Annotated in this window: 52 protein-coding genes (1 of these 52 running past the window's edge); 35 read left to right on the plus strand and 17 right to left on the minus strand. The window is 71.1% G+C overall.

Going from position 1 to position 56,474, the window contains the following annotated elements:
* Window positions 1-132 precede the first annotated feature (132 nt).
* From ACFQQJ_RS16940 to ACFQQJ_RS16965, 6 genes are all read right to left on the minus strand, one after another.
* Complete coding sequence (locus tag ACFQQJ_RS16940) at window positions 133-2,196, minus strand: spermidine synthase (protein ID WP_377108370.1); 2,064 nt, start codon at window positions 2,194-2,196, stop codon at window positions 133-135.
* Window positions 2,197-2,358: 162 nt separating this feature from the next.
* Window positions 2,359-2,718 carry a hypothetical protein gene (locus ACFQQJ_RS16945; RefSeq protein ID WP_377108372.1) on the minus strand — a complete coding sequence of 120 codons (360 nt, stop codon included), beginning with the start codon at window positions 2,716-2,718 and terminating at the stop codon, window positions 2,359-2,361.
* A gap of 147 nt (window positions 2,719-2,865) precedes the next feature.
* Window positions 2,866-3,054 (minus strand): hypothetical protein, encoded by a 189-nt coding sequence (locus ACFQQJ_RS16950; protein ID WP_377108374.1) that lies wholly within the window; start codon window positions 3,052-3,054, stop codon window positions 2,866-2,868.
* Between the two features lie 188 nt (window positions 3,055-3,242).
* Entirely contained in the window at window positions 3,243-4,412 is a 1,170-nt protein-coding gene (locus ACFQQJ_RS16955; protein ID WP_377108376.1) for a phosphoglycerate dehydrogenase, read from the minus strand.
* 7 nt (window positions 4,413-4,419) lie between these two features.
* Window positions 4,420-5,502, minus strand: coding sequence for a 3-phosphoserine/phosphohydroxythreonine transaminase (serC, locus tag ACFQQJ_RS16960; RefSeq protein ID WP_377108378.1), 1,083 nt, complete (start codon window positions 5,500-5,502; stop codon window positions 4,420-4,422).
* Window positions 5,503-5,559: 57 nt separating this feature from the next.
* A complete protein-coding gene (locus ACFQQJ_RS16965; RefSeq protein ID WP_377108380.1) occupies window positions 5,560-6,207 on the minus strand; it encodes a TIGR03085 family metal-binding protein in 648 nt (215 codons plus the stop codon).
* A 111-nt stretch (window positions 6,208-6,318) separates the two neighbouring features.
* Between ACFQQJ_RS16965 and hisI the strand changes: the two genes are divergently transcribed.
* The 11 genes from hisI to ACFQQJ_RS17020 all read left to right on the plus strand — a co-directional run bounded on the left by hisI (window position 6,319) and on the right by ACFQQJ_RS17020 (window position 19,920).
* On the plus strand, window positions 6,319-6,669 hold the full coding sequence (hisI, locus tag ACFQQJ_RS16970) for a phosphoribosyl-AMP cyclohydrolase (RefSeq protein ID WP_377108382.1): 351 nt from the start codon (window positions 6,319-6,321) through the stop codon (window positions 6,667-6,669).
* Window positions 6,666-8,186: an anthranilate synthase component I gene (locus ACFQQJ_RS16975; protein WP_377108384.1), complete on the plus strand. Its 1,521-nt coding sequence runs from the start codon at window positions 6,666-6,668 to the stop codon at window positions 8,184-8,186. The genes hisI and ACFQQJ_RS16975 overlap by 4 nt, the downstream gene beginning before the upstream one ends.
* Before the next feature lie 115 nt (window positions 8,187-8,301).
* Complete coding sequence (locus tag ACFQQJ_RS16980; protein WP_377108385.1) at window positions 8,302-8,532, plus strand: HGxxPAAW family protein; 231 nt, start codon at window positions 8,302-8,304, stop codon at window positions 8,530-8,532.
* A 1-nt stretch (window position 8,533) separates the two neighbouring features.
* Window positions 8,534-9,313, plus strand: coding sequence for an indole-3-glycerol phosphate synthase TrpC (gene trpC, locus ACFQQJ_RS16985; protein WP_377108387.1), 780 nt, complete (start codon window positions 8,534-8,536; stop codon window positions 9,311-9,313).
* Window positions 9,314-9,344: 31 nt separating this feature from the next.
* Window positions 9,345-10,589: a tryptophan synthase subunit beta gene (gene trpB / locus ACFQQJ_RS16990; RefSeq protein ID WP_377108389.1), complete on the plus strand. Its 1,245-nt coding sequence runs from the start codon at window positions 9,345-9,347 to the stop codon at window positions 10,587-10,589.
* Window positions 10,586-11,425 (plus strand): tryptophan synthase subunit alpha, encoded by an 840-nt coding sequence (gene trpA, locus ACFQQJ_RS16995; protein WP_377108390.1) that lies wholly within the window; start codon window positions 10,586-10,588, stop codon window positions 11,423-11,425. Before trpB ends, trpA begins: the two co-directional genes overlap by 4 nt.
* Before the next feature lie 76 nt (window positions 11,426-11,501).
* Window positions 11,502-12,134 (plus strand): SCO family protein, encoded by a 633-nt coding sequence (locus ACFQQJ_RS17000; protein ID WP_377108392.1) that lies wholly within the window; start codon window positions 11,502-11,504, stop codon window positions 12,132-12,134.
* A gap of 21 nt (window positions 12,135-12,155) precedes the next feature.
* Window positions 12,156-13,109 carry a prolipoprotein diacylglyceryl transferase gene (gene lgt, locus ACFQQJ_RS17005; protein WP_377108393.1) on the plus strand — a complete coding sequence of 318 codons (954 nt, stop codon included), beginning with the start codon at window positions 12,156-12,158 and terminating at the stop codon, window positions 13,107-13,109.
* A gap of 199 nt (window positions 13,110-13,308) precedes the next feature.
* Entirely contained in the window at window positions 13,309-17,832 is a 4,524-nt protein-coding gene (gltB, locus tag ACFQQJ_RS17010) for a glutamate synthase large subunit (protein WP_377108395.1), read from the plus strand.
* Window positions 17,825-19,291 carry a glutamate synthase subunit beta gene (locus tag ACFQQJ_RS17015; RefSeq protein WP_377108397.1) on the plus strand — a complete coding sequence of 489 codons (1,467 nt, stop codon included), beginning with the start codon at window positions 17,825-17,827 and terminating at the stop codon, window positions 19,289-19,291. Before gltB ends, ACFQQJ_RS17015 begins: the two co-directional genes overlap by 8 nt.
* Before the next feature lie 56 nt (window positions 19,292-19,347).
* The gene (locus ACFQQJ_RS17020) at window positions 19,348-19,920 is read left to right on the plus strand and encodes a YybH family protein (protein ID WP_377108569.1); all 573 of its coding nucleotides are present in this window, start codon (window positions 19,348-19,350) and stop codon (window positions 19,918-19,920) included.
* A 16-nt stretch (window positions 19,921-19,936) separates the two neighbouring features.
* On the opposite strand, the gene rocF is transcribed toward ACFQQJ_RS17020, so the two are convergent.
* Entirely contained in the window at window positions 19,937-20,866 is a 930-nt protein-coding gene (gene rocF / locus ACFQQJ_RS17025; RefSeq protein WP_377108399.1) for an arginase, read from the minus strand.
* Window positions 20,867-20,912: 46 nt separating this feature from the next.
* On the opposite strand from rocF, the gene ACFQQJ_RS17030 reads away from it, so the two are divergent.
* The 4 genes from ACFQQJ_RS17030 to ACFQQJ_RS17045 all read left to right on the plus strand — a co-directional run bounded on the left by ACFQQJ_RS17030 (window position 20,913) and on the right by ACFQQJ_RS17045 (window position 27,264).
* Window positions 20,913-21,470, plus strand: coding sequence for a DUF1697 domain-containing protein (locus ACFQQJ_RS17030; protein ID WP_377108401.1), 558 nt, complete (start codon window positions 20,913-20,915; stop codon window positions 21,468-21,470).
* Between the two features lie 121 nt (window positions 21,471-21,591).
* The gene (dnaE, locus tag ACFQQJ_RS17035) at window positions 21,592-25,110 is read left to right on the plus strand and encodes a DNA polymerase III subunit alpha (RefSeq protein WP_377108403.1); all 3,519 of its coding nucleotides are present in this window, start codon (window positions 21,592-21,594) and stop codon (window positions 25,108-25,110) included.
* Between the two features lie 46 nt (window positions 25,111-25,156).
* On the plus strand, window positions 25,157-25,819 hold the full coding sequence (locus ACFQQJ_RS17040) for a hypothetical protein (RefSeq protein WP_377108405.1): 663 nt from the start codon (window positions 25,157-25,159) through the stop codon (window positions 25,817-25,819).
* On the plus strand, window positions 25,816-27,264 hold the full coding sequence (locus ACFQQJ_RS17045; RefSeq protein WP_377108407.1) for a CHAD domain-containing protein: 1,449 nt from the start codon (window positions 25,816-25,818) through the stop codon (window positions 27,262-27,264). The genes ACFQQJ_RS17040 and ACFQQJ_RS17045 overlap by 4 nt, the downstream gene beginning before the upstream one ends.
* A gap of 70 nt (window positions 27,265-27,334) precedes the next feature.
* Here ACFQQJ_RS17045 and ACFQQJ_RS17050 read toward each other — a convergent pair whose 3' ends face one another.
* The 6 genes from ACFQQJ_RS17050 to merA all read right to left on the minus strand — a co-directional run bounded on the left by ACFQQJ_RS17050 (window position 27,335) and on the right by merA (window position 32,312).
* Window positions 27,335-28,336, minus strand: a complete 1,002-nt coding sequence (locus ACFQQJ_RS17050) for an IS481 family transposase (RefSeq protein ID WP_377108408.1) — start codon at window positions 28,334-28,336, stop codon at window positions 27,335-27,337.
* 69 nt (window positions 28,337-28,405) lie between these two features.
* On the minus strand, window positions 28,406-29,326 hold the full coding sequence (locus tag ACFQQJ_RS17055) for a cytochrome c biogenesis protein CcdA (RefSeq protein WP_310519360.1): 921 nt from the start codon (window positions 29,324-29,326) through the stop codon (window positions 28,406-28,408).
* A 3-nt stretch (window positions 29,327-29,329) separates the two neighbouring features.
* A complete protein-coding gene (locus tag ACFQQJ_RS17060; RefSeq protein ID WP_005882713.1) occupies window positions 29,330-29,854 on the minus strand; it encodes a TlpA disulfide reductase family protein in 525 nt (174 codons plus the stop codon).
* The gene (locus tag ACFQQJ_RS17065) at window positions 29,851-30,150 is read right to left on the minus strand and encodes a hypothetical protein (RefSeq protein ID WP_005882715.1); all 300 of its coding nucleotides are present in this window, start codon (window positions 30,148-30,150) and stop codon (window positions 29,851-29,853) included. The genes ACFQQJ_RS17060 and ACFQQJ_RS17065 overlap by 4 nt, the downstream gene beginning before the upstream one ends.
* A gap of 29 nt (window positions 30,151-30,179) precedes the next feature.
* Window positions 30,180-30,842, minus strand: coding sequence for an organomercurial lyase MerB (gene merB, locus ACFQQJ_RS17070; RefSeq protein ID WP_155048750.1), 663 nt, complete (start codon window positions 30,840-30,842; stop codon window positions 30,180-30,182).
* A 45-nt stretch (window positions 30,843-30,887) separates the two neighbouring features.
* Window positions 30,888-32,312 (minus strand): mercury(II) reductase, encoded by a 1,425-nt coding sequence (gene merA / locus ACFQQJ_RS17075; RefSeq protein ID WP_310519358.1) that lies wholly within the window; start codon window positions 32,310-32,312, stop codon window positions 30,888-30,890.
* A gap of 105 nt (window positions 32,313-32,417) precedes the next feature.
* On the opposite strand from merA, the gene ACFQQJ_RS17080 reads away from it, so the two are divergent.
* Window positions 32,418-32,807, plus strand: coding sequence for a heavy metal-responsive transcriptional regulator (locus ACFQQJ_RS17080; protein WP_040347802.1), 390 nt, complete (start codon window positions 32,418-32,420; stop codon window positions 32,805-32,807).
* Window positions 32,808-32,888: 81 nt separating this feature from the next.
* On the opposite strand, the gene ybaK is transcribed toward ACFQQJ_RS17080, so the two are convergent.
* Both ybaK and ACFQQJ_RS17090 read right to left on the minus strand, forming a co-directional pair.
* Window positions 32,889-33,371, minus strand: a complete 483-nt coding sequence (ybaK, locus tag ACFQQJ_RS17085) for a Cys-tRNA(Pro) deacylase (protein WP_377108412.1) — start codon at window positions 33,369-33,371, stop codon at window positions 32,889-32,891.
* The gene (locus ACFQQJ_RS17090) at window positions 33,371-34,108 is read right to left on the minus strand and encodes a DUF554 domain-containing protein (protein ID WP_377108413.1); all 738 of its coding nucleotides are present in this window, start codon (window positions 34,106-34,108) and stop codon (window positions 33,371-33,373) included. Before ACFQQJ_RS17090 ends, ybaK begins: the two co-directional genes overlap by 1 nt.
* Before the next feature lie 91 nt (window positions 34,109-34,199).
* On the opposite strand from ACFQQJ_RS17090, the gene hisD reads away from it, so the two are divergent.
* From hisD to ACFQQJ_RS17120, 6 genes are all read left to right on the plus strand, one after another.
* On the plus strand, window positions 34,200-35,510 hold the full coding sequence (hisD, locus tag ACFQQJ_RS17095; protein ID WP_377108415.1) for a histidinol dehydrogenase: 1,311 nt from the start codon (window positions 34,200-34,202) through the stop codon (window positions 35,508-35,510).
* Entirely contained in the window at window positions 35,507-36,595 is a 1,089-nt protein-coding gene (locus ACFQQJ_RS17100) for a histidinol-phosphate transaminase (protein WP_377108417.1), read from the plus strand. Before hisD ends, ACFQQJ_RS17100 begins: the two co-directional genes overlap by 4 nt.
* Entirely contained in the window at window positions 36,592-37,206 is a 615-nt protein-coding gene (gene hisB, locus ACFQQJ_RS17105) for an imidazoleglycerol-phosphate dehydratase HisB (RefSeq protein WP_377108419.1), read from the plus strand. The genes ACFQQJ_RS17100 and hisB overlap by 4 nt, the downstream gene beginning before the upstream one ends.
* Complete coding sequence (hisH, locus tag ACFQQJ_RS17110; protein ID WP_377108420.1) at window positions 37,203-37,850, plus strand: imidazole glycerol phosphate synthase subunit HisH; 648 nt, start codon at window positions 37,203-37,205, stop codon at window positions 37,848-37,850. Before hisB ends, hisH begins: the two co-directional genes overlap by 4 nt.
* A complete protein-coding gene (priA, locus tag ACFQQJ_RS17115; protein ID WP_377108421.1) occupies window positions 37,847-38,572 on the plus strand; it encodes a bifunctional 1-(5-phosphoribosyl)-5-((5-phosphoribosylamino)methylideneamino)imidazole-4-carboxamide isomerase/phosphoribosylanthranilate isomerase PriA in 726 nt (241 codons plus the stop codon). The genes hisH and priA overlap by 4 nt, the downstream gene beginning before the upstream one ends.
* Window positions 38,573-38,816: 244 nt before the next feature.
* Window positions 38,817-39,299, plus strand: coding sequence for an EVE domain-containing protein (locus tag ACFQQJ_RS17120; RefSeq protein WP_377108422.1), 483 nt, complete (start codon window positions 38,817-38,819; stop codon window positions 39,297-39,299).
* A gap of 15 nt (window positions 39,300-39,314) precedes the next feature.
* On the opposite strand, the gene ACFQQJ_RS17125 is transcribed toward ACFQQJ_RS17120, so the two are convergent.
* On the minus strand, window positions 39,315-40,403 hold the full coding sequence (locus tag ACFQQJ_RS17125) for a lipoate--protein ligase family protein (RefSeq protein ID WP_377108424.1): 1,089 nt from the start codon (window positions 40,401-40,403) through the stop codon (window positions 39,315-39,317).
* Window positions 40,404-40,561: 158 nt separating this feature from the next.
* Between ACFQQJ_RS17125 and ACFQQJ_RS17130 the strand changes: the two genes are divergently transcribed.
* The 10 genes from ACFQQJ_RS17130 (at window position 40,562) to ACFQQJ_RS17175 (ending at window position 51,018) form a co-directional block, all read left to right on the plus strand.
* Entirely contained in the window at window positions 40,562-41,329 is a 768-nt protein-coding gene (locus tag ACFQQJ_RS17130) for a YebC/PmpR family DNA-binding transcriptional regulator (RefSeq protein ID WP_377108426.1), read from the plus strand.
* A 109-nt stretch (window positions 41,330-41,438) separates the two neighbouring features.
* The gene (gene ruvC / locus ACFQQJ_RS17135) at window positions 41,439-41,960 is read left to right on the plus strand and encodes a crossover junction endodeoxyribonuclease RuvC (protein ID WP_377108427.1); all 522 of its coding nucleotides are present in this window, start codon (window positions 41,439-41,441) and stop codon (window positions 41,958-41,960) included.
* On the plus strand, window positions 41,957-42,562 hold the full coding sequence (gene ruvA, locus ACFQQJ_RS17140; RefSeq protein ID WP_377108429.1) for a Holliday junction branch migration protein RuvA: 606 nt from the start codon (window positions 41,957-41,959) through the stop codon (window positions 42,560-42,562). Before ruvC ends, ruvA begins: the two co-directional genes overlap by 4 nt.
* A 27-nt stretch (window positions 42,563-42,589) precedes the next feature.
* Window positions 42,590-43,642 carry a Holliday junction branch migration DNA helicase RuvB gene (gene ruvB / locus ACFQQJ_RS17145; RefSeq protein ID WP_377108430.1) on the plus strand — a complete coding sequence of 351 codons (1,053 nt, stop codon included), beginning with the start codon at window positions 42,590-42,592 and terminating at the stop codon, window positions 43,640-43,642.
* A gap of 118 nt (window positions 43,643-43,760) precedes the next feature.
* Window positions 43,761-44,198 (plus strand): preprotein translocase subunit YajC, encoded by a 438-nt coding sequence (gene yajC / locus ACFQQJ_RS17150; protein ID WP_377108432.1) that lies wholly within the window; start codon window positions 43,761-43,763, stop codon window positions 44,196-44,198.
* A 15-nt stretch (window positions 44,199-44,213) separates the two neighbouring features.
* Complete coding sequence (secD, locus tag ACFQQJ_RS17155) at window positions 44,214-45,887, plus strand: protein translocase subunit SecD (protein ID WP_377108435.1); 1,674 nt, start codon at window positions 44,214-44,216, stop codon at window positions 45,885-45,887.
* Complete coding sequence (gene secF / locus ACFQQJ_RS17160) at window positions 45,884-47,062, plus strand: protein translocase subunit SecF (RefSeq protein WP_377108436.1); 1,179 nt, start codon at window positions 45,884-45,886, stop codon at window positions 47,060-47,062. Before secD ends, secF begins: the two co-directional genes overlap by 4 nt.
* Window positions 47,063-47,069: 7 nt before the next feature.
* Complete coding sequence (locus ACFQQJ_RS17165; RefSeq protein WP_377108437.1) at window positions 47,070-47,612, plus strand: adenine phosphoribosyltransferase; 543 nt, start codon at window positions 47,070-47,072, stop codon at window positions 47,610-47,612.
* Window positions 47,612-48,688, plus strand: coding sequence for a potassium channel family protein (locus tag ACFQQJ_RS17170; protein ID WP_377108439.1), 1,077 nt, complete (start codon window positions 47,612-47,614; stop codon window positions 48,686-48,688). The genes ACFQQJ_RS17165 and ACFQQJ_RS17170 overlap by 1 nt, the downstream gene beginning before the upstream one ends.
* A gap of 119 nt (window positions 48,689-48,807) precedes the next feature.
* Entirely contained in the window at window positions 48,808-51,018 is a 2,211-nt protein-coding gene (locus ACFQQJ_RS17175; RefSeq protein WP_377108571.1) for a RelA/SpoT family protein, read from the plus strand.
* 393 nt (window positions 51,019-51,411) lie between these two features.
* On the opposite strand, the gene ACFQQJ_RS17180 is transcribed toward ACFQQJ_RS17175, so the two are convergent.
* A complete protein-coding gene (locus ACFQQJ_RS17180; protein WP_377108441.1) occupies window positions 51,412-52,656 on the minus strand; it encodes a DUF349 domain-containing protein in 1,245 nt (414 codons plus the stop codon).
* A gap of 301 nt (window positions 52,657-52,957) precedes the next feature.
* On the opposite strand from ACFQQJ_RS17180, the gene ACFQQJ_RS17185 reads away from it, so the two are divergent.
* The 3 genes in view from ACFQQJ_RS17185 to aspS are tightly spaced (at most 26 nt apart) and all read left to right on the plus strand, a layout consistent with a single transcriptional unit that may run on beyond the window.
* The gene (locus tag ACFQQJ_RS17185) at window positions 52,958-53,650 is read left to right on the plus strand and encodes an MBL fold metallo-hydrolase (protein WP_377108443.1); all 693 of its coding nucleotides are present in this window, start codon (window positions 52,958-52,960) and stop codon (window positions 53,648-53,650) included.
* Window positions 53,650-54,981, plus strand: coding sequence for a histidine--tRNA ligase (gene hisS / locus ACFQQJ_RS17190; protein ID WP_377108445.1), 1,332 nt, complete (start codon window positions 53,650-53,652; stop codon window positions 54,979-54,981). The genes ACFQQJ_RS17185 and hisS overlap by 1 nt, the downstream gene beginning before the upstream one ends.
* A 26-nt stretch (window positions 54,982-55,007) precedes the next feature.
* Window positions 55,008-56,474, plus strand: the 5' portion of a protein-coding gene (gene aspS / locus ACFQQJ_RS17195) for an aspartate--tRNA ligase (protein ID WP_377108447.1). The gene runs 324 nt beyond the window's last position; only the first 1,467 of its 1,791 coding nucleotides appear in the window; the start codon lies at window positions 55,008-55,010; the stop codon falls past the right edge of the window.

Below are 56,474 nucleotides of genomic sequence, written 5' to 3' on the forward strand. Positions count from 1 at the left end.
TTGCGGATGAGGGGGTGGGTCAGGACGCGGACAGCCGCGCCGCCAGGCGGATGATCGTGCGTCGGCGAGGCCGACGAGGCGCTCCGCGCCCGGCCCGGGTTCATGTCCGGAAGAACGCGACGTGGAGCACGGCTACACCGCGACGAGCGAGCCCTTGTTCCGCGGCGTCAGGAGGAAGGCCAGCAGGTACAGCACGGCCACCATCACCAGCAGGTTCGCGTAGCCGGTGAGCAGGGCGAAGTACTCCAGGCAGCCACCCAGCATCGCACCGAGCAGGTTGAGGCCGAACGCCGCGCGGGAGTCGTCGGAAGCTGCGAACCGCTTCGAGAACGCCACGTTGGCGAGGTAGATCGGGACGAACGCCAGCAGCACCGCCACGACGAGCCGGGGCAGCACCGGCAGCGCCAGGAGCCAGGCGGGATCGACGAGGTAGCAGACGGCCAGCGAGGCGGCGATGCCGCCGAAGACGACGGGAAGTGGGGGCGTTCGGAACCGCCGTGTCGTCTCGACCGCGGCCAGCACGATGAGCAGCACGCCGGCGAACACCAGCGCGTTCACCAGCCAGGTGGTGCCGAACAGCAGCGCGAACGTCGTGATGTTCTTCGTCTCCAGCAGCATGAAGGCCGCGCCCATGAAGAACAGGTCGGCATAGGGGCGCATCTCCCGCAGCGGGCCGCCCAGCGCACGCACGGCGATGAAGGAGATCAGCAGGATGCCGCCGAGGGCGCCGAGGTAGAGCATCGGGATCGGGCCGCCCTGGTAGTACAGGAACGGGCGGTCGTCCGTGGCGGGAGCGATCACCGTCGAGGAGGCCACGTGCACGCCGTCGCAGGACTGCTTCGACTCGTCCAGCGCTGCGGTGACCACGGCCTGGCCGCCGCCGACCTTGTCGACGCAGGGGACGTGGCCGAAGGAGGCCTCCGCGGTGCCCGCGAGCCGGTCGATCAGCCAGTCCTCGCGGTAGTAGTTGTACATCGCGAAGGCCCCGTCGGGCGTCAGGTGCGCCCTCGCTGCGGCGATCGCCTGCTCGGTGAACAGGAAGCTCTCCAGCCGGATCTGGGAGGCGCCCGTGACCAGGGCGAGCGAGTCGGGCAGGGCGAAGAGGATCAGGTCGTAGCGGGTGTCGGTGGTTTCGAGGAAGGCCCGGCCGTCGTTCACGTGGCGGGTCACCCGCGGGTCGTCGTATGGGCGGTCGGGGTTGCGCTGGACGCCGATCTCCATGATCCGGGGGTCGATGTCGACGGCGTCGATGTGCCCGGCGCCCTTGCTCAGCGCGATCGCCACGTCCGAACCCGAGCCCGCCCCGATGATCAACACGTTGCGCAGGGGGTTGCCGGGCGTCCGGAGGTACGGCTTCGAGTACTGCGGCTCCTCCTTGAGGCGCTGCTGAGCCGATCGCATCACCTGGTGCGGCACCCCGTTGACGGAGATGTCGACCAGGGGGACCCCGTCCACCACCAGGTCACGGGTGTGCACCTTGTAGTAGGGCGACCAGGAATTGCCCGGCGTGATGGTCTCCAGCAGCAGGACGGCGACCACGGCGGCGCCGGCGACCACCGTGAGCAGCCGGTGGCGCGGGACGGCGAGCACGGTGAAGGCGGCCGCCACGAGGACGCCCCACACCACCGACGGCGCACCGAGGAACGACAGGAGCGTGAAGGAGACGATGCCGATCAGCGAGCCGACGAGGTCCCAGCGGTAGGCGGTCAGCGGGCGGAGCTGGGCGAAGCAGCGTCCGACGACCTCGGCCGGGCCCGCGAGCACGGCGGCGACGAGGACGAAGATCAGCGGCAGCACCACCCAGGCGGGCGGGCCGGTGGTGTTGAGGGAGGTGAAGTAGATGATCTGGTCGCCGGCACGGTCGATGGTGACCGGTGCGGCGTAGGTGGCGATCACGAGGACGGCGAGGACCACGGGCACGCCGGGCAGGACCGACCAGGACCGCCGGGCGATCAGGAAGCCCAGGCCGATGCCGAGGAACGAGCCCAGCAGCACGAAGTTGGAGAAGTAGCTCAGGTGCACGACGTTCGAGCCGAGCCACCGGATCAGGGCGAGCTCGAGGAAGAGCATCAGCGTGCTGCCGAGCACCAGCCGGAGCACCACCGCCTGATCGGGCCGGTCGGGCTCCGCGTCGGCGGACAGTCGCCAGGGTCGGCGGGTCGGGGTGGCGGTGGACGCTCCGCTCACGGGGTGCATGGCGAGACCATAGCCAACGCGGTGCCGGTGGGCGAGCACCGACGTCGTACGACTGTCGGCGGGTCGGACGCACGAGGGCGCGGACAGGGCCGGAGGCCCTGGGCGCTGCGTGACGTCACCGTCACCGGTCCGGCGACCGGCACGGTGAGCATCACCCGCCGGCTACGACCCGGTGCGCCAGAGCACGGCGACCAGCACGTTGATCACCGCGAGGCCCGCCGCGACGTCCACCAGGACCGGGGCGGGATTGCCCTTTCGGTCGCGTGCGCCGGCGATCTCCGCGCAGGCCACCGCACCGAGCGCGACGGCGAGCTTGACGCCGATCTTGGCCATGTTCAGGTCAGCCTGCGCCATCTCGAGCAGCCCGACCAGGACCACGCCGATCACCAGCTGCGCCCGCGCTCCCCACACCAGTACCGACAGGCCCCGGGGGGCACCGAGCCGGATGGCGAGCCAGCCGCCGAGAAGGGCGGCCATGCCGAGGAAATGGAGGACGACGAAGATACCGATGACTGGACCCATGGCCGTGACCTTAGCGAACCGCCCAAGCCGGCCGGCGCCGCGCGCCCGGTGGCCTGCGCAGGGTTGCTGAGCCGGTCCAGCGTGCCGTCCGGCCCCGTCCGGGGTACCGGAGCACCGGCGCGGGCCCGACCGCCAGGGCCCGCGTCGCTACTTCCTGACCAGCAGGACGACGACCGAGACCACCATCACCAGCGCGCAGGCCACGCAGGCGGCGATGTAGGCCCCCTGGTTACCTCCCGAGGAGGTCGCCGCGAGGATCCCGAACAGGATCGCGAGCGCGGCCCCCGCGACCGCCGAGCCTGTCCAGTAGTTCTTCTGGGTCTGGGTGAGAGACATCGCGTGCTCCTTCCGAACGCCCGATGCCGACCACGTTAGGCCTCGTCAGCGCCGGTTCACAGGTGCACAAGTGGCACCGGGCAATTGGGTGCCCGGCGGTATCACCCACGCTGCTGCGTGCTCACCGGGGTGCGTGCGGCACCCGGACGGCCGTACGGGCCGGCCCTCCCGGTGCCGCGGCGAGACCCTCAGATCAGCCGGGCCGAGAGGACGCCGGCGATGCCGCGGATCTGGGCCATCACCGAGTCCGGCACGTCGCCGTCCACGTCGACGAGGGTGTAGGCGAGCTCACCGCGCGACTTGTTGAGCAGGTCGGCGATGTTCAGCCCCGCAGACGCCAGCAGCGTGGAGATCTGGCCCACCATGTTGGGCACGTTGCTGTTCGCGATGGCGATCCGGCTGGTGCCCTCGGCCCGGGCAAGCGACGCGTTGGGGAAGTTCACCGAGTTCACGATGGTGCCCTCGGTGAGGAAGTCCCGCAGCTGGTCGGCGGCCATCCGCGCGCAGTTCTCCTCGGCCTCGTTGGTCGACGCGCCCAGGTGGGGCAGCGTGACCACCTTGTCCCGCTTGTTCAGCGCGGGGGAGGGGAAGTCGCAGATGTAGGCGCGCAGCTGGCCGCTCTCGAGCGCCTCCACGACGGCGTCCTCGTCGACGATGGGGCCGCGGGCGAAGTTGATCACCACCGCCGACTTGCGCATGCGTCCCAGCGCCTCGGCCCCGATCAGCCCGCGGGTGGCGTCGACGAGCGGCACGTGGATCGTGATGATGTCGGCGCGCTTCAGCAACTGGTCGAGGTTCGTCACGTGCTCGACGAACGAGCTGAGGTTCCAGGCGTGCTCGACCGTGATCCCGGGGTCGTAGCCCAGCACCTTCATGCCGAGCGCAGTGGCGGCGTTGGCCACCTCGACCCCGATGGCGCCCAGGCCGATCACGCCCAGGGTGCGCCCGGGGAGCTCCCAGCCGACGAAGGCCTTCTTGCCCGCCTCGACGGCCTTGTCCATCGACGCGGCGTCACCCTCGAGGCGGTGCGCGAAGGCGGCGGCGGGGACGATGTTGCGCGCGGCGAGGAACAGCGCGGCGACGACGAGTTCCTTCACCGCGTTGGCGTTGGCGCCGGGGGTGTTGAAGACGGGGATGCCGCGAGCGCTGTAGTCGGCGATCGGGATGTTGTTGGTGCCGGCACCCGCGCGGGCCACCGCCAGCACGGACGCCGGGATCTCCACCCCGTGGAGGTTCGCCGAGCGCAGCATGATCGCATCCGGGCGCTCGACCTCCGAGGACACCTCGAACTCGTCCTTCGGGAGCCGGGAGAGCCCGGTGTGGCTGATCGCGTTGAGCGTCTTGATCGTGAAGGTCATCTGGTCCTCACCCGTTGCGGCGTTCGAAGTCGGTCATGAAGTCGATCAGCGCCTGCACGCCCTCCAGCGGCATCGCGTTGTAGATGCTCGCCCGCATGCCGCCCACCGAGCGGTGGCCGGCCAGCGCGGTCAGGCCCGCGGCCTCGGCCTCGGTCACGAAGGCCTTGTCGAGCTCCGGACGGGCCTGGAGGAACGGCACGTTCATCCACGACCGCGAGTCCTTCGCCACCGGGTTGGAGTAGTAGTCGCTGGCGTCGATGAACCCGTACAGGGCGTCCGCCTTGGCCCGGTTGCGCTCGGCCATCCCGGCCAGGCCTCCGTTCTCCTTCACCCAGGCGAGGATCTTGCCGAGCAGGTAGATGCCGAAGGTCGGCGGGGTGTTCAGCATCGAGTCGGCATCGGCCATCGCCTTGTAGTCCCAGATCGAGGGCGTTCCCGGACGCGCGTTGCCGATCAGGTCGTCGCGGACGATCACCACGCACAGGCCGGAAGGGCCCATGTTCTTCTGGGCGCCGGCATAGATCAGCCCGTAGCGAGACACATCGACCGGACGGGACAGGATGGTCGAGCTCATGTCGGCCACCAGCGGCACGCCGCCGGCGTCGGGGACGTAGCCGAACTCGACGCCACCGATCGTCTCGTTGGGCGTGTAGTGCAGGTACGCGGCCGCCGGGTTGACGCTGAAGCTGCGCTCGGCCGGGGTGGTCGTGTAGTGGGACGCGGCCTCGTCGGCGAGCACGCTGACGGCCAGCCCCTGGGCCTTGGCCGCCTTGATCGCCTTCGCCGACCACTGGCCGGTGTTGAGGAAGTCCGCCGGGTCGCCGGGAGCCGCGAGGTTCAGCGGGATCGCGTCGAACTGGCCGGACGCGCCGCCCTGGAGGAAGAGGACCTTGTAGTTCTCGGGCACGCCCATGAGCTCGCGCAGCAGCGCCTCGGTCTCGGCCGCGCAGGCGACGAAGGCCTTGCCCCGGTGCGAGACCTCCATCACCGAACTCCCCGAACCCTGCCAGTCGGTGAGTTCCGACCGGGCCGCCTCGAGAGCGGCCAACGGGAGCATGGCGGGACCTGCGGAGAAGTTGTAGACGCGCATGGCGTCATTCTGTCAGCTTGATTACGGCGGGACCCTCGCGTCCCCGGCTGTGGACGCTCAGAATCCGGGCCGGGCGCGCTCGACCACCGAGACGGCCGCCGGCTCGCCGATGACGTCCACATCCGCCGCGGAGCGCCGTCCGTACAGGTACAGCAGGATCTCGCTCGGCCGGCCGGCGAGGGTCACGATGTCCGGTCCACGGCCGATCCGCACCGGCTCGCTGCCCGGGGTGTCCCGCTGGAGCCACACGGCCACCGGGCACCCGCGCAGGAACAGCCGGCCCATCACGGCGGACCGCTTCCAGGCGAGGTTCTCCAGTGCCAGGTCGAGCGGGCGCGGGGTGATCACGCCGGAGCCGCGGCGGACGTCCTCGCAGTGGATGAAGAACTCGATGGTGTTCGCCAGCGACTCCGCGCCCGGGAGCCGGAACGGCGAGAGCCCCGCGGGTCCGCGCCGGATCGCTCCCACCAGGTCGGCGTAGGCGTGGTGGCGCCGGACGTGCTCGAGGCGCCGCTCGATCCGTCCGGACTGTCGCAGGGCGATCGCCGGTGCCACCGTCCAGGCCTCGTTCTCGCGCAGCCAGACGTGCGCGGCGAGGTGGTGCGCCGTCCATCCCTCGCACAGGGTCGGGGCGGTGGGGACGACGGCGTCGAGGGCATCGCACAGGGCGGAGCGCTGGTCTGCGGGGCGGGCGCTGTGGCTCATGTCCCGCACACTACCCAGCGCGGCGGACGCCGACCCGCCCGGGCCGCGAACCATGCGCCACCGTGGACGCAGGGGGCGGGAGGCGGCGGTACCGCCTGCCACAATGTCGGGGTGAGCGAACTGGACCCTGGACTGGCCGCGCTGCTCAAGCGCAACCCGGACGGACTGGTGCCCGCGATCGTGCAGGACGCGACGTCGGGCCAGGTGCTGATGCTGGCCTGGATGGACGACGAGGCCTTGCGGCGGACGCTGGCCACCCGCCGCGCCACCTACTGGTCGCGCAGCCGGGGGCAGTACTGGGTCAAGGGCGAGACCAGCGGGCACGTCCAGGCCGTCCGCGAGGTGCGCCTCGACTGCGACGGCGACACCCTGCTGCTGAGGGTCGACCAGACTGGCCCCGCCTGCCACACGGGCACCACGACGTGCTTCGACGGCCGCCTGGTGCTGGGGGAGAGCGCATGAGCCTGCGCATCGAACCCGACCTCGAGGGCTTCCTTGCCGCGGGCGCCGAGCGCCGCGTGGTCAGCGTGCACGCCCGTCTGCTCGCCGACGACTTCACCCCCGTCGGGCTGTACCACCAGCTGTGTGGGGAGCGCCCGAACACCTTCCTGCTCGAGTCCGCCGAGGGCGGGGTGTGGTCGCGCTACTCCTTCGTCGGGGTGAACGCCGTGGCCAACCTGACCGAGGCCGACGGCGCCGCCCGCTGGGAGTTCTCCGGACGCCCGATCGCCGGGCTGCCCACGGGCGGGAACCCGCTGGACGTGCTGGCCCGCACCCTCGACCTGCTGCACACGCCGCGCGCCGAGGGCCTGCCCCCGCTGGTCTCGGGGATGGTCGGCTACCTGGGCTACGACGTGGTGCGCCGGCTCGAGCGGCTGCCGGACGCGAACCCCGACGACCTGGGCATTCCGGAGCTGGCGATGATGCTGGTCTCGGACATGGCCGTGCTCGACCACCACACCGGCGAGGTCTGGCTGGTCGCCAACGCGATCAACTTCGACGACTCTGCCGAACGCATCGAGGACGCCTGGGCCGATGCCTGCGCCCGCGTCGAGGCCATGGCGGCAGCGCTGCTGCGTCCGGCAGAACCCCTGGTGGCCGTGCGGGGCGACGCGGCCCCGTCCGCGGAGATCCGGCGGCAGCGCACCAGCGCGGAGTACGAGGCGGCGGTGGCCGCGGCGATCGAGGAGATCAGGGCCGGCGAGGCCTTCCAGATCGTGCCCAGCCAGCGGTTCGAGGCCGACTGCCCGGCCGACCCGCTGGACGTCTACCGCGTGCTGCGCCGCACCAACCCGAGCCCCTACCTCTACCTGTTGCGGCTGCACGGCTTCGCCATCGTCGGGTCCAGCCCGGAAGCGCTGGTGCAGGTGACCGGCGGGCGGGCGACGACCCACCCGATCGCGGGAACCCGGCCCCGGGGGAGCACGGCCGCCGCCGACGCCGGGCTCGAGGCCGAGCTGCTGGCCGACGCCAAGGAGGCGGCCGAGCACCTGATGCTCGTCGACCTCGGGCGCAACGACCTGGGACGGGTGTGCGTGCCGGGCACGGTCGAGGTGGTCGAGTTCATGAAGGTGCGCCGCTACAGCCACGTGATGCACCTGGAGGCCGCGGTCTCCGGGACGCTCGCCGCGGGGCGGACGGCGCTGGACGCCACGCTGAGCTGCTTCCCGGCCGGCACCCTCTCCGGTGCCCCGAAGGTGCGGGCGATGGAGATCATCGACCGGCTCGAGGTGTCCCGGAGGGGCCTGTACGGCGGGGTGGTCGGGTACTTCGACTTCGCGGGCGACTCCGACACGGCGATCGCGATCCGCACGGCGGTCATCCGCGACCAGGTCGCCTACGTCCAGGCCGGGGCCGGGGTCGTCGCCGACTCGGTGCCCGCCAGGGAGGACGAGGAGAGCCGCAACAAGGCCGCCGCCGTGCTGGGTGCCGTGGCGGAGGCGTCGGCCCTCACCCGGCTCGCCCGGGACGATTCCTGAGAGTCCCTCAGGCAATCCTTCGGCGAGAGGGTGGCGGTGTTTGCGCCAACACGCCAGTATGGAGCCTTGCTTGGTTTACCAGAGCAGTCCCTGCCTGACTCGAAGGAGCGATCGAATGATCGAAAGCGCTGAACGGGCCACCAGCACTGCCGCCCGGGAGTATCACCACGGCCGGACCCCCGCGGCCTGGACCGGCAGCATCATCGCTGCCGTCGCCTTCATCCTGGGGGCCGTGGCCATGGTGACCGGTCCGAACTGGACACTGATGTGGGTGGCCTCCGTTCTGCTCGTGCTGTCGCTGGTCGCCGGCGGCGTGCTTCGTCGGATGGGGTACGGACAGTCCTGACATGACGGTGCTGGACGAGATCATCGCCGGTGTTGTCGAGGATCTCGAGGTCCGTCGCGCGCACCGCCCGCTGGAAGAGCTCATCGCGCAGGTGGCCACGATGCCGCCGGCGCTCGACCCGCTGCCCGCGCTGCGCGCGCCAGGGCTCGGCGTGATCGCGGAGGTCAAGCGGTCCAGCCCCAGCAAGGGGGCCCTGGCCCGCATCGACGACCCCGCGGCCCTGGCGTCCGCCTACGCCGCGGGCGGGGCGTCCGCGATCTCCGTGCTCACCGAGGGACGCCGCTTCGGGGGCAGCCTCGACGACCTGGTGGCCGTCCGCTCCGCCGTGGAGACGCCGCTGCTGCGCAAGGACTTCGTCGTCACCGAGTACCAGTTGTGGGAGGGGCGGGCCGCCGGCGCCGACCTCGCCCTCCTGATCGTCGCGGCGCTCGACCAGGACGACCTCACCGCCTTCCTCGATCTCGCCGGCCGCATCGGCGTGACCTGCCTCGTCGAGACCCACACCGCAGAAGAGGTACGGCGTGCGCTCGATGCCGGGGCCACGCTGATCGGCGTGAACAACCGCGACCTCAAGACCCTCGAGGTCGACTTGAACCATTTCCAAGAACTTGCTGAGCTGATCGGCGACGAGGCGGTCAAGGTCGCCGAGTCCGGGATCCTCAGCGTCGAGGACGCGGCCCGGATGCGCTCCGCAGGCGCGGACGCCGTCCTGGTGGGCGAACTGCTGGTGCGCTCGGGAGACCCGGCGTCCGCGGTGGCCGCCCTCCGGTCGCTGGCATGACTCTGCGGCCGGAGTGTGAGTGAATAGGGCGGTGACCCCTACATCGCTGCCCGACGCCGCCGGTCACTACGACATCTTCGGTGGCCGCTACGTTCCCGAGGCCCTCGTCGCTGCGCTCAACCAGCTCGAGGCCGAGTTCGACGCCGCGATGGGGGACCCGGCGTTCTGGCGCGAGCTCGACGACCTGCGGCGCAACTACTCCGGACGCCCGACGCCGCTCACCGACGCGCCGCGGTTCAGCCGGCACTGCGGCAACGTCCGGGTGCTCCTCAAGCGTGAGGACCTCAACCACACCGGCTCCCACAAGATCAACAACGTCCTCGGGCAGGCGCTCCTGACCCGCCGTATGGGCAAGACGCGAGTGATCGCGGAGACCGGCGCCGGCCAGCACGGCGTCGCCACGGCGACAGCTGCGGCCCTGCTGGGCATGGAGTGCCGGGTGTACATGGGCCGGGTGGACACCGACCGGCAGGCGCTCAACGTCGCCCGGATGCAGTTGCTCGGCGCCGAGGTGATCGCGGTCGAGTCCGGCAGCCAGACGCTCAAGGACGCGATGAACGAGGCCATGCGCGACTGGGTGGCCAGCGTCGACAACACCCACTACCTGATCGGCACGGTGGCCGGGCCGCACCCGTTCCCGAAGATGGTCAAGGAGTTCCACCGCGTGATCAGCGCCGAGATCCGCGCGCAGATGCTCGACCGCTACGGTCGCCTCCCCGACGGGGTCGCGGCGTGCGTCGGCGGCGGGTCCAACGCCATGGGCACCTTCGCGGAGTTCATCGACACCCCGGAGGTGGCGCTGTACGGGTTCGAGGCCGGCGGTGACGGCGTGGAGACGGGTCGCCACGCCGCGGCCATCGAGGGCGGCTCGGTGGGCGTCCTGCACGGCATGCGGACCTACATCCTCCAGGACGCCGACGGCCAGACGATGGAGTCGCACTCCATCTCTGCGGGGCTGGACTACCCGGGCGTCGGGCCGGAGCACTCCTGGCTCGCGGCCACCGGACGCGCGACCTACGAGGCGGTGACCGACGCGGAGGCCATGGACGCCTTCGAGGTGCTCACCCGCACCGAGGGCATCATGCCGGCGATCGAGTCCGCCCACGCCCTGGCCGGCGTCATGCGCCTGGGCCGGCGCCTGGCCGTCGAACAGCCGGACGCCTCCCCGACGATCGTCATCTGCCTGTCCGGGCGCGGTGACAAGGACGTGGACACCGCCATCCGCTACTTCGGCCTCACCGGCAAGCCCGACTCTGCGACCGGCGGTGCGGCATGAGCGTCACGGCGGGCCCGGCGGCCGGTTCCGCGGCGGCGTTCGCTGCGGCGAAGCAGCAGGGCAGGGGGGCCCTCGTCGGCTACCTCCCGGTCGGCTACCCGACGGTGCCCGGCTCGCTGGCCGCGCTGAGGGCGCTGTGCGGCGAGGGGGGAGAGGGCCCGGGGGTCGACCTCGTCGAGATCGGCCTGCCGTACTCCGACCCGATGATGGACGGTCCCGTGATCCAGCGGGCCGGGACGGCCGCGCTCGCGCGCGGCGTCCGCACCCGGGACGTGTTCGCCGCGGTGGAGGCCGTCCGCAGCACGGGCACGCCGGCCGTGGTGATGACCTACTGGAACCTCGTCGACCGCTACGGCGTCGAGGCCTTCGCCCGCGACCTCGCGGCCGCCGGGGGCTCGGGGCTGATCACGCCCGATCTGATCCCGGACGAGGCGGACGAGTGGATCGCCGCCTCACAGGCCCACGGGCTCGACCGGATCTTCCTCGTCTCGCCGTCCTCGACCGACGAGCGCATCGTGGCCACCGCCGCGGCCTGTCGCGGCTGGATGTACGCGACCGCGGTGATGGGGGTCACGGGCACCCGCTCGGCCAGCCCGACGGCCGCTCCGGAGCTCGTCGCCCGGATCCGCGCGCTGGCGCCGGGGATGCCGGTCGGCGTCGGTCTGGGGGTGTCGAACGGCGACCAGGCGGCCGACGTGTGCGCCTACGCGGACGCCGTGATCGTCGGCTCCGCGTTCATCAAGCCCCTGCTCGCGGCCGAGGGGGCCGGGACCCCCGACGACCTGTCGGGCCTGCGGACCGTGCTCGCCGACCTGACCGCCGGCGTCCGTCGCTGAGGCCGGGGCGGTGCCGCAGCGCCGCGCGCTCCCTCAGTGCGCCATGGTCTCGAGGGGCACCGGGCATCATGGGTGGGTGCGACGGGGACGGCTGGTGGCTGCGACGGCGCTGGCGCTCGCGCTGCTGTCCGGGTGCACGCCCGCGGCGACCGTGACCGGCCCGTCCCCGACGGCGCCCACGCCGGGGTTCCTGGGCGCGGAACTGACCGAGCCGTACGTGTTGCCGGACGTGACGCTCGAGGCGTCCACCGGTGCCGCCTTCGACCTGCGCACCGGCAGCGACCGGCCGGTCCTCGTGCTCTACTTCGGCTACACCAACTGCCCGGACATCTGCCTGGGGGTGATGACCGACCTGGCCTCAGCCCTGAACCGTCTCCCGGCAGACGTGCGGGCGAAGGTGCAGGTGCTCCTGGTGACGGTTGACCCCGAGCGCGACACCCCGGACGTGCTCGCCACCTACCTCGCCCGGATCGACCCGGACTTCATCGGGCTCACCGGCCGGGCGGAGACGATCGAGAGCGTTGCCGCGGCGGTGGGGGTGGCGATCGAGGGCGTGGAGAAGCGGCCCGACGGGGGCTACGACGTCAACCACACCGCGCAGGTGATCGGTGTCGACGCCGCCCGGCGCGGCGTGGTCGTGTGGACGCAGGGGACCCCGATCGGCACCTACCGGGCCGACATCGAGCGACTCGTTCGACAACAGGGTTGACCGGACGGTAAGGATGGCCCCGTGATCCTGTTCATCCCGAGCCCGTCGATCAGCTCCTTCCAGATCGGCCCGCTGACGATCCACATCTACGCGCTGTGCCTGATCACCGGCATCGTCTTCGCCTGGATGATCGGCGTGCGCCGGTGGCGGGCCCGGGGTGGCCGCACCGAGAGCTTCGAGACCATCCTGCTGTGGGCGATCCCGAGCGGCATCGTCGGTGCCCGGATCTACCACGTGCTCACCCATCTCGGCGACTATGTCGGACCGACCGCCACCCAGCACTGGTGGGCGATCTGGGAGGGCGGGATCGCGATCTACGGCGCGATCGGCGCCGGGGCGCTGGCCGCCTGGATCGCCGCCCGCCGCCAGAAGGTGGCCTTCGCCGCCCTCGCCGACGCGTTGGCGCCCGGCATCGCTGTCGGCCAGGCGTTCGGGCGGTTCGGCAACTGGTTCAACCAGGAGCTCTACGGCCAGCCCACCGACCTGCCCTGGGGGCTCGAGATCGACCCGGCCCACCGCGCACCCGGATTCGAGGAGTACGCCACCTTCCACCCGACCTTCCTCTACGAGTCGGTGTGGAACCTCTTCGTTGCCGGCACGCTGCTGTGGGCCGACCGGCGCTTCCGCCTCGGCAGGGGCAAGGTGTTCGCCCTCTACATCGCGCTGTACGGCTTCGGCCGCACGTTCACCGAGCACATCCGGCTCGACTACTCCTACGACACCTTCGGTCCGATCCGCTTCAACGAGGCGGTGGCCATCCTCATCTGCCTCAGCGGCGTCGCCCTGTTCGCGTGGCTGTCGAAGTTCCGTCCGGGGCGCGAGGACGTGGTGGAGTTCGGGGCCGGGGCTCCGTCCCGGACGGCGGAGGGCGACGGGCAGGAGCCCGGGACGGAGGCACCGGCCACCGGGGCTGCGGAGCAGGGACCGGACGCGCCGCCGGCCACGCCGGAGCCGCCGGTGGCGGCCAAGGACTGAGCTGTTCCGTATACTGGACGCAACGATCAGCATCCGGGACGCCGCCCGCTCAGGGGCCGTCCAGAATGCAGTCGGACGCAAGGGGAGCCCGCCTGGCTTCAGGTAGGCTCCGGCCTCTAGCGTGCAGTGTCGGCGTGCTGGCCGACCGGCCGCACCCGCCCCGCGCGCTCGCGCAGATGGGAGTGATCAGATGGCGTTGATGACGATGCCAGGGCGGCCCGGCGAGGGCCTCTACGACCCCGCGTACGAGCATGACGCCTGCGGCGTCGCCTTCATCGCCCAGCTCTCCGGCGTGGCCAGCCACGACATCGTCAGCAAGGGCCTGATCGCCCTGGAGAACCTCGACCACCGTGGCGCCACCGGCGCGGACCCCGCCGCGGGCGACGGCGCGGGGATGCTCCTCCAGGTGCCGGACCGCTTCCTGCGCCAGGTCGTCGACTTCGACCTCCCCGAGCCCGGCCACTACGCGATGGGGATGGCGTTCCTGCCCACCGAGCCGGTCGCGCGCGCGTCCGCCAAGCGGACCATCGAGTTCCTCGCCACCGAGGAGGGCCTGGTCATCCACGGCTGGCGGCCCGTGCCGACCGACTCCTCGACCCTCAGCCCGATCTCGGCGCGCAACATGCCGCACTTCGAGCAGTTCTTCGTGTCCACGGCGGGACTGGCCGGCGGTCTCGAGCTCGACCGCGCCGTCTACCCGCTGCGCCAGCGCGCCCGCAACGAGGCCGGCGTCTACTTCGCCTCGTTGTCCGGGCGCACCACGGTCTACAAGGGCATGCTCACCACGCAGCAGCTGGCGGAGGTGTTCCCCGACCTGCTCGACGAGCGGGTGGAGAGCGCTCTGTCGCTGGTGCACTCCCGGTTCTCGACCAACACCTTCCCCGCCTGGGAGCTCGCGCACCCCTACCGGCTGATGGCGCACAACGGCGAGATCAACACCGTGAAGGGCAACCGCAACTGGATGCGGGCCCGCGAGGCGCTGCTGGCCACCGACACGATCGCCGGTGACCTGTCCCGCACCTTCCCGATCTGCACCCCGGGCGGGTCGGACTCCGCGTCCTTCGACGAGGTGCTCGAACTGCTCCACCTCGGGGGACGCCCGCTGCCGCACGCGGTGCTGATGATGATCCCCGAGGCGTGGGAGAACCACACCGAGATGGACGACGCCCGCCGCGCGTTCTACTCCTTCCACGCCTCGATGATGGAGCCGTGGGACGGGCCGGCGTCGGTCACCTTCACCGACGGCACGCTGATCGGCGCGGTGCTCGACCGCAACGGCCTGCGTCCGGGCCGGTACTGGGTCACCGACGAGGGCCTGGTGATCTTCGCCTCCGAGGCGGGCGTGCTCGAGGTGGAGCCGACCAGGGTGGTCGAGAAGGGCCGCATGAAGCCCGGCCGGATGCTGCTGGTGGACCTCGAGCAGCACCGCCTGATCAACGACGACGAGATCAAGGCGGCCCTCGCGGCGGAACACCCCTACGCGCAATGGCTGGAGGAGGGTCGGGTCGACCTCGACGACCTGCCGGAGCAGCAGCACGTCGTGCACAGCCACGCCTCCGTCACGCGGCGCCAGCAGGTCTTCGGCTTCACGCACGAAGAGCAGCGGATGATCATCGCCCCGATGGCCAACACGGGCGCCGAGCCGATCGGGTCGATGGGCTCAGACACCCCCGTCGCCGTGCTCAGCGACCGCCCGCGGCTGCTCTTCGACTACTTCGCGCAGCTGTTCGCCCAGGTGACCAACCCGCCGCTGGACGCGATCCGCGAGGAGCTGGTCACCTCGCTGTCGGCCACGTTCGGCCCCGAGGGCAACCTGCTCGAGCCCGGCCCGGAGTCCTGCCGCCAGATCGTGATCGGCTACCCGATCCTCGACTCCGACCAGCTGGCCAAGCTGGTGCGGATCAACCGGGACGGCTCCATGCCCGCCTACGACACCCACGTCGTGCGCGGCCTGTACCCCGTGGAGGGCGGCGGCGCTGCGCTGCGGGCCCGCCTGGACGAGCTGTGCGCTGCGGTCAGCGAGGCCATCGCCGGCGGTGCGCGGACGATCATCCTCTCCGACCGGCACTCCAACGCCGAGCTGGCGCCGATCCCGTCCCTGCTGCTCACCGCGGCGATCCACCACCACCTGGTGCGCGAGAAGACGCGCACCCAGGTCGGCCTGATCGTCGAGGCCGGCGACGTCCGCGAGGTGCACCACGTGGCGCTGCTGATCGGCTACGGCGCGGCAGCGGTGAACCCGTACCTCGCCTTCGAGAGCGCCGAGGACCTCGCCCGTCGCGAGTGGCTGGTGAACGTCGAGCCGGAGAAGGCCGTCTCCAACGTCCGGAAGGCACTCGGCAAGGGCGTGCTGAAGGTGATGTCCAAGATGGGCGTCTCCACCATCGCGTCCTACACCGGCGCGCAGATCTTCGAGGCGCTCGGGCTGTCGAGTGAGCTCGTGGAGCGGTACTTCACCGGCACCACCAGCCGGATCGAGGGCATCGGCCTGGACGAGATCGCGGAGGAAGTGGCGCGGCGACACGCCCGCGCGTACCCGCCGGACGGCATCCCGTTGCCGCACCGCACCCTGTCCGGGGGTGGGGAGTACAAGTGGCGCCGGGAGGGGCCGCCGCACCTGTTCGACCCCGAGACCGTCTTCCGGCTCCAGCACTCCACCCGGCAGAAGCGCTACGACGTGTTCAAGGCCTACACCGCGCGTGTGGACGACCAGTCCGAGCGGCTGATGACCCTTCGCGGCCTGCTGGAGTTCGACTCCGGGCGGGCGAGCGTGCCGATCGACGAGGTGGAGCCGGTCAGCGCGATCGTGAAGCGGTTCTCCACCGGCGCCATGAGCTACGGCTCGATCAGCAAGGAGGCGCACGAGACGCTGGCGATCGCCATGAACCGGCTGGGCGGCAAGTCCAACACCGGTGAGGGCGGCGAGGACGTCGACCGTCTCTACGACCCCGAGCGCCGCAGCGCGATCAAGCAGGTGGCGTCCGGCCGCTTCGGGGTGACCAGCGACTACCTGACCAACGCCACCGACATCCAGATCAAGATGGCGCAGGGCGCCAAGCCCGGCGAAGGCGGCCAGCTGCCCGGCCAGAAGGTCTACCCATGGGTCGCCAAGACCCGGCACTCGACGCCCGGCGTGGGCCTGATCTCGCCGCCGCCGCACCACGACATCTACTCGATCGAGGACCTCAAGCAGCTGATCCACGACCTGAAGTGCGCCAACCCGGTCGCCCGCGTCCACGTGAAGCTGGTCGCGGAGATCGGCGTCGGCACGGTGGCCGCGGGCGTGTCCAAGGCCAAGGCGGACGTGGTGCTGATCTCGGGCCACGACGGCGGCACCGGCGCGGCGCCGCTGACCTCGCTGAAGCACGCGGGCGGACCCTGGGAGCTCGGCCTGGCCGAGACCCAGCAGACCCTGCTGCTGAACGGGCTCCGCGAGCGCATCGTCGTGCAGGTGGACGGCCAGCTCAAGACCGGCCGGGACGTGGTCATCGCCGCGCTCCTGGGCGCGGAGGAGTTCGGCTTCGCCACGGCGCCGCTGGTGGTCTCCGGCTGCGTGATGATGCGGGTCTGCCACCTCGACACCTGCCCGGTGGGCGTGGCGACGCAGAATCCGGAGCTGCGGGCCAAGTACGCCGGTCACGCCGACTTCGTGGTGAACTTCTTCGAGTTCGTCGCCCAGGAGGTGCGTGAGCACCTCGCCGCCCTCGGCTTCCGTTCGATCGAGGAGGCCGTCGGCCACGTCGAGGTGCTGAAGACCCGGCGTGCGGTGGAGCACTGGAAGGCGCAGGGCCTCGACCTGTCGCCGATCCTGCACCAGGTGGAGCTGCCCGAGGGCGCCCCGCTGCACTGCGTGGGCAGCCAGGACCACGGGCTGGAGGACAAGCTCGACACCCAGCTGCTCGAGATCGCGCGCCCCGCGCTCGAGAACGGCGAGCTGGTGCGGGCCGACCTGACCGTTCGCAACGTCGACCGCACGGTGGGCACGATCCTCGGCCACCACGTCACCAGGGCGACCCGGGGCGAGGGCCTGCCGGAGAACACCATCGACCTCACCCTGCGGGGCACCGCGGGCCAGAGCTTCGGTGCGTTCCTTCCGCGCGGGGTGACCCTGCGGCTCATCGGCGACAGCAACGACTACTTCGGCAAGGGCCTGTCCGGCGGACGCCTCATCCTGCGGCCGCACCGCAGCGCCCCGTTCGTCGCGGAGGAGCAGATCATTGCCGGCAACGTGATCGCCTACGGCGCCACCAGCGGCGAGCTGTTCATCCGCGGCCAGGTCGGCGAGCGGTTCTGCGTCCGCAACTCGGGGGCGACCGCCGTGGTCGAGGGCGTCGGCGACCACGCCTGCGAGTACATGACCGGTGGCGAGGCGCTGATCCTCGGCCCGACCGGACGCAACATCGCCGCCGGCATGTCCGGCGGCGTGGCCTGGGTGCTCGACCTCGAGCCGGCGCGGCTGAACACCGAACTGGTGGACGCGCTCCCGCTCGACGACGAGGAGCTCGCCCGGGTGAGGGAGCTCCTCGCCAGGCACCAGGAGGAGACCGGTTCCGCGGTCGCGGAGCGGCTGCTCGCGCTGTCCGACGATGAACTACGTTCGCGGTTCACCACGCTCATGCCGCGCGACTACGCCCGCGTCCTCAAGGCCCGTGCGGACGCCGAGCTGGCCGGGCTGGACGAGGAGACCACGGTCAAGCTGATGATGGAGGCTACGCATGGCTGATCCCAGGGGCTTCATGAACACCCCGCGCCAGGTCGCGCAGCGCCGTCCGGTCGAGGAGCGGGTGCACGACTGGAACGAGGTCTACCCGGGCACCCCGGGCCAGGCCGTCCTGCCGATCATCAGCAAGCAGGCAGGGCGCTGCATGGACTGCGGCATCCCGTTCTGCCACTCCGGCTGCCCGCTGGGCAACCTGATTCCGGAGTGGAACGACATGATCTGGCGCGACGACTGGCGAGGAGCGCTGGACCGCCTCCACGCGACGAACAACTTCCCCGAGTTCACCGGTCGCCTGTGCCCGGCGCCGTGCGAGACCTCCTGCGTCGTCGGCATCAACCGCGACCCGGTGACCATCAAGAACATCGAGGTCGCCATCATCGACCGCGCGTGGGACGACCGCCGCGTGACCGCGGAGACCCCGGCCTGGCACACCGGGCGGACGGTGGCCGTGGTCGGTTCCGGCCCGGCCGGCCTCGCCGCGGCGCAGCAGCTCACCCGCGCGGGCCACACGGTGGTCGTCTACGAGCGTGCGGACGCCATCGGCGGCCTGATGCGCTACGGCATCCCCGAGTTCAAGATGGAGAAGAAGGTCCTCGACCGGCGCCTGAAGCAGATGCGCCTGGAGGGCACGGTCTTCAAGGCGGGCGTGAACATCGGCGTGGACATCACCGGCGAGGAGCTCCTGGAGCGGTTCGACGCCGTGGTGCTGGCGATCGGGGCCACGGTGGCCCGCGACCTCCCGGTGACCGGACGGGAGCTGGCGGGCATCCACCAGGCGATGGAGTTCCTCCCGCAGGCCAACCGCGTCGCGCTCGGGCAGGAGGTGCCCGAGCAGATCAGCGCTCACGGCAAGGACGTGGTGATCATCGGCGGCGGCGACACCGGTGCGGACTGCCTCGGCACGTCCCTGCGGCAGGGCGCCCGCTCGATCACCCAGCTGGAGATCATGCCGGAGCCGCCGCACACGCGCCCGGACAACCAGCCGTGGCCGACCTACCCGATGACCTACCGGGTGTCGTCCGCGCACGAGGAGGGCGGCGAGCGGGTGTACTCGGTGTCGACCACCGAGTTCTCCGGCGACGAGTCCGGCAACGTGACCGGCCTCAACCTCAACGAGGTGCGGATGGTCGACGGCCGCTTCGAGGTGGTCCCCGGCAGCGAGCGGTTCCTCCCCGCGCAGCTGGTCCTGCTGGCGATGGGCTTCACCGGGCCGCAGCGCGAGGGGCTCGTGGAGCAGCTGGGTGTCGAGCTGGACCAGCGGGGCAACATCGCCCGCGACGGGGCCTTCGCCACCAGCGTGGACCGGGTGTTCGTCTGCGGCGACGCCGGGCGGGGCCAGTCGCTGATCGTCTGGGCGATCGCGGAGGGCCGCTCCTGCGCCAACGGCGTGGACGCGTTCCTCCAGGGCGGCTCGCGGCTGCCCAAGCCGATCCGGCCGACCGACCGCCCGCTGACGGTGTGACCGGCCACTCCTCGTCAACGCCCACGGCCCTTCACTAGGCTGGCGGCGTGGCGAGGATGGGGTCGGGCAAGAGGCTGAAGAAGCTGCGCAAGCTGGCCGAGCTCGGCCAGCGGCTGCCGCTCCCGTCCGGGCCGAGCCCGCTGCAGGCCCCGCTCGACGTCGCGTCCGCCTTCACCCGCGCGTGGAACACCCACGACGCGAAGGCGATCGGGAAGCTGTTCGCCGACGACGCGGACTTCGTGAACGTCGTCGGCCTGTGGTGGACGAGCCGCCGCTCGATCCGGCGGGCCCTCGCGCGGGGCTTCGAGGGCTGGTTCGCCGGCTCGACGTTCACCGTGGAGAAGCTGAGCCAGCGGTTGCTCGGGCCGGACGCCGCCGTGGTCATCGCCCGGTGGCGCATCGAGGGACAGCGCGATCCCGACGGCGAGCCGGCGGACACCCGGCGCGGCCTGGCCACGGTCGTGCTCCAGCGGCTGGAGGACGGCACCTGGCTGTGCGTCAGCTGGCACAACACCGACATCGCGGCCGCTGCGGACACCAACCTCGTGCGCGCCGGGGTGGTGACGCCGACCAGCTACCTCACCCCGCTGCCCGAACCGGCCCACGCAGAGGACCGGGCCGGGGAGTGATCCGGGACTGCCCGGCCTACAGGGCGATGCCCTGGTGCAGGCGGTGCAGCGTGCTCTTTCCGAACAGCGACTCGACGAGGTCGACGGCGAGCTCCGCCGTCGTGTTGCGCACGTCGAGCGCCGGGTTCAGCTCCACCAGGTCGACCGAGCCCAGACGGCCGGTGTCGGCGATCATCTCCATGCACAGGTGGGCCTCACGGTAGGTGGGGCCGCCCCGCACGGGCGTCCCGACCCCCGGGGCGATCTCCGGGTCGACGAAGTCGAGGTCGAGGCTCAGGTGCAGATGGGTGTCCTCGTCCACGCCGGCCAGCGCGCGCACCATGGTGCGGCGCATGCCGATCTCGTCGACGAAGCGCATGTCGAAGACCTCGACGCCCTCGGCGAACAGGAATGCCTTCTCGCCCGGGTCGACGCTGCGCAGTCCCACCTGGCGGATCTCGTCGGTGCTGATCGCCGGGGAGGTCCCACCGAGCGTGGTCAGTTCCTCCGGGCCGAAGCCGGCCAGGCACGCCACGGGCATGCCGTGGATGTTGCCGGACGGGGTGAGCCGTGCGGTGTTGAAGTCGGCGTGTGCGTCCACCCAGATGATCCGCAGCTTCTTGCCGGTGGCCCGGCAGTGCGCGGCGACGGCACTGATGGAGCCGATGGCCAGGCTGTGGTCGCCGCCGAGGAGGATCGGAAGGCGGCCGGCGGCGAGCTCGGTGGCGGTCGCGTCGTACACCGCGCGGTTCCACTCGATGACCTCCGGCAGGTGGCGGTAGCCGTCCACCGGGGGGAGCTGGGGGTTCTCGGGGCCGTCGAGGTCGCCGGCGTCGTGCACGTCGCACCCGAACTGCCGCAGCGACTCGGCGATCCCGGCCACCCGCAACGACTGGGGGCCGAGGCGGCATCCCAGCCGTGAGGCCCCGATGTCCGTGGGTGCCCCGATGAGACTCACCTGTGGCACGTTTCGCCCCTTCCGCTCGACGACGAGTTGCCGTAAGGATGCAACCATGACCGGGGGCGACGAGCAAACTCCGCGGCGCGTGGCCCTGCTGCGCGGCGTGAACCTGGGCGGTGGGCGGATGCTGCCGATGGCGCTGCTGCGCGACCTGGCGGCCGGCCTGGGGTGGACCGACGTGGCCACCCACCTCCAGTCCGGCAACCTGCTGTTCCGGGCGCCCGGAGGCGCGGACGAGGTGGCGCGGGCGTTGTCGGAGGCCGTCCGCTCCGGCGCAGGCCTGGCCGTCGACGTCGTGATCCGGACGGGACCGGAGCTCTGCGTGCTGGTCGACGACCACCCGTTCGCGGACGGCGACCCCTCCCGCGTCGTGATCGCCTGCTGCGACCGGCCGGTGGGCGAGCTGGCCGCCCGGCGGCTCGCGGACCTGGCGACCGGCCGCGAGCGGGTCGAGCTGGCCGCCTCCGGCACCGACGTGTACGCCGACTTCCCGGACGGCCAGGCGGGCTCGCGGCTCGCCGCGGGGCTGGTGGCGTCCCTTCGTCCGGCGACCGGCACCGCGCGCAACCTCCGCACGATGGGCAGGCTGGTAGAACTTCTCCGTCGGTGAGTCCGCGCAGGTGAGTCGGTCCGGGGAACGTCGGAGGTCCGGGTTATGGTGAGTACTCGCTGACTTCCCCCAGCGGTCAATCGCATCCGGTCTCAATCACTCTCGGAGGTCGTGGGTCAGCGTGTCCAGCGAGTTCGTCCACCTGCACTGCCACTCGGAGTACTCGATGCTGGACGGTGCCGCCCGGCTGAAGGACCTCGTGTCCCGCTCCGAGGAACTGGGCATGAACGCGCTCGGGATCACCGACCACGGCAACATGTTCGGCGCCTACGAGTTCTACAAGGTCGCCAAGCACAGCCCGGTCAAGGCGATCATCGGGCTGGAGGCGTACCTGACGCCGAAGACCCACCGGAGCGAGCGCAAGCGCGTCCAGTGGGGGGACGGGACCGGCGACGACGTGTCGGCGAAGGGCGCCTACACCCACATGACCATGTGGGCGCAGGACACCGCCGGCATGCACAACCTGTTCCGGTTGAGTTCGCTGAGCTCGCTGGAGGGCTTCTTCTACAAGCCGCGGGCCGACCGTGAGTTGCTGCACCGGTATGCGAAGGGCCTGATCGCCACCACCGGCTGTCCCTCGGGCGAGGTGCAGACCTACCTGCGGCTGGGGCAGTACTCCGAGGCGCTGGCATCCGCGGCCGAATTCCGGGACATCTTCGGCCCGGAGAACTTCTACGTCGAGCTGATGGACCACGGCCTCGACATCGAGAACCGCGTCCGCAAGGGACTTCTCCAGCTGGCCAAGGACCTGCAGCTGCCGCTGGTCGCCACCAACGACCTGCACTACGTCCGGGCCGAGGACGCGGAGGACCACGACACGCTGCTGTGCGTCTCCGCCGGCGCGAACAAGGACACGCCGAACCGCTTCCGGTTCGACGGGAACGGCTACTACCTGAAGTCGCCGCAGGAGATGCGTGCGCTGTTCGCCGACCTGCCGGAAGCCTGCGACAACACGCTGGCGATCGCCGAGCGCTGCAGCATCTCCTTCGCGGAGGGCACCGGCACCTACATGCCGCAGTTCCCCGTGCCGCCGGGGGAGAGCGAGTCCTCCTGGTTCATCAAGGAGGTCCTCCGCGGCCTCACCGTCCGCTTCCCCGACGGCGTGCCGGAGTACGCGACCACCCAGGCCGAGTACGAGCAGGACGTGATCATCGGCAAGGGCTACGCCGGCTACTTCCTCGTGGTGGCCGACTTCATCAACTGGGCCAAGCGCAACGGCATCCGGGTGGGTCCGGGACGCGGGTCCGGCGCCGGCTCGATGTGCGCGTACGCGATGGGGATCACCGACCTCGACCCGGTGCCGCACGGCCTAATCTTCGAGCGCTTCCTGAACCCCGAGCGTCCCTCGATGCCCGACTTCGACGTCGACTTCGACGACCGCCGCCGGGGCGAGGTGATCCGCTACGTCACCGAGAAGTACGGCGACGACCGGGTCTGCCAGATCGTCACCTACGGCACGATCAAGGCCAAGCAGGCCATCAAGGACGCCGGTCGCGTGCTGGGCATGCCGTTCTCCCTCGGCGAGAAGATCACCAAGGCCTACACCCCGCCCGTCCAGGGCAAGGACGTGCCGATCGCCGACGTGTTCGACCCCCAGCACGAGCGCTACGGCGAGGGCACCGAGTTCCGCGAGCTGTACGAGTCCGACCCGGAGGTGAAGCGCGTCGTCGACACCGCGCGTGGCATCGAGGGCCTGAAGCGGCAGTGGGGCGTCCACGCCGCCGGCGTGATCATGTCGTCCGCGCCGCTGCTCGACGTCATCCCGATCATGAAGCGGGAGCAGGACGGCCAGATCATCACCCAGTTCGACTACCCGAGCTGCGAGGCCCTCGGCCTGGTGAAGATGGACTTCCTCGGCCTGCGGAACCTGACGATCCTCGACGACGCGGTGCGGAACGTGACGATCAACCGCGGCATCGACCTCGACCTCGACGCCCTCCGCCGCGACATGACCGACCGGGCTGCCTACGAGCTGCTCGCCTCTGGCGAGACCCTCGGGGTGTTCCAGCTGGACGGCGGGGGACTGCGGTCGCTGCTGAAGCTGATGCGTCCGGACAACTTCGAGGACATCTCGGCCACCATCGCGCTGTACCGTCCGGGCCCGATGGGCGCGGACAGCCACACGAACTACGCGCTCCGCAAGACCGGCCGGCAGAAGGTCGAGCCGATCCACCCGGAGCTGGCCGAGCCGCTGGCCGACATCCTGGGCACGACGTACGGCCTGATCGTCTACCAGGAGCAGATCCAGCAGATCGCACAGCGCGTGGCAGGCTACAGCCTCGGCCAGGCCGACCTGCTGCGGCGGGCGATGGGCAAGAAGAAGAAGGAGGTGCTGGAGGCCGAGTTCGCGCCCTTCAGCGCGGGCATGAGGGCCAACGGCTACTCCGAGGCGGCGATCAGCACCCTGTGGGAGATCATGGTCCCCTTCGCCGCCTACGCCTTCAACAAGGCGCACTCGGCCGCGTACGGCGTCGTCTCCTACTGGACCGCCTACCTGAAGGCCAACTACCCCGCGGAGTACATGGCGGCGCTGCTGGAGTCGGTGAAGAGCGACAAGGACAAGACCGCGCTCTACCTGGGCGAGTGCCGGCGGATGGGGATCCGGGTGCTGCCGCCGGACGTGAACTCCTCCGAAGGCATGTTCACCCCCGTCGGGACCGACATCCGCTACGGCCTGGCCGCCATCCGCAACGTCGGCGACAACGTGGTGCGGGGCATCGTCGAGGGCCGCACCGAGCACGGTCCCGCGGCGGACTTCAACGCCTTCCTCGACCAGGTGCCGCTGGTGGTGTGCAACAAGCGGGTGATCGAGTCGCTGATCAAGGCGGGGGCGTTCGACTCGATGGGGCACACGCGCCGGGCACTGATGGAGTGCTTCGAGCGCAGGGTCGACGAGGTCATCGACCTCAAGCGCAACCAGGCCAACGGCCAGGACGACCTGTTCGGCGACTTCGGCGGCACGGAGAAGCTCGCCACGGCTCCGGTGCCCGACCTGCCCGAGTGGGACAAGCGGGTACGCCTCGGCTTCGAGCGGGAGATGCTCGGGCTCTACGTCAGCGACCACCCGCTGCAGGGGCTCGAGCACATCCTGGCCGCCCAGCGAGACCTCAGCATCGGCCAACTGCGGGCCGACGACGGGCCGCGCGACGGCATGGTGAACATCGCCGGGATGATCACCCAGGTGGTGCGCAAGCAGACCAAGACCGGTGACCTGTGGGCGATCGCCACGGTCGAGGACCTGGAGTCCGCGATCGAGGTGCTGCTCTTCCCGAAGGTGTACGCCGGCGTGGCGGCGTCCCTGGCCACCGACACCGTGGTCCGGATCAAGGGGCGGATCCGCACCAAGGACGAGAGCCTGGAGATGACCGGCCAGGAGGTGGCCTTCCCGGACGTCTCCGAGGGGCCGTCCGGGCCGCTGGTGATCCAGCTGCCCGCAGTGCGCTGCACGCCCGCGGTCGTCGAGCAGCTGCGACACGTCCTGCGGGCCCACCCGGGCCCGACGGAGGTCCGCGTCCGCCTGGTGTCGGCCACGAACGGCTCCAAGGTGTGGAAGCTCGACGAGGGGCTGCGGGTCGCGACGTCCCGTCCGCTGATGGCCGACCTGAAGGCGCTGCTCGGCCCCTCCTGCGTGAACGCGTGACCGGCCGCGGGCCGGGGACAAGGCACCGTCCGCTAGAGTTCCGGCCGTGAGCACGCCCATCACCGAGGAGGACCGGCAGGCGACGCCGCGGACCTCCGGCGACGCGTCCGTGACGCTCTGGGTGGCGCTGCTCGCGGGCCTCTCGGCCGTGGTCGGCGGCCTCGCCGCGGTCTTCTGGGCCGCGGTGGTGACCGTCCCCACCTGGCGCATCCAGTCCGACGGCTCGGCCCTCATGACCGAGCGTGGGGTCACCGAGATCGCCGCGTCCGACGTCTGGTTCGTGATCACCGGCGCGCTGGTCGGTGTCGGGCTCGGGCTGGTCACCTGGAAGTGGTTCCGCCCGCTCGGCTGGCCGACGGCGCTGCTCGCCGTCGGGTCTGGGTTGCTGGCGGGCATCGTCTGCTGGCAGGTCGGCCAGGTCCTCGGGCCGGGCCCGGAGGCCGAGCGCCTCGCGAACGCCCTCCCCGGGGCCGTGGTGCCGGCCGCCCTCCAGCTGCGCTCCCTGTCCGCGCTCGCCGTGTGGGGATTCGCCGCCGTCACCCCGGTGCTGCTCGTCTCCTCCCTCGGTCCGGACGAGGAGGACGTCACCCCGCGCCGGCGGCGTCGCGAGGCCGTCGCGGAGGACGCCGAGCCGGAGCTCGTGGCCGGGACCGTGGACGAGCGTGGCGTGCTGACCGAGCCGCCGGTGCAGTCGCCCCCGTCCCCATGACCGGGGGCCTGGAGGTCGAGCGCAAGTACGACCTCGCGGTCGGCCAGCACCTCCCGCCACTGGACGAGGTCGTCGTCCCCGGGCGGGTCGACGAGTTCGACCTCGAGGCCACCTACTTCGACACCCCCGACCACCGCCTTTCCCGTGCGCGGCAGGTGATCCGGCGCCGCGTCGGCGGCAGCGACGACGGCTGGCACCTGAAGTCGCCCGGCGCGGGTCCCGACGAGCGGGTCGAGCTCCATGAGCCGATCGGGCCGGCCTCCGCCGTGCTCCCACCGCCGGCGTTGCGGCAACGGGTGGCCGCCGTCCTCGAGGACGCCCCGCTGGTTCCCGTCGCCGTGCTCCGCACGCACCGCCGGGAGCAGGAGCTGCGGGGGATCGACGGGATGCTGCTCGCGCGCTCCTGCACCGACGACGTGCGGGCGCGCAGCGGCGCCCGCCACGACCACTGGCGTGAGGCGGAGGTGGAGCTCGCCGGCGGCCCGCCGGAGCTGCTCGACCGGATCGAGGCCGTGCTGGCCCGGGCGGGGGTGGTGCGGGCGGGCCACGGGTCCAAGCTCGCGAAGGCCCTGGGCCGGCCGGCGGAACCGCGTCCGCTCGGGCCCGGCTCGAGCGCGGCGGAGGTGGTGCTCGCCTACCTGGCCCGGCAGGTCGGTGTCCTCCAGCGATTCGAGGAGCCGCGCGCGGAGCCGGAGGCCGTCCATGACGCCCGGGTGGCCGCTCGCCGCGTCCGCAGCACGCTGCGCGCCTACGGACGGCTGATCGCCGGGCCCGCACCGGCGGCAGCCGCGAGACGCCTGCGGGCCTTCGGGCAGATCGTCGGAGCCGCGCGGGACGCCGAGGTCGTGCTGGCCGACCTCACCGACCGCGTCGCGCGGCTCCACCCCGACGTCCTTCCCGACGCGTCCGTCCTGGTGCTCGGGCCGCTGGGGGCCCGGCTGCGGCGGATGGACGACGACCTGGTCGCCCGCGCGCCTGGAAGGGACCAGGCGCTCCAGCAGGTGCTCATCGACCTGCTGGATGCTCGGCGCCTCGGCCCGGAGGCGGCCGGCACGGCCCGCGACGTCCTTCCCGCGCTGCGCGGGCGGAGGCTGTCGAAGGTGCGCCGGCGCGTCGCGGACGCGTCCGGGCACCCGGGGCTGGAGGGGTGGCACGCGGTGCGCAAGGCGGCGAAGGACGCGCGCTACGCCACGGAGCTCCTGCTGCCCGCGATGCCGGAGCTCGCCGCGTCGAAGGCGGCCTGGGAGCGGGTCACCGAGAGACTGGGACGGGTGCAGGACATCGTGGTCGCCACCCGGCTGCTGTCCGAGCTGGACCTGGAGACCGCGGCGGTGGGAGCGCCGGCACCGGTGCTCGACGAACTGCGCCATGGGCTCCTGGCCGAACTCGCGCCGACCCTGGCAGAGGGCAGGGCCGCGGTGGCCGCCGCGCTCGCCCTGGGCTGAGGGCGAACGCCGATCCGGGAGACGGGCCGTTCGTCCGCGGGCCTCGTCCGGACCGGACTGGAGGTCCCGGCTAGCTGTATGAGGCCAGGACGTTGTTGACGCGAATTGGCACGAGCGTGGCCGGCGGCTGACCGTCCGCGGCACCGTGCGGGCGGTGGTAGTTGTAGTGCAGGTTCCAGCGCTCGAGGGCGTTGGCGCGTTCGTCTTCTGAGGTCCATGTCCGTGCATAGAGGAACTCTTCGGTAAGGATCCGGTTGTACCGCTCGATCTTTCCGTTGTGGCGGGGCGTGTAGGGCGTGATCCGTTGGTGCCGCGACCCGGCCAGTGCATCGGCGAACGCTGAGGCGCGGTAACAGGATCCGTTGTCGGTCACGATCCGTTCGATGTGCGTGATGCCATGAGCCGCGAACCATGCCCGCGCTCGCGCGAGGAACGCAACGGCCGTCGCGGCCTGCTCGTTCGGCAACGCCTCGGTGTACGCGAGGCGTGAGTAGCCGTCAATCGCTGAGTGGAGGTAGACGTAGCCGGCTCGCGTGCCGCGGGTTTTCGTCCGCGCGACGGCGCGAGCTTCCGGGCTGTCCTTGCCATGAGCCCGCCATCCGCCGCCATCGGGGATTCGGCCGACCTTCTTGACGTCCAGGTGAACCATGTGGCCGGGGCACCGAGCGACAATCTTCCTCGCTTCGCGGTTACTTTCCCCGGTCGGGTCGATGAAGCGGCGCCGGTTGAGCTGCAGGTCGGTGAGGATGCGACTCACCGTGCGCCGACTGATCTGAATGCCGACCTGTTCGAGCTCGAACGTGATCCGAGCCGCTGACCACTTGTGCTCGCGCCGCATGCGTTCGACTTCGCGAACAACGACGTTGGGGGTGGCTGTCGGGGATTGCTTAGGCGTCGATGAGCGGTCGAGCAGACCGACCTCACCGAACTCACGATGGCGATGGACCCACTTTGACGCGGTAGCGCGGGAGATTCCCATCTCAGCTGCCACGTGAGCGATCGGCCGGGTCTTGCAACGCTCGACCAGCCGCCGACGTCCCTCGACTGACAGTGGCGAGTTGCGGTGAGTCATGCACGTCCTTCGAAGAATGTTCCAGTCGAGTCGCTGAGTCCCGGACCAAGCCCCCCATTCAGCCGTCGGCTACTGACCCTCGTGGTCGCCGCCTGACACGCCGAGCCCGACGTTCGTGGTGTCGCAGCAGGCCTCCGGCGATTCGGAACTGGCTCGACGCCGCCTATGGGCGGCGCCATGGGCGAGTACTACGAGGAGGGAGATGACCGCGAGCGCCGCGATCGGCGCCGTGTGAGCCTGAACCCAGCCGGACAGGGTCGTTGAGAGCCTGGCGACACCGCCGGCACGGCCGGTCGCGACCAGGTTGTTGTCGGCGGTGGCGGCGGGCCACCAGTACCACGCGAGGTAGACGCCGGTGAGCAGCAAGACGGCGCCGGTGATCCGGGGGCCATAACTCCCGAGGCGTGCGACGTGGCGGGTTAGGCCGGTACCCGCGGCGGTGGTCGCGAGTGCGAGCAGCAGCAGGATGCTGGCTGAGCCGGCGGCGTAGACACCGAAGACCAGCAGCAGCCCCGCGTAGCTGGCGGTGGCCTGTGCCTGGGCGATGACAGCAAGGATCACTCCGAAGGTGCACGACAGGGAGGCGAGGGCGTAGCCGATCCCGAAGACCAGCATCCGGGCGGTTGGCGGGAGGCCTTCGGTTGCTCGGCCGGTGATCCGGGGCAACCGCACGGAGATCGAACGGCCGGCCAGCATCCACAGGCCGAGGAGCACCAGTAGGACGCCTACGGCGAGACCGAGTTTGGGCGCTGCCTGGATCAGGCCCCGAGCCCCGGCGCTCACCAGCAGGCCCGCAGCTGCGAGGGTGCCGGCGAACCCGATCGCCAGTGCGATTCCGGACCGCAGGGCCCTCAGCAGCCGCACCGGGACGGGCGAGGCGTCAGCGTCGCCGAGGGTCTGGCTGATCCAGGCCGGCAGCAGCGCGAACCCGCATGGGTTGACCGGCGCCACCATGCCGGCGGCGAAGGCGAGGCTGAGCAATCCGCCCATGGATCAGGCTCCGGCCTTGACGAGTTCGGCGGTGATCGTCTTCGCGTCGGGCTCGGTGGCACGGAAGGTCACCTTGCCGTCGCCGTCGATGACGATGAGGGTGGACAGGGCGGCAACGTCGAATCGCTGGGACAAGGCGGCACCCTCGTCTATGGCGGCCGGGACGTGTTCGGCGTCGACGTACTCCATGAATCCCTCGATGGTCTCCTTGGACTCGCCGGGGTCCATGTCGACGGCGAGGAAGCTCGCCCCAGCACCCGACTTCTCGGCAGCGGTGGCGGCCTCGCCGAGGGAGCGGACGCCTTCAACGCATTCGCCGCAGCCGACGGAGAAGAAGAACACCGCGGTCGGCTTCCCGCTGGCGGGCAGGCTGACCATCTGGCCGTCGATGCTAGTAACCGCCGCTGGCGTGCCCGCATCTGCGGCTGGTGTGGCGTCGGTGTTTCCGCAGGCGGTCAGAGCCAGGGAGCCTGCAAGCAGGAGGCCGGCGACCGAGAGGGTCGCGCGGCGGGTGCGGGTAAGCGTCATCGGTTCTGGTCGTCCTTCGTGTCGCTGGGGTGGGTGGAGTTCACAGGCGGGCAACAGCCATGCCTGGCGTTGTTGCCGCCGCTGCGGCGCCGCGTGGTCGCGAGGACCGCGAGCACCAGGACGGCGATGCCGGTGCCGATCACCCAGGGGTTGCCGAGGAACCCGCCGACACTGGCCAGCAGACCACCGGCGAGGAGCAAGGGAAGTAGGGCGCAGCAGGCGACCATGAGCAGCGCGGCCCCGGCTCCGAGGAGCAGGCCGCTGCCTCCCGGTTGGTCGTCGTGGTTGGACTTCATCGGAGTGGAGTTCCCTTCGGTGTTCTTGGTCAGCAGCGGCAGTGGCCGTCGTCGGCCACTGCCGCGTTGGCCTGGAACTGGTTGAGGAAGCCGGTCGTGAGGTCGGTACCGATCCGATAGGCAACGGCCACGGGCACGACCTCGGCGCGGGGGTGCTCGGCCAGCCAGCCCGCGGCGTCCTCATCGGAGGTGAAGTAGTGGACCTGGTTGCAGAAGGAGGACCGGATCGAGGTGATCTGGTCGGGGTTGACCAGCGACACCACCGCGGTGGCGGGTTCGACGCTGGTGACGCCGGCGACGGGGTCGATGGTGACCCGGATCGGCTCGCCGCTGGTCGGGGAGACCGACTCCACGCTCGCCGCGCGCTCGAGCAGGGTCGGAAAGATCAGGGTGTCCAGGGCGCACCAGGTGTAGAGCTCCTCACCGGCCACGGTGAACCGGTGAGGGGTGGGGCGCAGGGTGAGGCCCTGGCCGATGATGCGGCCCTGGTCGTCGTACTCGGTGTCCGGCACCGCGGCCAGACCCGTGCGTACGTCGTCGACCGGACGGCCGGCGGCCGCGGCGAACTGCTCGACGGTGACCGGGCCGCCCTCGACGATCAGCCGCAGCAGCGGGATCAATAGGACGGCGTCAAGGCCGGTCTCTTCGGTGTTGTTGAGTCGTTCGGGCAGTTGCGTCGTGAGCTCCGACATGGCGGTACCTTCTTCATGAGTCGGGTGGAGGCTGTCGGCTGCGGGTCACGCGCAGCAGGACAGCTTGGAGATGTCGGTGGTGAAGGCCTTGGCGGCGATCCGGATGCCTTCGGTCATGGTCAGGTAGGGCGCCCATGCGTCGGCGACCTCGGTGACGGTCTTGCCGAGGATGTGGACACCGGCGGCGGCGAGCTCGCCGGCGTCTTTGGCGACGGCGGTGAGACCGAGGATCTCGCCGGTCTCAGCGTTGGCGACGATCTTGATGAAGCCGCGGGTGTCGCGGTTGACCAGCGCCCGGGGCACGTAGTCCAGCGGCAGGACGCGGCAGTCGCAGCGGATCCCGGCAGCGAGCACCTGGGCCTCGGTCATCCCGACCGCGCCGATCGCCGGACTGGTGAAGGTCACCCGCGGCAGCCGGCTGTGGTCCACCGACCGCTCAGCGCCAGCGAACGTGTTCTCGGCGACCATGTTGCCGTGGTGGGCGGCGACGTAGACGAACTCGGGGTGCCCGGTCACGTCGCCGGCTGCCCAGATCCGGGGGTTGGAGGACTGCAGTTGGTCGGTGACCACGATCTCGCCCGTGTCGCCGGTCTTCACCTCCACCGCATCGAGGTTCAGCCCATCGGTGACCGGTCGGCGGCCGAGGGCGACGAGGACCTGTTCGGCGTGGAATTCCTGCTCGCCGCCGGAGATGTCAGCGGTGACAACAACCTGGCCCCTGACGTCGTCACGGGCAACGCGGGTCGGGACCGCACGGCGGACCACGCGGATGCCCTCGTCGGCGAAGACCTCCTGCAGCGCCTTGGATACCTCCGGCTCCTCCTTCGACGCCAGCCGGGAACGAACCAGCAGGGTGACCTTCGACCCGAGCCGGGCGAACAGTTGGGCCTGCTCCAAGGCGACGTAGCCGCCGCCGAGCACCAGCAGCGAGTCGGGAACCTCGGTCAACTCCATCGCCGTGGTCGAGGTCAGGTAGCCGGCCTCCTCAAGACCGTCGATCGGTGGGGCCCATGCGCTGGCGCCGGTGGCGACCAGGTAGTGATCAGCGTCGATCGTCTCGACCGCACCGTCAGTCGCGGTGACCTCAAGAACGGGCGCTTCTGGCGTGCCGGCGAACGCAGCGTCGCCGTGGCGGATCTGCCAGCCGTAGGCGTCGGCGACGTCGACGTACTTCTCACCCCGAAGTTCCTCGACGAGGTCCTGCTTGCTGCTGATCAGCGCGGGCATGTCTACGTCGTCCGCTGTGGTGGCGATCCCCGGGAAACGGTTGCCCGCCTCGGCAGCGGTCTGGCGGGCCTCAGCGGCGGCGATGAGCGCCTTCGACGGCACGCAGCCGGTGTTCACGCACGTGCCGCCGAAAGTGCCGCGCTCGATCATCACCACCGACTTGCCGAGCGTGGTCGCGCGGATGGCGGCGGCGAACGCGGCGCCACCGGATCCGATGATCGCAAGGTCGTACCTGGACTGCATCCCGATTCCTCCCCTGAGTCTTGGGAATTGCTCTTGATGCAGCCACAATGGACCTTCCAGTACGGGGGAAGGTCAAGTGCGACCTGTGACACATCGGAGACCCAGATGAGGATCGGCGAACTCGCCGAGGCGGCCGGCACCACCGCCAAGACCCTGCGGTTCTACGAGGAGCAGGGCCTGCTTCCCGCGGCCGAGCGCACCGCGTCGGGATACCGCGACTACGATCCGGAAGCAGCGACTCGGATCGACTTCATCCACCGCGGCCAGGCTGCCGGACTTACCCTCGCGCAGATCAAACAGATCCTCGACATCCGCGATGGAGGCGAGATTCCCTGCGGCCACGTCCGGGACCTCCTAGACGTTCGTCTGAAGGACATTGAGCGCCAGATCTCGGATCTCGTCTCCCTCCGCGACAACGTTGCCGCCCTCCGCGACGCAGCCGCAGAACCCGAACCCGAGACCTGCAACGCCGACGAGGTCTGCAGGTACCTGTAGCCAATCCGAGATGACGCGCGCAGAGGCGGAGCCTCCTGCCGCGACCTTCTTACGTGACCACAACGTTATGGCCAGCAACAGCTAGCGCGCGATGTCGGCGAAGGTGGCGCCCGTGACGCGGGCCAGGTCGTCGGGCGACAGCTCCACCTGGAGGCCGCGCTTGCCCGCGGACACGTAGATCGTCTCCCACAGCTGGGCGGTCTCGTCGATGACCGTCGGCAACGCCGCCCGCTGGCCGACCGGCGACACCCCGCCGAGCACGTAGCCGGTGCTGCGGGCCACCAGTGCCTTGTCGGCCATGGCGGCGCGCTTGGCGCCGAGCGCCTGGGCGGCGTTCTTCAGGCTGAGCTGGCCGGCGACCGGCACCACGGCCACCGCGAGCTCTGGCCGGGCCTGGCCGACGTCGATCACGAGGGTCTTGAAGATCCGCAGCGGGTCGACCCCGAGGGCTGTGGCGGCCTCGTCGCCGTAGTTCGTCGACTCCGCGTCGTGGTCGTAGGGGTGCAGGACGAAGGGCACGCCCGCCCGGGCGAGCGCGTCGGTGGCGGGGGTGCCGCCGGCCATCAGCGGAACAGCCCGACGAGGGCCACCAGGAGCGGCGCCATCACCAGGGCGGGCAGGAGGTCGCCGACCGGGATCTGCTTGATCCCGGCCAGGCGGATGCCGAGGCCCAGGAGGATGACGCCGCCGGCGGCGCCGAGAGCGTCCAGCTGGGCGACGGGCAGGAAGTTGCCCAGCGCGAAGCCGAGCAGGGTCAACAGGCCCTGGTAGAGCGCGAGCGGGATCACGGAGGCCATCACCCCGATGCCGAACGAGGAGGCGAACGCGATCGCGGCGAACCCGTCCATGACGGCCTTGACGAGCAGCTGCTCCGACCCGTGGCCCAGCCCGTCGGACAGCGAGCCGAGGATCGACAGCGGGCCGACGCAGAACACCAGGGTCGAGGTGACCGCGCCCTCAACGAAGCGGCTGCCCTCGGTGCGGGACGCGAACCGGTCGTGGAGCAGTTCCGCCCCGCGGTCGAGGCGGCGTTCGATCTGGAGCAGCGAGCCGAGGATGCCACCCAGGAGCAGCGCACCGAGGACGACGAGGAGCCGCGCGTCGGCGCCGACGGCGTCGGTCAGGGCGTCCGAGATCCCGGACGCGACGGCCCGTCCGCCCAGGACGAGGGTGAACAGGCCCAGCACCACGGTCACCAGGTCCCGGGTGCGCTCCGGCAGCCGGTGGCCGACCAGGACGCCCACGCCGGCGCCGACGAGGACGGTGACGACGTTGACCACGGTGCCCAGGCCGATGAACATGGCGGCAAGTCAACCACCTCCGCAGGCGCGGGCGTGCCCACGAACCGTCGGCGGGACGGGGCCGCAGGTGGCCGCCGCATAGAATCCGGCTGTGCTGAGAACCCTCGACCTGCGTGGCACCACCATGGCCGACTACCGCAGCGTGCTGCCGCGTGCCGAGCTCGACGTGGACGCGGCCGTCGAGCGCGTCCGCCCGATCGTCCAGGGCGTCGCCGAGCGGGGCGTCGCGGCCCTCACCGAGTTCTCCCAGGCGTTCGACCACGTGATGCCGGCCAGCTTCCGGGTGCCCGCCGCCGACCTTGCATCCGCGCTGGAGGGCCTGGACCCCGGGGTGCGGGCGGCGTTCGCCGAGTCGATCGACCGTCGCCGGAGGGTCGCGCAGGCCGAGGCCGCGAGCGTCCCGGTGCGCGTCGAGCTGGGCCCGGGGGCGGTCGTGGAGCAGCGGCTGGTCCCGGTCGGACGGGTCGGCCTCTACGTGCCGGGCGGCCTCGCGCCGCTCGCGTCCAGCGTGCTGATGAACGTCGTGCCGGCGCAGGTGGCGGGCGTCCCCTCGATCGCCGTTGCCAGTCCACCGCAGGCGGCCTTCGGCGGCCTGCCGCACCCGAACATCCTGGCCGTCTGCGCGATGCTCGGCGTCGAGGAGGTGTACGCCGTCGGTGGCGCGCAGGCGGTGGCGATGTTCGCCTACGGCGTCCCCGGGCTGTGCGCGGCGGTCGACATGGTCACCGGGCCGGGCAACATCTACGTCGTCGCGGCCAAGAGGCTGCTGCGCGGACGGATCGGCATCGACTCCGAGGCGGGCCCCACGGAGATCGCCATCCTCGCCGACGCGACGGCCGACCCGCGGTACGTCGCCGCCGACCTCATCTCCCAGGCCGAGCACGACCCGATGGCCGCCTCGGTGCTGGTCACCGACTCCGTCGAACTCGCGGACGCCGTGCGCGCGGAGCTGGAACCCCAGGTGGCGGCGACCCGGCACGTCGAGCGCATCCGGACGGCGCTGGGCGGGCCGCAGTCGGCGGTGGTGCTGGTGGACGACCTCGAGCAGGGGCTCGCTGTCGTGGACGCCTACGCCGCCGAGCACCTGGAGATCCAGACGGCGGACGCCGCGTCCGTCGCCGCGCGGGTACGCAATGCCGGCGCGATCTTCGTGGGCTCGTACTCCCCGGTCTCGCTGGGTGACTACAGCGCCGGGTCGACCCACGTGCTGCCGACCGCCGGGTGCGCCTGCCACTCCTCCGGGCTGAACGTGCACAGCTTCCGCCGGCAGGTGCACGTCATCGACTACTCCGAGGCCGCACTGCTCGAGGTGGCCGGCGTGGTCGAGACCTTCGCCGCGGCCGAGGACCTGCCGGCTCACGGTGCGGCCGTGACGATCCGGCGTCCGGAGGCCGGCCGGTGAGGCCCGACGTGACGCTGGCGGAGCTCCCGCTGCGTCCGGAATTGGTGGGGGAGGAGCCCTACGGTGCCCCCCAGCTCGACGTGCCCGTCCGGCTGAACGTCAACGAGAACCCCTACCCGCCCGGCGACGACGTCCGCACGGAGATCGGGCAGGCGCTCGCGGCCGCGTCCCTCAACCGCTACCCGGACCGGGAGGCTCTGGGGCTGCGCGCCGCGCTCGCCCGCTACCTCGGCCACGGGCTGACCGCCGAGCGGGTGTGGGCGGCGAACGGCTCCAACGAGGTGATGACCCACCTGCTGCAGGCCTTCGGGGGCCCCGGCCGGACGCTGCTCAGCTTCACCCCGACCTACTCGATGTATCCGGAGTACGCGCGCAACACCCACACCGCCTACGTGACCGTTCCGCGGGCCGCGGACTTCACGCTCGACGCGGCGACCGTGCTGGCCGCGATCGCGACCCACCGTCCCGATGTGGTGGTGATCACCACGCCCAACAACCCGACCGGCACGTCCACGCCGCTGGCGGTGATCGAGGAGGTGCTGGCCGGCACCGAGGCGATCGTGGTGGTCGACGAGGCCTACCAGGAGTTCGCTCGGCACCCCGAGCGGACGGCCCTCACCCTGCTCGACACCTTCGGCAACCTCGTGGTCTCCCGCACGATGAGCAAGGCGTTCGCCCTTGCCGGGGGTCGGGTCGGCTACCTCGCCGCGGCGCCCGCGGTCGTCGACGCCTGCCGGATCGTCCGGTTGCCCTACCACCTGTCCGCCCAGACCCAGGCGGTCGCGGAGGTGGCGCTGCGCCATGCTGACCAACTGCTGGCGAGGGTGGACGAGCTGCGCGCCACGCGGGACCAGATGCTGCTGCGGCTGCCTCAACTGGGGGTCGAGGTGATCGACTCCGATGCCAACTTCTGTTTGTTCGGCCCGTTCGCCGACCGGCATGATGTCTGGCAGCGGCTGCTCGACCGCGGCGTTCTCGTGCGCGAGACCGGTCCGGACGGCTGGCTGCGGGTGACCGCCGGCACGCCGGAGGAGACCGAGCGGTTCTACGCCGCCCTGGCCGAGGTGATGGAGGAGACCAGATGAGCGCGCGCACCGCCGTCCGTGAGCGGCGCACCAGTGAGTCCCAGGTGCGGGTCGCGCTCGACCTCGACGGGACCGGACGCGCCGACATCAGCACCGGCGTCGGGTTCTACGACCACATGCTCACCGCCCTGGCCAAGCACTCGCTGATCGACCTGGAGGTCTCCACGACCGGCGACGTCCACATCGACGGCCACCACAGCATCGAGGACACAGCGATCGTCCTCGGCCAGGCCTTCGCAGAGGCGCTGGGCGACAAGGCCGGCATCCGGCGTTTCGCCGACGCGACCGTCCCGCTGGACGAGGCGCTCGCGCACTGCGTGGTCGACCTCGCCGGACGTCCCTACGTGGTGCACTCCGGCGAGCCCGAGGGCCAGCAGTACGCCCTGATCGGCGGCTCGGGGGTGCCCTACGCCGGCTCGATGACCCGCCACGTGGTGGAGTCCTTCGCCCTGCACGCCCAGATCTGCGTCCACCTGCGCCTGCTGGCCGGACGGGATCCGCACCACATCGTCGAGTCCCAGTTCAAGGCGCTCGCCCGCGCGCTGCGGGACGCGGTCGCGCTCGACCCGCGGATCGAGGGTCTCGTGCCGTCCACCAAGGGCAGCCTGTGACGTCGTCCCGCCGGCCCCGGGTGGTCGTGCTCGACTACGGGTCGGGCAACCTGCACTCGGCCACGCGCGCCCTCGAGGCCGCGGGGGCGGACGTGACCCTCAGCGCCGACCCCGCCGTGGCCCTGGCGGCCGACGGGCTCGTCGTGCCGGGCGTCGGTGCGTTCTCCGCCTGCATGGACGGCCTGGTGGGCGTCGGCGGGCCGCAGCTGATCCTGCGCCGGCTCGCGGCGAGGAAGCCCGTGCTGGGCATCTGTGTCGGCCATCAGGTGCTGTTCAGCCTGGGGGTCGAGCACGGGGACCCGACCCCGGGCATCGCCGTGCTCCCGGGCGTCGTGGAGGAGCTGGACGCCGTCCCGCTCCCGCACATGGGCTGGAACACGGTCGAGCCGCCCGCGGCGTCGGCGATGTTCGCCGGGATCGAGCACGAGCGGTTCTACTTTGTGCACTCCTTCGGCGTCCACGAGGTGCCCGACTGGCCGGCGAACGCCCGGATCACCTGGACCCGCCACGGCGGGGACCGGTTCATCGCCGCCGTGGAGCAGGGCCCGCTGTGGTCCACCCAGTTCCATCCGGAGAAGTCCGGCGCTGCGGGGGCCCGGCTGCTCCGCAACTGGCTCGACACCCTGCCTCGAGAGGAATCATGAGCGCCCTCGCCCTGCTGCCCGCGGTCGACGTCCAGGGCGGCCAGGCCGTCCAGCTCACCCAGGGCGTCGCCGGATCGGAGAAGGTCTTCGGCGATCCGCTGGCCGCCGCCCGGCGCTGGCAGGACGGCGGCGCCGAGTGGCTCCACCTCGTGGACCTCGACGCCGCCTTCGGCCGTGGCAGCAACGCCGACGTGATCGCCCGCATCACCGCGGCGATGGAGTTGCACGTGGAGCTGTCCGGCGGCATCCGGGACGACGCGAGCCTGGAACGGGCGCTGGCCACCGGCTGCCGCCGGGTGAACATCGGTACGGCCGCGCTGGAGAACCCGGACTGGTGCGACCGGGTCATCGCCGAGCACGGTGACCGGATCGCCATCGGGCTGGACGTCCGCGGGACGCGGCTCGCCGCCCGCGGCTGGACCCGTGAGGGCGGCGACCTCTGGGAGACCCTCGACCGGCTGAACGCCGCCGGCTGCGCGCGCTACGTCGTCACCGACGTTGCCAGCGACGGGATGCTCAGCGGACCCAACATCGACCTGCTCACCGCGGTCTGTGCGCGGACCGACGCCCCCGTGATCGCAAGCGGCGGGATCTCCACCCTCGACGACCTCCGCGCCCTGCGTGACCTCGTCCCCCTCGGCGTGGAGGGAGCGATCGTCGGCACCGCCCTCTACGTCGGCAACTTCACCCTCGCCGATGCCCTGGAGGCCTGCGCCGGCTGACTCGCCGAAGGCGACAGTCTTCGCAGTCGTCGCCGTTTCGCCCCCGAACGCAACTCGCGCCCCTCGCCGTCCGCGTTCGCCCCCGAACGCAACTCGCGCCGCCGGAATTCCGGTAGCGGGAGTTGCACTCGGGGGCGAACGCGTACCGGGAGCGGGCGAGGGAGGGCGGTCCGCGAGGTCGGGGAGGACGGATCGGGGGCGTGGGGGACGCCGGGTGTCGGTGGCGGGTCACACACTGACGGGCATGAGCGAACAACGAATGCAGGACGCACGCCGGGACTGGGTCAACACCGTCAGCCTGGCGCACGTGTGCCGCGGCGTGGCCGGCGGCTTCACCCAGGCCGACCACGGCGCACGGACGCGGCTCTCCCGGCTGCGGGCCGGGGACCGGATCGTCTTCTACTCCCCGCGCACCGACTATCCCGACGGCGAGCCGCTGCAGCAGTTCACGGCGTGCGGCGTCGTCACCGGGACGGAGGCGTACCAGGTCGAGGTGTCACCGCAGTTCCGTCCGTGGCGCCGCGACGTCGCGTTCGCGCCCTGCCTGCCGGCGCCGATCCGGCCCCTGCTGCCGCACCTCGGCTTCGTGCTCGACGGAAGCAACTGGGGCTTCACCTTCCGCCGCGGCCTGTTCGAGGTGCCGGGCGAGGACTTCGACCGGATCGTGGCCGCGATGGCGGCGACCAGCCTGCTGCCGGCGGGGGACCGGCTGGCGACACCGGCGTGAGCGAGGCCCGGCGGCTCAGGGCACGCGGGCGGTCCACTCCGGGCTGAGGAACTTCGTCCGGGCGAGCTCCCTGGCCTCGGCCAGCTCGGCAACGGTCAGGGCGCCGTCCTGGACGCGGTACAGCTCGCGGAAGGTGGCCAGGAACGACGACATCACGTCGGTGCGGGGCAGGTGGGTCTGCGAACGCACGGGATCGACACGCTTGTTGGCGCTTTTCGTCCCCTTGTCGGAGAGCTTCTCCCGGCCGATACGCAGCACCTGGAGCATCTTGTCGGCGTCGATGTCGTAGGCCATGGTCACGTGGTGCAGCACAGCGCCGCCGACGAACCTCTTCTGTGCGGCGCCGGCGATCTTCCCTGCGGGCGAGGCGATGTCGTTCAGCCCCGCGTAGTGGGCCTGGACCCCGACCCGCCCGAGGGCGGTGAGCACCCACTCGTCGAGAAAGGCGTAGGAGGCCTCATAACTCATGCCGTCCACCAGGGTGGCCGGGACGACAAGGGAGAAGGTGATGCAGTTGCCGGCCTCCATGAACATGGCGCCCCCGCCGGACACCCGGCGCACCACCTGGACGCCGTACCGCTCGGCGGCCTCCGCATCGACCTCGTTGCGCAGCGACTGGAAGGAGCCGATCACGACGGCGGGGTTCTGCCACTCCCAGAAGCGGAACGTCGGGCCGCGGCGGCCGGCGGCCAGCTCGCGGGCAAGCACCTCGTCGAGCGCTGCGTGTTCGGCGGGGTCGAGCACCCCGGGGTCGAGGTAGGTGAAGGTGTGGTCCTGCCAGCCGGTCGACAGCCCCAGGGCCCGGCGGACGGCGATGGCCACCGCGTGGGCGTCGAAGCCCACCATGGTCACCGGGACGCCGAGAATCCCCTCGGCGCCGGCCCGGGCGAGGTCGGCGTCGATGCGGGCGGCGAGCTCGGAGACGCCCGCAGCGATCGGGACGCCGCCGAGCGCGCGGTCGATCACCGGCAGCGCCTCGTCCGGATCGAGGAAGAAGTCGCCACTCACCTGGACGTCGACCAGGCGGTCGTCGACGACCCCCAGGTCGACAGCCACCAACTTCCCTCCGGGCACCTTGTACTCGCCGTGGCGACGCTCGCTCATGGCGCTCAGGCTAGACGACGCCCGTCCGGGACGCCCGCCGGCGGGCGGCCGAAGTCGCCCGGGCCCCGGGACGGGGGAGCGCGGCACCGGGAACGACCGACGCCAGCACGTGGCCTAGACTGAGGCGCGCGAAAACCCAGCACGACGAACGGACGTACATGAGCGGGCACTCCAAGTGGGCCACCACCAAGCACAAGAAGGCGGCCATCGATGCCAAGCGCGGCAAGCTCTTCGCCAAGCTGATCAAGAACATCGAGGTCGCCGCGCGCACCGGTGGTGCGGACCCCTCGGGCAACCCGACCCTGTATGACGCCATCCAGAAGGCCCGCAAGAACTCGGTCCCGGTCGACAACATCGACCGGGCGGTGAAGCGCGGCGGCGGCACCGAGGGCGGCGGCGCCGACTACATCACGATCATGTACGAGGCCTACGGGCCGGGCGGGGTGGCACTGCTGATCGAGTGCCTGACCGACAACCGCAACCGGTCCGCCTCCGACGTCAAGGTGGCGGTGACCCGCAACGGCGGCACGATGGCCGACGTCGGCTCGGTCTCGAGGATCTTCGACCGCAAGGGTGTCGTCGAGGTCGCGAAGACGCAGGGCGGCCGCACCCTCACCGAGGACGACCTCCTGGAGGCCACCCTCGACGCCGGCCCCGAGGACGTCTTCGACGAGGGCGAGACCTTCCGCGTGATCAGCGACCCCAACGTCGTCGTCGACGTCCGCAAGGCCGTGCAGGAGGCCGGGCTCGACTACGACTCCGCCGAGGTGCAGTTCGTGCCGCAGTACACCGAGTCCGTGGCGACGACGGAGGCGGCGGAGAAGCTGTTCAAGCTGCTGGACGCCATCGAGGACTGCGACGACGTGCAGAACGTCTACAGCAACGAGGACGTGCCCGACGAGATCGGCGACGCCCTGGGCGACTGACGGCGAGGCTTCGGACCCGTCCTGCGATTTCGCCCGCGCCCGCGTGGCACGCCACGGGCGGCGCGCCGCGCGGGCTAGTATCCGAACAGCTGTTCGGAAAGGAAGCTGCATGCGGGTTCTCGGCGTCGACCCCGGCCTGACCAGGTGTGGGGTCGGTGTGATCGAGGGCACCCCCGGCCGCCCGCCGCAGCTCGTGGCTGTCGGGGTGATCACCACCCCGAGCACGATGGAACTCCCGCAGCGGCTGGTCCGCATCGAGGCCGGGCTCATGGAGTGGGTGGGGGAGCACCGGCCGGACGTCGTGGCGGTGGAGCGCGTCTTCGCCGACCAGAACGTGCTCTCCGTCATCGGGACCGCTCAGGCCGCCGGGCTGGCCATGCTGGTGGCCGCCCGGGCCGGGTTGCCCGTCCACACCCACACCCCGACGGAGGTCAAGGCCGCGATCACCGGCTCCGGCCGGGCCGACAAGGCGCAGGTGGGCACCATGGTCGCCCGGCTGCTGCGCCTGTCCGCGCCGCCCAGGCCGGCCGACGCTGCGGACGCGGTGGCGCTGGCAATCTGCCACCTGTGGCGCGGCGCGGCGAACGATCGCATCGCCCAGGCGCTGGCCGCGAGAGGAGGCACGGCATGATCGCGCTACTGACCGGGACGGTGGCCGCCGTCGGCGGCACCTGGCTGGTCGTCGACCTGTCGGGCTTCGGGCTGAAGGCCCTCTGCACGCCGGCCACCGCCGCACGGGCGGTCGTCGGAGAGACGGTGACGCTGCACACCTCCCTGGTCGTGCGCGAGGACTCGCTGACGCTGTACGGCTTCGCCGAGCCGGGCGAGCGGGACTGCTTCGAGCTGGTCCAGTCAGCCACGGGCATCGGTCCCAAGATCGCCCAGGCCGTCGTCTCGGTGTTCTCCCCGGAGGAGTTCCGCGCGGCGGTGGCCGGCTCCAACGTGGCCGCCCTCACCCGCGTGCCGGGAATCGGCGCGAAGGGCGCCCAGCGCCTGGTGCTCGAGCTGAAGGACAAGGTCGCTGTGCTCGCAGGGACGACACCCGCCGGCGCCGCGCTCTCGGCCGGCGCCGGGGCGTGGCGCGACCAGGTGCGGGCCGGCCTGGAGGGCCTCGGCTACTCCACCCGGGACGCGGAGGCGGCGTGCGACCGCGTTGCCGCGCTCGCCGAGGAGAACCCCCAGACTCCCGTCGCCCAGCTGCTGCGCGCCGCACTGCGCAGCCTGGCCAAGTGAGCCGGACGGTCTGGCAGAGTGTCCGACGTGCCGACGCCTGAGACGGATCCGCTCGACCCGCACGTCCACAGCGACGAGCAGGCCGCGGAGTCGGCGTTGCGCCCGTCCTCGCTGGCCGAGTTCGGCGGCCAGCGCCGGGTCAGCGACCAGCTCGGACTGGTCCTCGCCGCGGCCCGGCATCGCGGCACGACGCCCGACCACGTCCTGCTCTCGGGCCCGCCGGGCCTGGGGAAGACGACCCTGGCCCTGATCATCGCCGCCGAGATGGGCGCGCCGATCCGGATCTCGTCCGGCCCGGCCATCCAGCACGCCGGCGACCTGGCCGCGATCCTGTCCGGCCTCACCGAGGGGGAGGTGTTCTTCCTCGACGAGATCCACCGCATGTCCCGTCCCGCGGAGGAGATGCTCTACCTGGCGATGGAGGACTTCCGCGTCGACGTCGTGGTGGGCAAGGGCCCCGGGGCGACGGCGATCCCGCTCGACATCCCGCGGTTCACGCTCGTGGGCGCCACGACCAGGGCCGGCCTGCTGCCCGGTCCGCTGCGCGACCGCTTCGGGTTCACCGCGCAACTCGACTTCTACGAGGCGGACGACCTCGAGGCGATCCTGCGCCGGTCCGCGGCCCTGCTCGGCATCCACCTGGACCGCCACGCCGCCGGGGAGATCGCGTCCCGCTCGCGCGGCACGCCCCGCATCGCCAACCGCCTGCTGCGCCGCGTCCGCGACTACGCGCAGGTGCGCTCGGACGGACGGCTGACGCGCGCGGTGGCCTCCGCCGCGCTGGAGCTCTACGAGGTGGACCCGCTCGGCCTGGACCGCCTCGACCGTGCCGTCCTCGACGCACTGTGCCGGGGCTTCGGCGGAGGACCCGTCGGGCTGACGACGCTCGCCCTCGCCGTCGCGGAGGAGACCGAGACGATCGAAGAGGTCGCCGAGCCGTTCCTGGTCCGCGAGGGTTTCCTGATGCGGACGCCCCGGGGGCGCGTGGCCACCCGCAGGGCATGGGAGCACCTCGGGCTCACCCCGCCGGCCTCGATGGGCCCGCCCCCGTCGGCGCCGGACCTGTTCAGCGGCGAGTGACTCGGGGGATCGCGGTGTGGCCGACGCGTGGTCGAATGGGTAATCCGGTCGACCGGCGCTAGGCTACGGGCTCGGCGGCAGCGCCGCCCCCGACTCTGTGAACGTGAGGTAATCGCCAATGGGCGGAGACATTTGGACCACCGTGCTGCTGTTCGTCCTGATGGGCGGCGTGCTGTACTTCATGCTGATCCGGCCGCAGCAGAAGCGGGCCAAGGAGCAGCAGAGCCTGATGAGCACCCTCGAGCCGGGCTCGCGGGTGATGCTGATCTCGGGCATCATCGCCACCGTCAAGTACCTCGGTGACAAGCAGGCCGTGGTGGAGATCGCCCCGGGCGTGGAGATGACCGTCGACAAGCGCGCCATCACCACCCAGCCCGTGGTCGACGAGTTCGAGTACGCCGACGACGCGGACGACGAAGCCGTGGAGGCCGAGGTCGCCGACGCCGACGCCGTCGCGGAGCCCGCCGAGGCCGTGGAGGCCGCCGACGAGCCCGCAGAGGCCGGGGCGGAGAAGGCCGACGCGACCTGGGACAACCCGGGCACGACCAAGAACTGAGCACCCTAGGCAGACGTGGCTACGACAAGCAGGAAACACACCCACCCGCTCCGAACGCTGGTGATCCTCGGCCTCGTCATCGTGGCCCTGTTCACGATGATCGGCTTCTCCGGTGTCTGGAGCCCCAAGCTGGGCCTCGACCTGCGGGGCGGCACGACGATCACCCTCACCGCGTCCAACGTGACCGGTTCGGGCACGGTCGACCCGGCGAGCCTGGAGCTGGCCCGCACGATCATCCAGCAGCGCGTCGACTCGATCGGCGTCGGCGAGAGCGAGGTGACGACCTCCGGCGACCGCCAGATCGTCGTGTCGGTGCCGAACGTCCAGCGTGACGAGCTCGTCCGGATGGTCGGCCAGACCGCGCAGCTGTACTTCCGCAAGGTCTACGCCGCGGAGGCGTCCACCGGCGGGGCCACGCAGCCCAGCGCGACGGCGTCCGCGCAGCCGACGACCGAGCCGAGCGCGTCGCCGTCCGCCACGCCGAACAAGCGGCCGATGCCCGGCCTGCCCACGCCGGTCCCGAGCCCGCGGCCGACCGCGCCGTCCGGGCAGACCACCGCGCTGGCCGACCTGCTGAAGTGGACGCCGAGTGACCGCGACAACAGCGAGTTCGCCGCGTTCCAGTGCGACCAGCCCAGCCCGACGCCGGACGTCACCGACCAGCCGCTGATCACCTGCGACCAGACGAAGTCCTACAAGTACCTCCTCGGCCCGGTGCTGATCCGCGGTGACCAGGTCACCCGCGCGATCGCCGCCGTCCCGCAGAACTCGGTCTCGTGGGTGGTCGAGCTGGAGTTCAACAGCCAGGGCGCCGCGGACTTCCAGGCCGTCACTGCGCACCTGTCCGGACAGACCTCCCCCCAGAACCAGTTCGGCATCGTGCTGGACGGCACGGTGATCTCCGCTCCGTCGGTGGGCACGGAGTACTCCGCGGGCATCGCCGGCGGCAAGGCCGAGATCTCCGGGAGTTTCACGCAGAAGAGCGCGCAGGAGCTCGCCAACGTGCTGACCTACGGCGCGCTGCCGTTGTCCTTCGAGATCTCGTCGGTCGACAACGTCTCGGCCAAGCTCGGTGGAGACCAGCTCCAGGCGGGGATCATCGCCGGCCTGATCGGACTGGCCCTCGTGCTCGCCTACAGCATCCTGTACTACCGCGGCCTCGCTCTGGTGGTGTCGCTGTCGCTGGTCGTCGCGGGCGCTCTGACCTGGGCGCTGGTGGTGCTGCTGGGGACGAGCATGGGCTTCGCGCTGAACCTGCCCGGCATCGCCGGCGCGATCGTCGCGATCGGTGTCACCGCGGACTCGTTCATCATCTACTTCGAACGGATCCGCGACGAGGTGCGGGAGGGACGCAGCCTGCGCACGGCCATCGAGACCGGTTGGGTGCGGTCGCGCAAGACGATCGTGGTGGCCGACTCGGTGTCGCTGCTCTCGGCCGTCGTCCTGTTCGTCCTCGCGATCGGTGCGGTGAAGGGCTTCGCGTTCACCCTCGGCCTGACCACGCTGATCGACCTCGCGGTGGTGTTCTTCTTCACCAAGCCGATGATGACCCTGCTGGGGCGCACGAAGTTCTTCGGCGAGGGCCACCGGTTCTCGGGCTTCGAGTCCGAACACATGGGGGCGAGCAACCCGCCGCTGCACAACTCCCGGCGCACGGGCGCCGTCGTCGCAGGAGGGGAGGCGCGATGAGCGACCAGATCACCGAGCCGCAGCAGGGCGGAGCGAAGAAGTCGAGCATCGCGCACCGGCTCTACACCGGTGAGATCTCCTACGACTTCATCGGCCACCGCAGGCGCTGGTACACCGTCTCCGCTGTGCTCCTGCTCATCTCGATCCTCGCGCTCTCCATCCGCGGCTTCAACATGGGCATCGAGTTCCGCGGTGGTGCCGACTTCCAGGCGCCGATCGCCGTCACCGCCGCCACGGTGGACGACGTGCGGACAGCGGTCGAGGAACTGAACCTTCCGCAGAACGACGACCTCAGCGTGACCACGGTCGGCGACAACACCGTCCGCGTGCAGACCCGTCCCCTGGTGGAGGCGGAGGTGACCGCGGTGAAGGGCGCCATCGCCGAGGTCGCCGGGATCCAGCCGGACGAGGTCGCCTACTCGCTGATCGGCGCGTCGTGGGGCCAGCAGATCACCACCCAGGCGGCGATCGCCCTGGTCGTCTTCCTCGTGCTGGTGATGGGCCTGATCTGGGCGTACTTCCGCGAGTTCAAGATGAGCATCGCGGCCATCCTCGCCCTGCTGCACGACCTCATCGTCACCGTCGGCGTCTACGCCCTGGTGGGCTTCACGGTGACACCGGCGACGATGATCGGCGTGCTGACGATCCTGGGCTACTCGCTCTACGACACCGTGGTGGTGTTCGACAAGATCCGCGAGAACACCCGCGACCTGACCAACACCCGGCACACGTACTCGTTCCAGGCGAACAACGCGGTGAACCAGGTGCTGGTCCGCTCGCTCAACACCACGATCATCGGCGTCCTGCCGGTCGCGGCGCTGCTGTTCACCGGCTGGTTCATCCTCGGCACCGGCCCGCTGAAGGACCTGGGCCTCGCCCTGTTCGTCGGCATGGTCGCGGGCGCGTACTCCTCGATCTTCATCGCCACCCCGCTGCTGGCCCAGATGCGCGAGGCCGATCCCGACATGCGGGAGCACCGCGAGCGCCTCTCCCGGCGTGCGGCCCGGGCGACCGAGAAGCACGGGCACAAGCCGAAGGCCGTCACGGTGGCGGTCGGTGACCCCACGGCCACCCCGGTCGACCCGTCGACCCTGGGCCTGGTGTCGGCCAAGGACGTGGACCCCGGCACCCGACGCCAGCCGTCGCGGCAGTCGCGCAACCAGCGGAGGAAGTGAGCCGGCGATGGCCAGTTCCGAGGAGAACCGGGCGCTCATCGCGTCCCTGATCCGCGACATCCCCGACTTCCCGAAGCCCGGGGTGCTGTTCAAGGACATCACGCCGCTGCTGGCGAACGCTGCCGGCTACCGTGCGGCGATCGCCGAACTCGCGGCGAGCGCGCCGGCCGGCATCGACGTGGTCGTGGGGATGGAGGCCCGGGGGTTCATCTTCGCCGGGCCCGTCGCCCTCGAACTCGGTGCCGGGTTCGTCCCCGTCCGCAAGCCCGGGAAGCTGCCCGGTGACGTGTACACCCAGACGTTCTCGCTGGAGTACGGGCACGAGACGCTCGCCGTCCACACCGACGCCATCATGCCCGGCGCCCGCGTGCTCGTCATCGACGACGTGCTGGCGACCGGCGGCACCGTCGGGGCCACCGCTGCCCTGATCAACAGGCTGGGCGCGGATCTCGTCCACGTGTCGGTGCTGCTCGAGCTCACCTTCCTGGGTGGGCGGGAGCACCTGCGGAGCGTGGGCATCCGCGACACCTCGGCGGTCCTCACGGTCTGATGCAGATCCCGCGGCCACGCCCAGGCAACTCGGCCTTCGGGTCGGGTACGGCGCAGGTGCGGCTGCCGCGACGCAGCTCGAGCGCGGCCAAGGAGTTGCTGAAGCGGCTGCTGCTGGCGCTGGGCCTCCTGCTCGCGCTCACCCTGATCGTCTACATCGACCGGGACGCCTACGCCGACCACGCGGGCAACGACGGGGTGTCGTTCATCGACGCGCTGTACTACGCGACGGTCACGATGACGACCACCGGCTACGGCGACATCACCCCTGTGCTCCCGCACGCCCGGCTGATCAACGTGTTCGTCGTGACGCCGATCCGCATCGCCTTCCTGGTGCTGTTGGTCGGCACCACCGTGGAGGTGCTCGCGAACGAGGGGCGGCGCGCCCTGCAGGACTCGCGCTGGAGGAGGAACATGCGCAACCACACCGTCGTGATCGGCTACGGGACGACCGGCCAGAGCGCGATCGCGACCCTGCTGCGGAGCGGCGCGCAGGCCGATCGCACCGTGGTGATCGACACCGACCCCCAGGCCGTCGCCGCGGCGAACCGGCACGGACTGGCCGCGTTCGAGGGCGACGCGACCGCGCGCGAGCTGCTGCACCGGGCCGAGCTGCCCAAGGCACGCGAGGTGATCATCACCGTGGGCCGCGACGACACCGCGATCCTCACCACGCTCACCGTGCGCCAGCTCAACCGCGGCGCCCACGTCGTGGTCGTGGTGCGGGACTCGCTCAACGTCCCGCTGATCCGCCAGTCGGGAGCCGACGCGGTGGTCACGTCCTCCGACGCCGTCGGCAGGCTGATGGGCCTGAGCTCGCTCAGTCCCCAGCTCGGCGAGGTGATCGAGGACCTGCTTACCGCCAACTCCGGCCTGGAGATCACCCAGCGCCAGGTGACGCGGGAGGAGGACGGCCGGCTGCCGTCCGAACTCGGGGAGGAGAAGGTGCTCGCCGTCGTCCGCAACCGCACCCTGCGACGCTACTACGAGCTCGGTGGGGACACCCTGCGCACCGGGGACCAGGTGGTCGTCGTCCGCAAGGCCCCCGGCGCCCCGCGCACGCCGCGGGTAGAGTGAGCATCCACTTCAACATCAGCGGAGGCGGAGTGTCCCAGGGCGTCCACGGACCGTACGGCGAGGGGGACGGCCTGCCCGGAGAACCCCGCACGCGCGTGGCGTCCACCGACCAGCCACGCATGCGCATGCGGCAGGTCCTCGCCCGGATCGGCGCCCAGCGGAACCAGCCCGTCGCCGTGCTCGACCCGCTGATCCGGATCGTCCACACCCACCACCCCAAGGCGGACGTCGCGCTCATCGAGCGGGCCTACCGGACCGCGGAGCACTACCACACCGGCCAGCTGCGCAAGAGCGGCGACGCCTACATCACCCACCCGCTGGCTGTCGCCACGATCCTCGCAGAGCTCGGCATGACCGAGCCGACCATCTGCGCCGCGCTGCTGCACGACACGGTGGAGGACACCTCCTACACCGTCGAGCAGCTGACCGCGGACTTCGGCGCAGAGATCGCCGCGATGGTGGACGGGGTGACCAAGCTCGACAAGATCGCCTACGGCGAGTCGGCCAAGGCCGAGACCATCCGCAAGATGGTGCTGGCGATGAGCAAGGACATCCGGGTCCTGGTGATCAAGCTCGCCGACCGGCTGCACAACATGCGCACGATCGGCTACCTGCGGCAGGACAAGCAGACCGCGATCGCGCGCGACACCCTGGAGATCTTCGCCCCGCTGGCCCACCGCCTGGGTATGAACGCGATCAAGTGGGAGCTGGAGGACCTGTCCTTCGCCACGTTGCAGCCCAAGGTGTACGACGAGATCGTGAAGCTCGTGGCGGCTCGCGCGCCGCTGCGCGAGGACTACCTGCGGGTGGTCACCGAGCAGGTCCGCGCCGACCTCGCCGACGCCGGTATCAAGGCCACCGTCTACGGGCGTCCCAAGCACTACTACTCGATCTACCAGAAGATGGTCGTCCGCGGACGAGACTTCGCCGACATCTACGACCTCGTCGGGCTGCGGATCCTGGTGGACACCCAGCGTGACTGCTACGCGGCGCTGGGCACCCTGCACGCGCGCTGGAACCCCCTGCCGGGGCGGTTCAAGGACTACATCGCGATGCCGAAGTTCAACCTGTACCAGTCGCTGCACACGACGGTGCTCGGGCCGGGTGGCAAGCCGGTGGAGCTGCAGATCCGCACCCACGAGATGCACCGGCAGGCCGAGTACGGCGTCGCCGCCCACTGGAAGTACAAGGAGGGCAAGGTCGACGGGACCGAGCTCAACTGGGTGCAGCAGATCAACCAGTGGCAGCGGGAGACCGAGGACCCCGGTGAGTTCCTCGACACCCTGCGGTTCGAGATCGCGAGCGAGGAGGTGTTCGTCTTCACGCCCAAGGGGGACGTGATCAGCCTCCCCGCCGGCGGCACGCCCGTGGACTTCGCCTACGCCGTCCACACCGAGGTCGGCCACCGGACGATCGGCGCACGCGTCAACGGGCGCCTCGTGCCGCTGGAGTCCGCGCTGTCGAGCGGCGACGTGGTCGAGGTGCTCACCTCCAAGGCCGCCAACGCGGGGCCCAGCCGGGACTGGCTCGGCTTCGTGAAGAGCCCGCGGGCGCGGGGCAAGATCCGCCAGTACTTCATGCGCGAGCGTCGCGAGGAGTCGATCGAGCAGGGCAAGGAGCTGCTGACCAAGCAGTTGCGGCGGGCCGGCCTGCCGTTGCAGCGACTGCTCACCGTCGAGCACATGACCGGCCTGGCCGAGCACTTCCGGGTGGCCGACGTCAACGCCCTCTACGCCTCGATCGGGGAAGGTTCGATCAGCCCGCAGGCCGTGGTGCAGCGGCTGATCGCGTCCGAGGGCGGCGCGGAGGAGGTCGCGGAGCTCGGCGGCGAGGACACCTCGGTCATCACCCGTCCGCACCGCAGCCGGATGTCGTCCGGGAATGACGCGGGCGTCGTGGTCCAGGGGGACCCCAACGTGTGGGTGAAGCTCGCGCGGTGCTGCCGTCCGGTGCCCGGGGACGAGATCCTCGGCTTCGTGACCCGGGAGAGCGGCGTCTCCGTCCACCGTGTCGACTGCACGAACGCGCAAAGCCTGCGCTCCCAGCCCGATCGCCTGGTGGATGTGGCCTGGGCACCGACCGCGTCCAGTTCGTTCCTGGTTGCGCTGCACGTGGAGGGCATCGACAGGACCGGCATCCTTTCGGAGATCACCCGGGTGATGGGGGAGCACCACATCTCGATCCAGTCGGCGACCCTGAACACCGCGAAGGACCACACCTTCCGCTTCCGCTTCACCTTCGAGACCACCGAGCCCACCCACCTGGAGCACCTGATCGGCGCCATCCGCCGCGTACCCGGCGTCTACGACGTCTTCCGTCTCAAGAACTGAGGCCGCACTCTTCCCGGCGTGGGTTCACGAGGGCCAGCCCCCGCCCGCGAGGGCCAGCGCCCGCCCGCGAGGGCCAGCGCCGCTGTGTGAGGGCCAGCGTCCACGCGCGAGGGCCAGCGTCCACGCGCGAGGGCCAGCCTTGTCGCCGAGGGCCAGCCCCCAGGGACGAGCCCTCGACGCCAAGGCTGGCCCTCGGTGGACCCGCAGGGCGAGGTGGGACGGGGTGCGTGGCCGCTCGAGCGTGAGGCGACGCCCGGACGGCACCGCCGTCAACACCCCGAGGGCCAGCGTTATCGCCGAAGGCTCGTACCTGGGTGCTGGCCCTCGACGATTAGGCTGGCCCTCGATGCCGAAGGCTGGCCCTTGATGCCGAAGGCCGGGGCGCGACCGGTGTCAGCGGTTGAAGTCGGCGAGCGTGGCCTTGGCCTGGTCGAGCCAGGTCTGGTAGGTGGCGATGGAGTCGTTCGCCTTCGCCGCGGCGGCCTTGTCGCCACGGGCTGTGGCCTTCGCCGCCTTCTCGGTGAGCTTCTCGATCTCGGCGGAGAGCATCCCGACCGTCTCCTCCGCCCGCGCACGGGCCTGCGGATCGGTCCGGCGCCACTCGTCCTCCTCGGCGCTGCGGACGGCCGACTCCAGCGCCTTCACCCGGGCGTCGAGCGTGCGCATCTGCTCGCGAGGGACGCGACCGTAGGCGTTGTAGCGCTCCAGGAACGAGCGGAAGCCTGCGCGCGCCGCGGCGAGGTCGGTCACCGGCAGAAGGCTGGCCTCGGCCTCGTCCAGGAGAGCGAGCTTGGCCTCGAGGTTCGCCTTGAACTCGGCGTCCTGCTCGCTGAGCACAGACGCCCGCGCGTTGAAGAACTCGTCCTGGATGCCACGGAACTCCGCCCACAGCTGCTCGTCGATGTCACGCGGCGCGGAGCCGGCAGCCTTCCAGCGCGTCATCAGCTCACGGAACGCGCCGGCGGTCGGACCCCACTCCGTGGAGTTCGCGAGCTCACGCGCCTCGGCGATGATCTCCTCCTTGGCAGCCTTCGCCGCGTCCCGCTTGACGGCCTGCTCGGCGAACTGCGCCTTGCGCCGCCGCGTGTAGGTCGTCCGGGCGGCCGAGAAACGGTGCCACAGCGCGTCGTCGGTGGCGCGGTCGATGCGGGGAAGTGCCTTCCACTCCTCCAGGAGCGCGCGGAAACGGTTCACCCCGCCGCGCCAGTCGTTGCCCTGCGCGAGGGTCTCGGCCTCCGCGACCATCCGCTCCTTGGTCTCGCGCGTGACCTCGAGCTGCTTGCTGCGCTCCGCCTTGCGCGCCTCCGCCTGCTCGGCGAGCAGCGGGGCGAGTGCATCGAGCCGGTCGACCAGCGAGTGCAGGTCGCCGACCGCGTTCGCCGTGCTCACCGTGGTGCGCACGGAGGAGATGCTGTGCCGCGCCTCCTCCGGTGACAGGGCTCCACCCCTGACCCGGGTCTCCAGCAACCCCACCTCCACTTCGAGTGCCTCGTAGCGGCGGGTGTAGAAGGCCAGCGCCTCTGCGGCCTCGACATCGGGAATCTGACCGACGACCCGCTCGCCGTCGGCCGTCCGCACGTAGACCGTGCCGTCGGCGTCGACGCGACCGAAGTCAGCCGGACCTGAGGTGGAGTTCATGCGCACATCTTGCCTGATCCGGCACGGTTTGTGGCAACGGCCCCCGATCCGCGGTCCGTGGACGCGGTTGCAGCGGCGTTCTCTGTCCCGGGCGTCGAGCCGCTCACGCGCGTGCAGCGGGCGTCGCCTGCTCCTCACAGTAGGTAGCCCACTGCTCGTCGAGGCTCTTCGCCGTCGAGCCGCTCACGCGCGTGCAGCGGGCGTCGTCTGCTCCTCGCAGTGGGTACCCCACTGCTCGTCGAGACTCCTCGGCGTCGAGCCGCTCGCGCGGCTCGACGTCTCGTCGTCTAGGCTGTCGCGCGTGTTCCTGGCATCCTTCGCAACCGGCCAGTGGCAGGCCAACTGCTACGTCGTCGCCGCCCCCGGTGTTGCTGAGTGTGTGGTGATCGACGCCGGCCAGGGTGCCGCGCCGAGCATCCGCCAGGTGCTGGCCGAGCACCAGCTGCGTCCCAAGGGCGTCCTGGCCACGCACGGTCACTTCGACCACGTCGCGGACGCCGCCGAGATCGCGGACGAGTACAACGTCCCGCTGTGGATCCACTCCGCCGACCGTGACCTGCTCACCGAGCCCGCCGCCGGGCTCAGCCCGGAGGGCGCAGCGCTGGTGAAGCAGGCGCTGCGCTCCCCGATGGTCGAACCGGCACGCGTGGAGGAGTTCGACGGGCTCACCGAGCTCACCCTCGCCCGCCTGCGGTTCAGCGTGACCCACGCGCCCGGCCACACCGAGGGGTCGGTCCTGCTCGGCCTCGACTACCGCGGACGCAACGCGCAGATCGACCGCATCGTGTTCAGCGGGGACGTGGTCTTCGCCGGCTCGGTCGGGCGCACGGACCTGCCCGGGGGAGATCCGCGCGTGATGGCTGCCACCCTGCGCGACGTCGTCCTTGCGCTGCCCGACACCGCGGCCCTGCTGCCGGGCCACGGCCCGCAGACATCGATGGCGCGCGAGCGCCTGGAGAACCCCTACCTGCAACCGGCGGCGATGAGGAACTGATGGCACGTCCCAAGCCGCTGTCCGGCTTTCCCGAGTTCACCCCGGCCGGACGGATCGTCGAGCAGCGCGTGCTCGCCAGCCTCGCCGACACCTTCGAACTCCACGGCTTCGGCTCGATCGAGACCCGTGCGGTGGAGCCGATGGAGCAGCTCACCCGCAAGGGCGAGATCGACAAGGAGGTGTTCGTCGTGCGCCGGCTGCACGCCGCCGCCGACGCCGTCGACGAGCTCGGCCTCCACTTCGACCTCACCGTGCCGTTCGCGCGCTACGTGCTCGAGAACGCCGGCCACCTCACCTTCCCGTTCCGTCGCTACCAGATCCAGAAGGCCTGGCGCGGCGAGCGCCCCCAGGAGGGCCGCTACCGCGAGTTCACGCAGGCCGACATCGACATCGTCGGGTCCGAGACCCTGGCCGCGCACCACGACGTGGAACTCCCGCTGGTCACGCTCGAGGCACTGGAGAGGCTGCACATCGACTTCGGCATCCCGCCGGCCACGATGAGCGTGAACAACCGCCAGCTCAGCGAGGGCTTCTACCGTGGCCTGGGCGTCGAGGACCACCTTGCCGTGCTCCAGCGGGTGGACAAGCTGGACAAGATCGGGCCGGACGCCGTGGCCGACCTGCTCGTCGAGGAGGTCGGGTTGACCCGCGCCGCCGCTGGCAAGTGCCTGGCGCTGGCGGGGATCCGCACCGGCGACGCGTCCTTCGTCGACCAGGTGACCTCCCTCGGCATCGAGCACCCGCTGCTGACCGCAGGCCTGGAGCTGCTGGCGGACGTGGTGACCGCCGCCGCTGCGCTGGTTCCGGGACGGCTGGTGGCCGACCTCAAGATCGCCCGCGGCCTGGACTACTACACCGGCACGGTCTACGAGACGACGATGGCCGGCTACGAGTCGATGGGATCGATCTCCTCGGGCGGCCGCTACGACTCCCTCGCCAGCGACGGGCGGACGACCTACCCCGGCGTCGGGCTGAGCATCGGCGTCAGCCGGATCCTGGTACCGCTGGTGGGCAAGGGGGTCCTCACCGCCTCCCGGCCGGTTCCTACCTGCGTGCTGGTCGCGGTGGACGCGGAGGAGACGCGCTTCGAGGCGATCGCCACCGCCACCCGGCTGCGCGCCCGCGGCATCCCCTGCGAGGTGGCCCCGAAGGCGGACCGGTTCGGCAAGCAGATCCGCTACGCCGACCGGCGGGGCATCCCGTTCGTCTGGTTCTCCTCCGGCGAGGTCAAGGACATTCGCAGCGGCGAGCAGTCGCCCGCCGATCCTGACGCCTGGCTGCCGCCGGACGCCGACCTCCGTCCGGCCGTCGTAAGATCTCCTCTGGCCTGATTCCGGGCCTCGGAAAGGACTCCTTCGTGATTCGCACTCATCAGGCAGGCTCGCTGCGCCCCGGGCATGTCGGCACGACCGTCACCCTGGCCGGCTGGGTGGCCAAGCGCCGCGACCTCGGCGGCGTCGCCTTCCTCGACCTCAGGGACGCCAGTGGCATCGTGCAGGTCGTCGTGCGCGACGAGGTGCTCGAGACCTCCGGGGCCCACGCCCTGCGCAACGAGTACTGCATCGCCGTCACGGGCGTCGTGGAGGCCCGGTCGGACGACACGGTCAACCCGGCACTGGCGACCGGCCAGATCGAGGTCGCCGCGGCGACGCTGCAGGTGCTGAACCCGTCCGCGCCGCTGCCGTTCCAGATCGACGAGCGCGTCAGCGTGGGCGAGGAGGCCCGCCTGAAGTACCGCTACCTCGACCTGCGCCGTCCCGCCCCCGCGGCGGCGATCCGGCTGCGGTCCGAGGTCAACCGCGCCGCCCGTGAGGTGCTCGCCGCCCGGGACTTCGTCGAGATCGAGACCCCCACGCTCACGCACTCCACTCCGGAGGGCGCCCGTGACTTCGTGGTGCCCGCGCGCCTGTCCCCGGGCAGCTGGTACGCGCTGCCGCAGAGCCCCCAGCTGTTCAAGCAGCTGTTGATGGTGGCGGGCATGGAGCGCTACTACCAGATCGCCCGGTGCTACCGCGACGAGGACTTCCGCGCCGACCGCCAGCCGGAGTTCACCCAGCTCGACATCGAGATGAGCTTCGTCGACCAGGACGACGTGATCGAGGTCGGCGAGGCCGTCGTCAAGGCCGTCTGGGCTCTCAAGGGGCATGACATCCCGCTGCCCCTGCCGCGCATCACCTACGCCGACGCCATGGCCCGCTACGGCTCCGACAAGCCCGACCTGCGCTTCGACCTCCAGCTCACCGAGCTCACGGAGTACTTCGCGAACACGCCGTTCCGCGTGTTCCAGGCCGCCTACGTCGGCGCCGTGGTGATGCCCGGCGGGGCCTCGCAGCCGCGACGCACGTTCGACGCCTGGCAGGAGTGGGCCAAGCAGCGTGGCGCGAAGGGGCTGGCGTACGTGATCGTCGGCGAGGACGGCGAGCTTGGTGGCCCGGTCGCCAAGAACCTGAGCGAGGAGGAGCGTGCCGGGCTCGCCGATCGTGTCGGCGCCCTGCCGGGTGACTGCGTCTTCTTCGCCGCGGGTGGCCGCAAAGCGTCCCAGACCCTCCTCGGCGCGGCCCGCAACGAGATCGCGCGTCGCAACGGCCTGATCGACGAGGACGCCTGGTCCTTCGTCTGGGTCGTCGACGCTCCGCTGTTCGAGCCCGCCAGCGAGGCGGTCGCCGCGGGGGACGTCGCCGTCGGCGAGGGTGCCTGGACGGCCGTCCACCACGCCTTCACCTCACCCAAGCCGGAGTCGATGGACACCTTCGACACCGAGCCCGGGACGGCGCTCGCCTACGCCTACGACATGGTCTGCAACGGCAACGAGATCGGCGGGGGG

This window comes from Propionicimonas sp. T2.31MG-18 (genome assembly GCF_964266745.1).
In the GTDB taxonomy this organism is placed as follows: Bacteria; Actinomycetota; Actinomycetes; order Propionibacteriales; family Propionibacteriaceae; genus Propionicimonas.

What these genes read in the sequence shown, in the direction of transcription:
- ACFQQJ_RS16940 (WP_377108370.1), bottom strand. Translation starts at nt 2,196, where the DNA reads ATGCACCCCGTGAGCGGAGCGTCCACCGCCACCCCGACCCGCCGACCC.
- ACFQQJ_RS16945 (WP_377108372.1), bottom strand. Translation starts at nt 2,718, where the DNA reads ATGGGTCCAGTCATCGGTATCTTCGTCGTCCTCCATTTCCTCGGCATG.
- ACFQQJ_RS16950 (WP_377108374.1), bottom strand. Translation starts at nt 3,054, where the DNA reads ATGTCTCTCACCCAGACCCAGAAGAACTACTGGACAGGCTCGGCGGTC.
- ACFQQJ_RS16955 (WP_377108376.1), bottom strand. Translation starts at nt 4,412, where the DNA reads ATGACCTTCACGATCAAGACGCTCAACGCGATCAGCCACACCGGGCTC.
- serC (WP_377108378.1), bottom strand. Translation starts at nt 5,502, where the DNA reads ATGCGCGTCTACAACTTCTCCGCAGGTCCCGCCATGCTCCCGTTGGCC.
- ACFQQJ_RS16965 (WP_377108380.1), bottom strand. Translation starts at nt 6,207, where the DNA reads ATGAGCCACAGCGCCCGCCCCGCAGACCAGCGCTCCGCCCTGTGCGAT.
- ACFQQJ_RS16975 (WP_377108384.1), top strand. Translation starts at nt 6,666, where the DNA reads ATGAGCCTGCGCATCGAACCCGACCTCGAGGGCTTCCTTGCCGCGGGC.
- ACFQQJ_RS16980 (WP_377108385.1), top strand. Translation starts at nt 8,302, where the DNA reads ATGATCGAAAGCGCTGAACGGGCCACCAGCACTGCCGCCCGGGAGTAT.
- trpC (WP_377108387.1), top strand. Translation starts at nt 8,534, where the DNA reads ATGACGGTGCTGGACGAGATCATCGCCGGTGTTGTCGAGGATCTCGAG.
- trpA (WP_377108390.1), top strand. Translation starts at nt 10,586, where the DNA reads ATGAGCGTCACGGCGGGCCCGGCGGCCGGTTCCGCGGCGGCGTTCGCT.
- gltB (WP_377108395.1), top strand. Translation starts at nt 13,309, where the DNA reads ATGACGATGCCAGGGCGGCCCGGCGAGGGCCTCTACGACCCCGCGTAC.
- ACFQQJ_RS17015 (WP_377108397.1), top strand. Translation starts at nt 17,825, where the DNA reads ATGGCTGATCCCAGGGGCTTCATGAACACCCCGCGCCAGGTCGCGCAG.
- ACFQQJ_RS17020 (WP_377108569.1), top strand. Translation starts at nt 19,348, where the DNA reads ATGGGGTCGGGCAAGAGGCTGAAGAAGCTGCGCAAGCTGGCCGAGCTC.
- ACFQQJ_RS17030 (WP_377108401.1), top strand. Translation starts at nt 20,913, where the DNA reads ATGACCGGGGGCGACGAGCAAACTCCGCGGCGCGTGGCCCTGCTGCGC.
- ACFQQJ_RS17045 (WP_377108407.1), top strand. Translation starts at nt 25,816, where the DNA reads ATGACCGGGGGCCTGGAGGTCGAGCGCAAGTACGACCTCGCGGTCGGC.
- ACFQQJ_RS17050 (WP_377108408.1), bottom strand. Translation starts at nt 28,336, where the DNA reads ATGACTCACCGCAACTCGCCACTGTCAGTCGAGGGACGTCGGCGGCTG.
- ACFQQJ_RS17055 (WP_310519360.1), bottom strand. Translation starts at nt 29,326, where the DNA reads ATGGGCGGATTGCTCAGCCTCGCCTTCGCCGCCGGCATGGTGGCGCCG.
- ACFQQJ_RS17060 (WP_005882713.1), bottom strand. Translation starts at nt 29,854, where the DNA reads ATGACGCTTACCCGCACCCGCCGCGCGACCCTCTCGGTCGCCGGCCTC.
- ACFQQJ_RS17065 (WP_005882715.1), bottom strand. Translation starts at nt 30,150, where the DNA reads ATGAAGTCCAACCACGACGACCAACCGGGAGGCAGCGGCCTGCTCCTC.
- merB (WP_155048750.1), bottom strand. Translation starts at nt 30,842, where the DNA reads ATGTCGGAGCTCACGACGCAACTGCCCGAACGACTCAACAACACCGAA.
- merA (WP_310519358.1), bottom strand. Translation starts at nt 32,312, where the DNA reads ATGCAGTCCAGGTACGACCTTGCGATCATCGGATCCGGTGGCGCCGCG.
- ACFQQJ_RS17080 (WP_040347802.1), top strand. Translation starts at nt 32,418, where the DNA reads ATGAGGATCGGCGAACTCGCCGAGGCGGCCGGCACCACCGCCAAGACC.
- ybaK (WP_377108412.1), bottom strand. Translation starts at nt 33,371, where the DNA reads ATGGCCGGCGGCACCCCCGCCACCGACGCGCTCGCCCGGGCGGGCGTG.
- ACFQQJ_RS17090 (WP_377108413.1), bottom strand. Translation starts at nt 34,108, where the DNA reads ATGTTCATCGGCCTGGGCACCGTGGTCAACGTCGTCACCGTCCTCGTC.
- hisB (WP_377108419.1), top strand. Translation starts at nt 36,592, where the DNA reads ATGAGCGCGCGCACCGCCGTCCGTGAGCGGCGCACCAGTGAGTCCCAG.
- priA (WP_377108421.1), top strand. Translation starts at nt 37,847, where the DNA reads ATGAGCGCCCTCGCCCTGCTGCCCGCGGTCGACGTCCAGGGCGGCCAG.
- ACFQQJ_RS17120 (WP_377108422.1), top strand. Translation starts at nt 38,817, where the DNA reads ATGAGCGAACAACGAATGCAGGACGCACGCCGGGACTGGGTCAACACC.
- ACFQQJ_RS17125 (WP_377108424.1), bottom strand. Translation starts at nt 40,403, where the DNA reads ATGAGCGAGCGTCGCCACGGCGAGTACAAGGTGCCCGGAGGGAAGTTG.
- ACFQQJ_RS17130 (WP_377108426.1), top strand. Translation starts at nt 40,562, where the DNA reads ATGAGCGGGCACTCCAAGTGGGCCACCACCAAGCACAAGAAGGCGGCC.
- ruvC (WP_377108427.1), top strand. Translation starts at nt 41,439, where the DNA reads ATGCGGGTTCTCGGCGTCGACCCCGGCCTGACCAGGTGTGGGGTCGGT.
- ruvA (WP_377108429.1), top strand. Translation starts at nt 41,957, where the DNA reads ATGATCGCGCTACTGACCGGGACGGTGGCCGCCGTCGGCGGCACCTGG.
- yajC (WP_377108432.1), top strand. Translation starts at nt 43,761, where the DNA reads ATGGGCGGAGACATTTGGACCACCGTGCTGCTGTTCGTCCTGATGGGC.
- secF (WP_377108436.1), top strand. Translation starts at nt 45,884, where the DNA reads ATGAGCGACCAGATCACCGAGCCGCAGCAGGGCGGAGCGAAGAAGTCG.
- ACFQQJ_RS17165 (WP_377108437.1), top strand. Translation starts at nt 47,070, where the DNA reads ATGGCCAGTTCCGAGGAGAACCGGGCGCTCATCGCGTCCCTGATCCGC.
- ACFQQJ_RS17170 (WP_377108439.1), top strand. Translation starts at nt 47,612, where the DNA reads ATGCAGATCCCGCGGCCACGCCCAGGCAACTCGGCCTTCGGGTCGGGT.
- ACFQQJ_RS17175 (WP_377108571.1), top strand. Translation starts at nt 48,808, where the DNA reads ATGCGCATGCGGCAGGTCCTCGCCCGGATCGGCGCCCAGCGGAACCAG.
- ACFQQJ_RS17180 (WP_377108441.1), bottom strand. Translation starts at nt 52,656, where the DNA reads ATGAACTCCACCTCAGGTCCGGCTGACTTCGGTCGCGTCGACGCCGAC.
- hisS (WP_377108445.1), top strand. Translation starts at nt 53,650, where the DNA reads ATGGCACGTCCCAAGCCGCTGTCCGGCTTTCCCGAGTTCACCCCGGCC.